We start from the raw sequence: 50,023 nt of genomic DNA, 5'->3' as shown, positions 1-50,023 counted from the left end.
GGACAGCGAAGACGTTGAGACCCCACAGCGAGCGATCTTTGCGAGTGAGGAGGCTCAGCGCGAGCCCGTGGAAAGCGTAGTGTATTTCCGTAGCGTTTGGATTCGCACACATCAAGTTACGTCGCATTTTCTATCAACATCGAAAAATAACAACAATCTTTTGTTAAAAGCCTAATTCTAAAAAAGCGAATGGAAAAAAAGCAGGAGTTTTTATCCTCCTGCTAGTGGTTATTACTCGTCATTTAGTTTTCTTAACTCTTGTTTAATCTCTGTTTTAGATCTTGTTTTGTCATCAATTTCTTTAATAACTCTTGCTGGAGTACCTGCTACAACTGTATTAGAAGGTACATCTTCCGTTACAATAGCCCCTGCAGCGACTACTGCGCCTTTACCAACAGTTACGCCTTCTAAAATAACTGCGTTTGCCCCTACTACGACATCATCCTCAATGACAACTGGCTTAGCAGAAGGTGGTTCAATAACACCTGCAAGTACAGACCCTGCACCTATGTGACAGTTTTTACCTACTGTTGCTCTACCGCCAAGAACGACGTTCATATCAATCATAGTTCCCGCACCTACAACAGAACCTATATTAATACTAGCGCCCATCATAATGACTGCGCCATCACCAATTTCTACTTGGTCACGAATGATAGCTCCTGGCTCAATGCGAGCATTAATTCCTTTAAGGTCCAATAATGGAATGGCAGAATTTCTACGGTCGTTTTCTACTACATAGTCCGTAATTTTTTCACTATGTACTTTTAAAAGGTCTTGAATTACCTTCCATTCTCCAAATAAAGTACCTGTTGATGTTTCCACAAAAGCTTGTACATCAGAACCAAAATCAATTTCTTTTAATCCTGTACCTTTTATATAAACTTTAACAGGAGTTGATTTTTTACTGTTTGAAATAAATTGAATAATTTCATTTGCATCCATCATTTTCATCGTCTACACCTCTTTTAATAGTTTTCTCCTTTACTGTATCAAAATCTTATTCTATATGACAAGTAATATTATACCCTCAAATCAACGAGTCATGATATTACTAGCAAAACATTAGAAAAACTTGGCTTGTCACCAAGTCCTTATGGCGAAAGCCTTAGTTTTTCTTATACTTTAATCCTTTAACAACATTAAATTTTCTTAAAGTAAAATAAAAAAATGCTGGCATTAGCCAACATTTCAAGTTGCATTACTTTGGTTGTTCTCATGTAGGTGACGATTTAACTTCTTTAAAATAGCGCGCCTAGTGAGAATACCGTCAAAATAACCATTCTCATCAACTACACAAATAAACGGATGGTTTATTGCTAATTTCAATGCTTTCATAAACCCATCGTCCCGATGAAGTGTAGGAACTTCCGAATCCATTACTTCTTGTACAGTGGATTGGGAAAGCTTTTCCACTTCAAATCGTTCTATGCCTAATATACTGTCAATAATCATTGTTTTACTTACTATTCCTTTAAAATGGGATTGTGCATTTAATACGGGAACTGCTGAATATCCGGTTTTAACTAGGACTAGTAATGCATGTTCTAATGGGTTTTGTGTTTGTACGTGTGCAACCTTTTCTGAAGAAATCATTAAGTCACCAACAGTGACATCTCTAATTTCTGTGCTTTGAATGCTGAACATCGCTTGTCACTCCTTCTAGCAGCACAGGAGTATTTCTTTGACTACTATTTTTTTTGAAAAACTTGGGCTAGTTGTAAAGGGAAAGTGATTTTTTAATCCTTTACTTTTAGTGCGGGACCTGGAAGCGGTAGCATTGTCTTTCTAGTACTATCGTCCACTCATCTTATACATTTGTAGATAGTATAGAAATAACTCCAAATACATTTTAACATATTACAACTTATAAATACTACAAGTACAAGATACGTTTTATCTTTTTAAACATATATTACAATTTAGGCTTATCTTTTTTTTGGTAATGAACATTGATTTCAATAGGCTTTATATCTTTACTACCACATAAAGTACACCCTAAGTTACACTTTGTCATGACATAACAATGGCTACAATAAAAGTACATTCTCCTCACCTACCTGCATCTACGGAATCCTTGGAACCAACTTTAATACAGTTTATGAAGGTAGTATTTTTTGGTGCTATCAGTATGTCAGGAAATAGGAGAGGTTTTTAACAAAAAAGGAATAGAGGTTTTTTTTTGAATCATCATAAATAGGGATTATTATATGAAACGAGGCATTTAAGAATGAGTAGTTATACGTATACGCAAAAAGAAGAATTTGCAAATGCATTAACCCATGCAATCGGAGCATTACTTAGCTTGATTGCAATAACCATTCTTATTTCATATGCAAGGGAAAAGGGAAATGTATGGGGGCTTTTTTCTGTTATTATTTACGGTATGACAATGATTTTGATGTATATGTCCTCCACTATCGTACACACTGTAAAGAATAAAAAACGAAAAGAAATCTTCCTTCTATTAGATCATTCCTCAATCTTTCTATTCATAGCTGGCTGCTATACACCTATTACCTTGTTATTGCTCGAAGGAACAGTGAAATGGACATTGTTTATCCTTGTATGGAGTATTGCACTCATTGGAATCGTTTTTAAAATTTTCTTTTTAAGAAAGTTTATGTTCTTCACAACATTCATTTATATATTACTTGGATGGTTAGTGGTTATTGCTTGGGAACCTCTAATATCTTCCCTAGAATTAAAAGGCGTTTTCCTATTAGTAATCGGCGGTATTTGTTATTCCATCGGGACCATTTTTTATTTATGGCGTGGTTTTCCTTATCATCATGCCATCTGGCATGTTTGCGTTTTGTTTGAAAGTGCTTTTCACTACTTCGCTATACTTTTTTATGTGGTTGTATAAAATTTTTGGAGTTCCAAAGTATTGCACTATCTTTAGAACCCCTTTTGCTTAAAATGGAAACTTATTTAACCATTGTCCTCCATCTAATGTTACTACTTCTCCATTCATGTACGAGGCTTTATCTGATAGCATAAAGTAGGCTAATTCAGCAATTTCCTCTGGTTCCCCTAACCTTCCCAATGGGACAGATTTCAATGTTCTTTTCGCTGCTTCCTCAGACTCCCACAACTTTTCTGCACCACCTGTTCGATCAATAGGTCCTGGAGCTATAGCATTTGATCGGATACCGTATTTAGTTCCCCACTCAATAGCAAGGGTGCGTGTTAATGAAAGTACACCTGCTTTAGCTGCAGCAGAATGTGCTACACCTGCACCTGCTCCCCAAGCATAAGTAGCAACCATATTAAGTATAGAACCCTTCTTTCCATTTTCTATCCAATAATTCCCTACAGCTCTTGTGCAATAGAAAGTTCCATTTAAAACTATATCTATTACAGCATTCCATCCATTAACGGACAGCTTTTCTGCTGGAACAATAAAATTTCCTGCTGCATTATTTACCAAACTATCTATCGTTCCGAAAGTATCAATTGTCTCCTGAACCATCCGTTCAACATCTTCAGGTTTTCTTACATCCATTGCAATCGTATGAACAGAGACATCTTTTCCTTGTTGAATTTCAGCCTTTGCTTTTTGCAACTTATCTTCATCACGACCAGTAATAACGACATTTGCACCTTCATGAGCAAACTTTTGGGCCATGTACTTTCCCATTCCGCTAGAACCACCAGTTATTATTACTACTCTTTTATTCATAATTTTCACCCCTTTCTATAAATTTTCCATACTAATGCTAAAAATCCTTTAAAAGAGTTTTCTATTCCAAAAAGCCCTTAGGTGATATAATGCAAGTACTAGCTTTTTGGTATGAATAACTCTAGAATAGATAACTATTTAATCAAGGATGAAAAATATGGCAAGAAAATCAATTAGTAGGCGCTCTTTCTTGAAGCGTTTCATTTATAGTTTTTTCGGTTTGTTTGGAGTAGGTGGGGGCACATATTATTATGCAAAACATATCGAACCGTCCCTTATTAATGTTAAACGGGAGAAAATAGTATCCCCTAAAATCCCCCAAGCTTTTGACGGTTTTAACATACTATTATTTGGTGATACTCATTTAGGATTTCATTATACCCTCGATCAGCTTAATGACTTAATAACAGAAATTAATAGTCAAAAACCTGACCTTGTCTTATTTACCGGTGATCTGGTTGATGATCCAAGACAATTATCCATGCAGGAGTATGAGACATGCATTCGTATTTTATCCAATATAAATGCACCTTTCGGAAAGTATTGGGTTTATGGCAACCATGATCATGGAGGTTATGGTACGGAGACAATCAAAAAGGTCATGGAGTTAAGTCAATTTCGCCTTTTAATGAACGAATCCACACAAATTGTAAAAGATGATACAACATTCAATTTAGCTGGACTTGATGACGTTATGCTCGGGAGACCTAGCCTTGACCAAACATTATCTAATGTAGACACGGATAAATTTACTGTTTTAATGTGTCACGAGCCAGATTTCGCAGATTTAACAAAAGCATTTCCAGTAGATGTGCAATTTTCTGGACATAGTCATGGAGGACAAATCCAAATACCTTTCATCGGCTATGTTGTCACACCTCCTTTTGCAGAAAAGTATGTAGAAGGCAACTATACAATTGGAAATAACCCACTACAACTATTCGTTACAAGGGGAATTGGAACGACAAGATTACCGTATCGCTTTTTATGCAAGCCGGAAATTAATCTGTTTACATTACATCGTGACGGTTAACTGTCTAAATTCATTCATTGACGGTTAAACTGAGAAAAGTAATAAAATTGTCACTATTAACACTAGCTTTCTATTAATGTACACATGTTACAATAGATTTGAAACTGTTTCAGGAGGCTTTATAAATGCGAAAAGAAAAATGGATTATCCCCTCACTATTCCTATTAGTGGTACTATCTGCATGTGGAATAATGGAGAAAAAAGAACAAACATATGTTGGTGATTTTGATTTTGAAATTGCTGATTTTACGTACACCAATCAAAATAACGAACCTGTTTCGTTAGAAGAATTAAAGGGTGAATTTTGGGTAGCGGACTTTATATTTACTAATTGTAATACTGTATGTCCACCAATGACTGGAAATATGGCTAGATTACAACAACAGTTAAAAGAGGAAAATTTAGACGTTCAACTAATTTCCTTTAGTGTAGACCCAACCGTTGATACTCCGGCTGTACTTAAGGAATTTGGCGATAAATATACACAAGATTATTCTAATTGGAACTTTTTAACTGGATACACTCAAGAAGAAATTGAATCATTTGCAGCTGAATCTTTTTACACGCTCGTAACAAAAGCGGATGGAAATGAACAAGTTGGTCACGGAACATCATTTTATTTAGTTGCTCCAAATGGACATGCTATTAAACGATACGACGGCACGAAAGCAGCATCCATGCAAGAAATTGTACAAGACATAAAAACCTACAAAAACCAATAAGAGAGGCTATCCCCTCTCTTAATATACTTTTTAGGAAGGAGGATGAAACAGTGAATAAGGAAAACAAGGAATATACAGTGAAAGAAATAGCAGAAGCTTTAGCAGTAGTAAACCGTCATGCAAAGGCAGCACCTGATCCACGTCATCTTTATGACATCAAAAAAAATGCTATTGAAAAATTACTTGAACAAAAAAAGGCAAAAAAAATAGGTCTTCATTATTCAAACCACCCAAAGCTTAGCCAACAACATTCTACGCTTTTAATTCAAGTGGGAGATTACTTTTTCCATTTACCTCCAAAACGAGAAGATTTGAAAGAGTTGAAACACCTTGGAGCACTTGATGAAACCTATCGAAATCCCAAGCCCCAGTTGAACCTAAAAAAGTCTAAGGCGATTCTTTATGATTACTTGAATTGGAAACCTCCAGTTGAAAAAAAGCCTTCCTATGCTTATACCCCTTCTATCTCATCTTGGGTATCTGGTGGTAAACAAAACAATAGTAGAAAATATTTTAACCGGTAAAGGAATAAAACTACAGATCCCATTAGAAAAACTTGGCTTGTCGCCAAGTCCTTATGGCAAAAGCCTTAGTTTTTCTTCTACTTTAATCCTTTAACAAAGTTAAACTTTCTTAAAGTATAAAAAATCCTCTGGCCTTAACAACCAGAGGTTTTCATTATCTTAATTTCACTGCAGTCCCTGATGCTACTACCATCATCATCCCATCTCTTAGCGTTTCGAAATCTAAGTCAATCCCAATAATAGCATCTGCACCTAATCGCGTTGCCTTTTCTTTCATTTCCTTTACAGCGATTTCGCGACCTTCCGCAAGCTTTCCTTCATACGTACCACTTCTACCACCAACTATGTCAGAAATACCTGCTAGAAAGTCCCTGACAACATTCGCACCCATAATAGCTTCTCCGTATACTAGATCTAAATACTCGGTAATCTCTCTGTTTTGTAATGTACTAGTTGTTGTTACAATCACAAAAATCCCTCCTTTATTATGTATACATCTATTTATTCGTTAGTCATTTCGAATGACCAAATAGACGATCAAACCAATGATAGGAAATATTAGTGTGCCGATGAGTACAATTAATGCGTATTCTTTACTTTGACCTTTTCTTAGTGCGTCACGATAAGCCCAAATACTCGTAATAATGTTTAAAATAAGAAGAAGTAACAAGAAAAATAAAACAAACGCAAAAAACCCACTAAAAGCTCCTAAAACAGAAATCACTTGAAAAGTCATGCCAATTTCCCCCTTCTCTTCATTATACGGCTAGAATAACATAAGGGTTTCATTTTACCATTTATATATATACATAAAAATACCTCCTTATCCACAAAGGAGGTATTTTCCCTTATTTTACTTAATTGGTATCTTTACTTTACTTGCCAGTTTCTTGATTGCATAGTTGACATCAAAAGAAATGGGGCCCGATAAAGTTCTTGGACTGAATTCTACTGTAAAGGATGTTTCATTAAGAGATTCTTGGTGCTTACTTTCGATGACGTTTATTGTTCCCTTATTTCCTGTAGCATCTATAAAATAATCTGGAAAGAATCCATCTTCTTCAATATAGCCATTAACGATGAATTCAAAAGTTACTTTATCCTCCCTCTCGTTGGACATCATACTAGGAACTTGAATTCCTTCTGGTATTTGATGAAATGCATAATCTTTTATATCTATCTCTACTTTCGATGTTCCCTTATCTAGCACGTGTAAATTTGAGAATTGTAGAGATAACTCTTCCGGGATCTTTTGAAAATCATTTGTGAAAATTACTTCTGTCCTCTCTCTACCAATATTCACAACGTTATAGGAATCTGCTTTACCCCATGTGATTCCATTTTCATTTCGTAAAACTGGTTTTTCTATTCCTAGTACATTATCTATCGTATCAGGATGTAGGGAAAATCCAATTTTTGTAAATAACGGGCTAATTGTTACATCATGAATGGTGATCATATTCCCGTCAATTCCAACTGTTTTATCCAGTTCAATTACTTCCGAATCAAACCAGCTTCTATCAATTGGGATATCAAATTCAAATGGCGTATCTTGCAAACGCTCAAACACAATTTTATATGTCCAGTTATCTCCATAGGCTAGCAGTTGATCTTTTTGAAGATGTGGAAATGTAAAGGATGTATAAGTATCTTTGAAACTTTTTTCAGGTAACTCAATCATACCGGATTCAAGATGTTCTACCTGTTTTAAAGAGTTGCCGTCTTCACCTACTATGTCTTCATCCGTAATATATAATCGTGTTGCATTTGGATCATCCACTTTTACTCGATAATCTATTCTAATCCCTTCCTGTGAAGCTACTACTTGATAAACGGTAACAGATATATTACCATGTTTAATCGTTTGGTCTAGTTGCTTTGCATAGCCAATGTATTCGGCATTTTCTTCTTTCGTGTTTTCATGAAACGTTTTTTCTCTTTCAGTAAAACCAATTTTTGAAAGGGCATTACTGAGCCATCCAGGTACATTATCGTTCTCTGATAAAAGAGACATCCCCCCAAAAAGAAGAATAGAAGCTACCGATATACTAGCAAAAGAAGCCGTTAACCATTGCATTTTTCTCCACTTTTTCTTTTTTATTTCTTTTGCCTGTAACATACCAGCTGTAATGCGTCTGTCTAAATCCTTTGGAAAAGACAGTTGATCTTCTCTCCTCTTATAATCCTCTAACCAACTCTCCTTTTTATCCATGGCTCTCTTCTCCTTTCTCCCATTCTACTCTTAGATGCTGCAGCCCCCTATTAAGCCAAGTTTTAATAGTGCCCTCAGGAACTTTTTTCCAGTCCGCGATTTGTTTAATTGTCCAATCGTCAAAATATTTTAAATGAATTATTTCTTGTATTTTAGGCTCTAACTTCAATAACATTTCCATTAAAATAAGTTGGTCATCATTATTTTCAACAAACCCAGCATAAAAAATTTCCTCCACTGGGATATTTCGCTTTCGCTTCTTCCAAACATCATTGCAATGATTGATCATCATTCTTAACATCCAACCTTTAAATTGCTCTGCTTTCCGAAGATGGTCTATTTTCAAATAAGCTTTGCATGTTACCTCTTGAACTGCATCTAAAGCATCATGCTCATTACCAAAATAGCGAAAGGCGGTTCTATAGAGTGACTCTTTCACGAAGTTTATTAATAATAAGAAGGCTTCTTCATCACCTTTTTTTGCTTCTTTTACAGCTCGTTTGATGTTCATCTAACCCCTCCCCCATTTGTCCCTCATACTAATGACTTTTCTCTATATAAAAAGGTTTTTAAATTTTTAATTTTAATTTTTTATCCAAGTGTATCATGAGTTTAATTGCTTCAGCTTACGAAACAAACCAGTCAAATAATTTTTAACCAAAAAAACACCGAGCAAGTCGGTGTCCCTAAACATTTTTTTGCGGCTGCATATTTTTTTTATTTTTTTCTCTTATATGTCTCACGAACGACTGTACTAGGTGAATGATAAACAAGCTTACTCCAAAAACAATAATTGCTAGCACGGAACTTGCCAAATCAGAAAACTCCATATTTCCAGTCCCATTAGCTCCTTGATAAAACTCCACAAAAGTCCATAAGAATAATGCCATCATACTACCTAGCATATATGTTAGAACTTTGCTCCACTGTAATTCAACGAGCCAACGAATAAGAGGACTAAACACATAGTAAATGAAAAATATCGATATAAGACCAAAGAAAAAGTGTAAATGAGAGTCTGTTATTCCGAGTGGAGATAACTTTCCTGTTTCGATAAACCAATCTTTCAAATTATTAAACTGCACAATTATACCCCCATTTCTGCCAATTATTCTAAAGTTTTGTCAATTTTATGATGATTTAAACATCTTTGATAATAATAAAGAGAGTATTAATTTTATTCGAAGTAGTTGCGTATAATCATTAGCGTTGGATTTAGTAAATAAGTGCTGTTCGGCCACTAGGACAGAATACTTCGCTAATTAAGTGTTTTTCCTAAACATTCGTTATCTGTTTTTTCCTTTTTATTTTCTTTCAAGTCCTTTACAATGTGTAGAAGGGGTAAAGGGGGAATATAAAAAGTATGAAACGACCGCTTCTATTTATCATTCTTGGAGCATCTTTATGGGGAACGATTGGTTGGTTTGTAAAACATCTATACGCATATGGCTTCTCTCCTCTTGAAGTAGTAGCTATACGAGTATCTTTTTCTGCTTTTATACTACTTTTATACTTTTGCCTAAAAGAGAGAAAATTTTTACGTTTACATAGGGTCATAGATTTAAAGTATTTTATTGGTACAGGAATTTTTAGCATTGTTTTTTTTAATTACTGTCTATTTACTACTATTCAAATGTCGACTTTACCTGTTGCAACGGCTTTACTATATACTGCTCCCATAATGGTCACTGTTCTTTCTCGCCTAATATTTAAAGAGTTGTTCACGAAAGGAAAGGTAATGGCCCTTTTCCTCTCGATGATGGGAATTGTTTTCATTGTGGAACTATTCCCTACTCAACAAGAGAAAGTGACATTTGGTGCCATACTTTTTGGCTTAGGATCAGGATTAGGTTATGCACTTTATAGTATCTTCAGTAAGTTTGCATTAGTAAAATATCACAGCAAAACAATCACATTATACACATTTGTTGTCGCAGCATTATTTTTACTACCGCTTTTCCCTTTGGATAAAATTTCTATTTTATTGCAACCAACGCCTTTCTTTTTTGCTTTTGGTTTAGGTTTCTTCCCTACAGCCTTTGCTTACATTATTTATACGGTTGGCCTAAAGGAAATGGAGGCATCCAAGGCATCCATCTTTACAACAATTGAACCAATTATTGCTACTATTATTGGTATTACCATTTTTCAGGAAGCCTTCAGTCTTTGGCAAGCAATTGGGATGCTTGCTATTATTGCTGCCGTCATTCTATTGGAAACACAACAAAAAAAGCATATACTACCTAATAGTGTGACCTAAATCACAAAACCCTCCTTTTTTCTCTTGTATAGTAAAAGAGAAAAAAAGGAGGGTTTTTCATGTATACCATTACAAATAATGATACACCTGCCAACATTATAAAAATGTATCCGAAGGCTAGCGATATTTTTAAGAAGTATAAAATTGATTTTTGTTGTGGAGGAGATAAGCCTTTAAAAGAAGTAGTAGAGAAACGCAAACTTCAAGAAGACGATATCCTCATGCAATTAAATGAAGGCTATGATCAGTGGGTTTTAAGAGGAGAACAGCAACCAAACTGGGAAGAGATTTCCGTAAAAGACTTAATTGACTACATTACAGACGTCCACCATTCTTATTTAAAGGAAGAACTCCCAGCACTTAGTCCACTAGTAACAAAAGTATATAGAGTGCATGGTAATCATCATACTCATCTAAAAGAAGTTTATCGTTTATATCATGAATTACAGATGGAGCTAGAGGAGCATACATTAAAAGAGGAAAACGAGGTCTTTCCCCTTATACTTGAACATGAAAAACAACAGCTCCCTGAGCAGTTAGAAAAGATTAAAGAATTAGAGGATGAGCATGACAAAGCAGGTCAATTATTGAAACAACTTCGTGAGGTAACAAATGATTACACCCTACCAGATGGTGCATGTAATACCTATCGCATTACGTATGAAAGACTTCGAGAGCTAGAGGAAGACACATTTACACACATACATCTAGAAAATCATGTGTTATTCAAAAAAATAATAGACTAAAATAAAGAAGGTTGTATGTGTACTCATGCAACCTTCTTTTTTACTTTTTTATAAAATGCATGATATGATATTCCAAGATTAGTTTATATCGATTAATTAGGTAGGACTGTTGTTTTAGGCTCTTTTTTTGTTAATTGTTTATTTTCAATCTTTTGTTCAATTTTTAGCATTAATTGTTCATCTTTTAATAATAATATTTTGTTTTCATTCACTAGTTGATTAAAGGATGGACGGCGTGGTCTCATAATTCCACTCCTTTCTACCAAATTCGACTTTATTATAACAGAATTTATAAAGAAAGTAATCTAAATTGTTTGAACATTTTGTTAACAATATAAAATTTTCGTAAATATGGAGGTAGTACACGTGGAGCATTTATTAAACGAACATGCAAAAAATATTCAAATCTCTGGAATCAGAAAGTTTTTTAATTTAGTAGCCGATAAAAAGGATGTTATATCACTTACAATAGGTCAACCTGATTTCCAAACACCCAATCATGTAAAAGAGGCTGGTAAAGCAGCAATAGACCAGAATTTTACAACCTACACACACAATGCAGGAATGCTTTCATTGAGAGAAGCCATCAGAAACTTTATTCATGAAAAGTATGAATTGAATTATGATCCTGAAACAGAAATTATTGCTACTGTTGGAGCATCCCAGGCAATTGATATTACGTTTAGAACGGTACTGCGTCCAGGAGATGAGGTTATCCTTCCTGGACCTATATATCCAGGGTATGAACCACTTATCAGATTAGCAGGTGCTACCCCTATTTTTGCGGACACGACCAAAACTAATTTTAAAGTAACAGCTGAACTTTTAAACGAGTACATAACACCTAAAACGAAATGCATCGTTTTACCTTATCCTTCTAATCCTACGGGAGTGAGTTTAACTCGTGGAGAGCTGAAGGAAATAGTTGATGTATTAAAGGGAAAACCAATTTTTGTATTAGCAGACGAAATTTATAGTGAATTATCTTACGAAACGGAACATGTCTCCATTGGAACTTTTCCTGAACTGCGAGGACAGACAATTATTGTTCAAGGATTATCTAAGTCACATTCCATGACTGGATGGCGAATAGGCTATCTATTGGCACCTAAAAACATTGCCAAGCATATTTTAAAGGTACATCAATACAATGTTTCATGCCCTTCTAGTATTAGTCAGTATGCTGCATTAGAAGCATTAAAGAATGGAAAAGAAGATCCTATTGAAATGAAAAAAGAATATAAAAAACGAATGGAATTCGTATATGATAGTCTTCTGAGCATGGGATTAAACCCTATAAAACCTGATGGAGCTTTTTATATTTTCCCGAAATTTCCAATCGAAAAAATGACTTCTTTTGAATTGGGTATTGATTTGGTGGAAAAGGTGGGGCTAGCCCTCGTACCTGGTGATGCATTCTCCTCACTAGGACAAGGCTATATGAGGCTTTCCTACGCCTATAATTTTGAAACGCTTAAAAAAGGTATGGAAAGATTAGAAACCTACCTTCAGAACGAATCACTTAAATAAAACAGATAGAACAAAAGCGCAATCGCCTTGCTCAGCCTAAGGCAGGCATAAGACAAAACCTGCCGTGGCGGTTTTTGCAACAGAAGGGATTGACTTATGTCCCGAGGGGGTAGGTGCTGGAGCTAGACGTGGCTTCCCCGTGCAACTAACCTATCCACAAGTCCAAAATTTTATATTTCCCAAGCAATAAAAAAACCAGCGATTTATATTTATACTCGCTGGTTTTTAAATGAAGTTTGAAAGACGCAATAATCACTTTATCAATTTAGATTGTTCTTTTTCCTCTAGCTCCTGGTACATATTTAACAGCTTGTCTAACTCGCGACTAATATGAATGGATTCATCACTAGTAAATCCTTTCACAGTTGCTATTTCAATCATCTTGATACGCATTTGTTCAATTTGTTGTTTTAATTGGTTTGAATTGCAAGTAGACGCCACTTGAGCATCCCTCCAAAAATCGTCAACTTTTTCTTTATATTACCATACTAATCCTTTATTCTGTTAAAATTTTTTCACAATATCGTGACAATCTTTAGAAGTTTACTCTCTCTAATTTTTGCTTCAAATAGACATTTATTAATTTGTCTAGTTCTTGACTTACAGATAAAGTCTGGCTGCTTTCTAATCCGTAATGATCCGCAGTGTAATGCATTTTCTCTCTCTTTTTTTGAATCTCCAAAAACAAAGCACTATCATCTACTTTTTCTACTAAACTCTTCCTCATACCCCTAGTTCCTCTCTATATTTACTAAACGTTTATGATTATGTCAAAAGTAATAGAAAAAGTAAATAGAATCGCAAAATTAGACAAAATTTTCAGAAAAAAAGTTAGAAAAAACGCTTTACTAGAATTTTAAGTAAGCATTTTCGACAAAACTATGGGTATATTTGACTATCTTTAGTTATTCGTTATAGCGAAATAATATAACTATTTAAAGAACTAGTTAAGGGCAGAGTTTGTTAATATAGATGATTATTACTGTATACCTTTTTTTAAAATAACATAAACCACATTTTTATTCTTTTTTATTTTTTGATCAAAAAGTATAATTATTCTTATACTGTTAAATAATAGGAAGATGTTCGAATAAATTAATTATAGATAAGTTGAAACTTGTGTTACGATATAATTAAGGTGGATATTGAGAAAGAGGGGACAAACTACGTGGGTAAAGAAATTTGGGAATGGGGAAAAGCAATTTTAATTGCGATAGGACTTGCTTTCATCATTAGAACTTTCGGTTTCGCAACTTCTGTTGTAGAAGGTGCAAGTATGTACCCGGCACTTGAAAATGGAGAGCGTGTTATTTTTAATAAAGCCATTTACCTATTCTCGGAACCAGATCGAGGGGATATTGTAATCATTCAAAGGCCGATTAAAAATTACGTTAAAAGAGTAATAGGTCTTCCAAATGATACGATTGAAGTGAAAGACCGAGTTTTATACATAAATGGAGTAAAACACGATCAACCATACTTAGATAGTGATGCCATTAGAGGAACTGGTGATTTTGGACCAATTCAAGTACCTGATGGTCGCTATTTTGTAATGGGTGATAATAGATCTATTAGTAAAGATAGTCGGAACGGTTTAGGCTTTATTAAAGACGAAGAAATTATTGGACGCAGTGAATTAATCGTTTTCCCTTTTGACGAGTTTTCTCTTACACGCTAGGACAAGAAAAAAGAAAATGGCTTGTATCATTCAAGCCATTTTCTTTCGTTTAATTCATTTTATCCGGAAGTGCCGTGATAGATTCTATCAAAACATCTAATTTCCCTTCAATTCGGTGAAGCAAATAAAATGTCACCACAACAGGAAAACCTATTTCTGGAATCCAATTGGCCCAATCATTCATTTCAACTAACCTCCCCTCTTGCTAGAAATTGTTAATCAAGGCCATTTCCAATGAAAATTAATACGAATGATAACCTTTGCGCTTAGAGTCTAAGTAAAAAAGGAGCGATTGCTCGCTCCCTTTAAAATTATAATGTGATTTCAGACACATTTCGCTCTACAATACGAGCACTTTTCTTCTCAATTATGTCTCCTCCAGCAGAAGTAAATACATTTTGCGTAATAATTTCGTCCATGGCCTGGTTAATAAGTAGTGCATCAGCAGGCTCTACTGGTTCGTCTAATGCAATAGTTACTATTTTCCCTTCAGTATTTGCGAACTTCAATTCTAGTCGTCTTGACATCTCTACCCCTCCCTTCTATCTACAGTATTTTTTTGTTACGAACTAACTACAATAGAGGAATCATTACGTTCTACCCCATGTAATGTTCTTTCTTGAAGAGGTTCAAGAACACTTGCAACAGCAAATAATTGATCCGCAGTTGCATCTGTCTTCACATTGTTAAAATTTTTGTTTTTTAACATCATATTCCCCTCTTCATCCAAACCAACTTGAAAAATAAGCTGCAATTGGGTACTTACCTTTTGTTCTAAAGCCATGAAACTCACCTCCTTTCACATTTATAATCGTTTAAAGTCAAAAAGAGGTGTCTATGGATTACATTATCGAGTGTGTTTTTTTCGACGATATTGAATATAGAAAAAGTAGACCTTCGCTGGAATAAGGGGGGAATAATTTGAGTGGGTATCGTTTTGAGGGACTTTCTATATCACCCGAAGGTAAACTGCTTAGATATCAATAATGATGGAAAACAGATTTTTTACATAAAAAAACAGCACCCTAAAGTGCTGTTTTGTCGTCTTACTTATGAATGATCGAACAAACAATATCCAATATTTACTAGTAAAATGCCGGTACAAACGATTCCCATAACTACCTCTAGCATTTCATACACCTCCTAGTTAAGAAAAGCCAAGCATACCCTTTAAGAATAGGGTTTCTTATGTTTCCTATGTAATCTAAATTTATCACTATTAATATTTTACCAAAAAATTAATAACTAACCATAATCTTTTTTCGAAATTTTGATGGCGAATATTACTATCTACATATAGCTTATGTTAAAATTTAGAATATACTTCTTCTTACTATATCCTAGAGCAGGTGATAAATACATGGCCCATTGCCCTTATTGTGGAACAGAGGTCAAAAATGAGGAATTATACTGTATAAAATGTGGTAAAGAATTACCAAAAGACCTAGAAGAGCGCACAGCTAGAACGAAAGGTTTTAATAAATGGTGGTTTTTACCTCTAAGCATTATGGTACTTTTTGGACTCATTTTTCTTAGTACCTTTCTCCTTTCCAATTATAAATTGAATAAAGCTATTGAAGCATATGAAAAGGGTGAACAGCTTGCCTATAGTGGAAAATTCAAGCAAGCAAAGGACTTTTTTAATGAAGCTATTGAACTGAAGAGCCAATTTAAAGCGGCTACTCACGGTTCACAGTTTATGGATATTGCCATCTCCATACAAGATCAGCTAACCTCTGCCAATAAGTTAACAGAAGAGGAAGATTTTCAGCAAGCCCTTACTATTACAAAACAAGCGGAAGAAAGTATTAAAAATTATAATGGTGAGGTTGTAAATGAATTATTAAACCAAATTCTTCAAAAGCGCAACCAAATTAAAACAGAGGAACTTAAATTTCGATTAGAGCAAAAACCTTCTATTCAAGACTTAAAAATATTATTATGGCAAGCGGAAACAATTCAAAATGAAGAAGCAGAAGAAATAACGGAGGAAATACGAGATCGTTTGGTTGATTTTACTTTTTCAAAAGCTAATGAATTCCTGAAATTAAAACAGTTTTCAGATGCTATCACCACGATTAAAGATGGGCTTAGGTTTGCACCGGATAGTGAGAAACTAAAAAGCCTTAAAACAACGGTAGAAAAAGAAAAAATTGCTTTCGAAACAGAGCAGCAAAAACGAATTGCTCAAGCAATGAATGCAGCAGAACAAGAATTTGAATTTAACAAGAATAATGCAGTAGAAATAATATCGTTTGAAGCAAAAAAGGATGAATATGGCTACTTAGTCATAAAGGGCAAGATAAAAAGCATTGCTACTGTTCCGATATACTCTGTGTCTGTTACCTACAATCTACTAAACTCTGAAGGCGAAATAGTAGATTCAAATGAAGTATTCATTTATCCAGACACATTATACCCGGACGAAGAAGGTAATTTTGAGTTTACTCATTACGAACTCGAACAAGAGCTTTCAGCTAAGGTTGAAACAGTGCAGTGGTTCCTTAATTCACCATAAAATGGAGTGAAAAGATGAAAAGAAAATTACTTTGGCCGATTATACTTTCCATTATTATTTCCTTTTTATCGATAGCAATTATTTTTCATTATTATCAAAAATGGGAAGCGGAAAGCATTAAAATTGATAATAAAATGGCTGTATTGGTGAAGGAAGAAGAAAATAAGGAAGATAAAGATTTAAAAACAATTATTCATGAATCACAAAAGTTTGTTGTACAAATTGAAGCAGAAGGTGAATCAGGACAAAATATCGGTTCTGGATTTATCTACAATGACAAAGGTGACATCATTACAAATGCTCATGTTGTTGAAAATGCCGACTCCATTTTCGTAAAAACATCTGATGCTAAAACATATCCTGCCGCATTAATTGGAATTGGTAAGGATAAAGACATAGCTGTTGTACGTGTCCCTCAATTAATCAATCGAAATGCTTTACCGGTAAATACGGAATATGAGGCTGAAATAGGTGATGATATTATAGCTGTGGGAAGTCCACTTGGGTTTCAAAACACAGTTACAATAGGAATTATTTCAGGTAAAAATAGAACTTTCTCCGTTAGTGAAGGGTATGAATATGAAGATGCTTATCAGATTTCAGCACCCATTACAAATGGTAACAGTGGAGGACCTCTTATTCACAGACAAACTGGTAATATTATAGCAATCAATTCTGCTGGTACGAAGGAAGGAACGATAGGATTTAGCATACCCGTTAGTAAAGTGATGGATTTAGTTCAAATGTGGTCTGATCAAGCAGACAATGAAGAATTAGATTTTGATGGAAATATAGCTAGAATAGATTCCACAAACCCAACAGAATTGAAACAAGACGCCAGTTATATTGTCAATTATTTTTATGAGAGTTTAGAAATGAGGGATTACTTCAATGCCTACGCATTGTTGGGTAGCCAGTGGCAGGCTGATAAGACATACCAAGAATTTCGCGAGGATTACATTCACATAATTGATATTAAAATTAGGAATGTAGAAGCCAAAATCATCGAAAATAATCGGATACGAATTACTTTGAATTCTGACCATATTGTTAGAAAAGAAGAAAATGCTACACTAACCGAACATTTTCAAGTCGAATTTATAGTGGGTTATGAAAATGATCAATTAAAAATAATCGAAGGTGAAAGAAACCTAATGTCAACAACGGAACAAGATGTGCAAGAATAAAGTAATTACGCTCAAACCTTTACCAACTTTTGTTGGTAAAGGTTTTTTATATATTTTATAATTATTTTCTTAAATATAGGTATTCGTCTATACTGATTTGTGCTCTTTCCCATAGGATAGGAGTGTAATATATTTAGGAGGTGAAGCAATATGCATATGCACGGTTATGCACCTGTTATGGGCGGTTATGATTATGGTAATGACTATTGCTGCTATGGATATGGATATGGTTATGGAGGAACTGGTTACGGTAGTGGCTTCGCCCTAATCGTAGTTCTATTTATCTTGTTAATTATTGTTGGAGCAGCATTCTATAGCTAAGAAAAGAACTTCCCCTAAGACGAAAGAAATAAGCCTTCTACCTAATGGTAGAAGGCTTATTTCTTTAAACAAAAAACAATTCAGCATCTTGAGCCCTAACAGGCTTACTAAAATAAAATCCCTGGATTTCATCACACCGTTCATTCTTTAAAAATTCTAATTGCTCCTTTGTCTCTACACCTTCCGCAATCACTTTCATATTTAAAGCATGTGACATATGAATAATCGATTTAACAATAGCTTGATTTTGTTCCCGCTCACCACGAATAAATAATTGGTCAATTTTCAATTTACTTAAAGGAAACTGACTTAAGTATTTCATAGAAGAATATCCAGTACCAAAATCGTCAATAGATACATTCACACCAAGATTTTTAAGTCCTAACAACGTTTCCATAATATAGGACTCATTAGACATTGCCATACTTTCTGTAATTTCAACCTCTAAGTATTGAGGTTCAAGTCCAGTCTGTTGCAATGTTTGTTCCACTTTTTTCACAAGGTTTTTTTGTAAAAACTGCTTAACAGAAAGATTAACACTTACTTTCAAGGGGGCATATCCTTTGATTTGCCACTCCCTATTTTGCCTACAAGCCTCTTGTAAAACCCAATCCCCAATTTCTATAATTAACCCCGTTTTTTCCGCCAAAGGAATAAATGCATTTGGAGATATATAACCTTTTTCCGGATGATTCCATCTCAGTAATGCTTCAAATCCAATTACTTTGTTTGAAACTAAGTTAATTTGAGGTTGATAATGTAACTCGAATTGGGAATGCTTAATTGCCCTTCGAAGCTCGGTTTCAATTGTTAACATTTCCTTAAAGTTTTCAGAAATTGAAGACTCAAACAGTTTGTAATGATTACGTTGTTTATTTTTTATTACATACATTGCGGAATCTGCATGTTTTATTAGTTCGTTTGCATTACTGCCATTTTCAGGGAAAATACTTATTCCTATGCTAACAGAAGTATAAAGTTCAAAATCATCTACATCTATCGGCGCTTGGAAAGCAGCAATGATATGTTTAGCAAACTGCTCTGCATCCTTTTCCGAACAAATATTTCGCTGTAGAATTAAAAATTCATCCCCACTCATACGAGCAATAAAATTATTCTCGTTCAAAAAGGTTTTTAGTCGTTCTGCGCAAGCTTTTAAAAGTCCATCACCAAATTGATAACCGAGTGTATCATTAATTTGCTTAAAATAGTCAATATCAACAAAGTGGACCGCTAATTTAGACTGGTCTTTTTCACATTGATCGATTGCTTCTTTTAAGGTTTTATTAAAGAAATTTCGATTTGGTAAGTCTGTTAGTTCATCATAGTAAGCCATAAATTGTATTTGTTTTTCATTTTTTACTCTTTCTGTAACATCCCGGACAACAGCAATTCGAAGAACCCGATTCCCATCTGGATACGGTTGTGGGAGCACTTCTACATAAATTGTTTCGCCAGTCTTTTTTATGCCTTTTAATTGATAAGGCCCTTCATGATACTTATTCATATTTTCTTTTAAAACGCCAATGTAATTTCGATCCACTAACTTAAAAATTGATTGATGCATAAGTTCATTTTTTGTGTATCCTAACATTTGCGCGAACGAATTATCACAATCAACAATAACTCCAGCATCATGTAAAATCATACCTTCGTATGGCTCATTCATCATATTACTAAGGGAATAGAGCATGCTGTGCTTCTTTTCATTTAACTGAACGGGATGTAATAATAAACAATACGTGTTTTCTTTCACTAAAGAGCTCTTGATTTGAACTAGTTGTTTTTTGGGAATTCTCAGCTCCATTAACATTTGTTGTTCCGTTTGCTTTGTAATAACACCAAAGTCAAAAAAATCTTTCATAGACTTTAGGGCTAAGTTGCTACTATCAAGATCCAATAATTTTAAGGCATGCTCATTCGCAAAAGTGATTTTCCCATTGACATCCACTAACAAAGCAGCATCCCTAATATTCTTTAGAAACCATTCAGGAACCGGTAGTGTAATTTCACTTGACTGCATACTCATCTTTATCCCCCCTAGGTATGACTTACTTAACCGATGATAATTCTTTCCTTAGGATAATGGTACTGACCCGATTTTTTTCTTGTATTGAAGGTAAATAGGAAGGTCAAAATTCCAATTCGTCCAATAAACATAAGGATCATCAAAACAATTTGACTGAAAGGACTTAACCCCGAAGTTATCCCCATTGATAATCCGGTCGTTCCAAAAGCTGAAGATACTTCAAAAATAATGGAAATAAGCGAAAATTCTTCTACTATTGAAATAAAGACAACAGAAACAAAACATATTATTAGTGCCATTAAAGTAACGACAACGGCTTTAAATAGATCTTCTTCGTGTACTTCCCGACGAAAGACTGTTACATTATTTTTCCCTCTGGCAAAAGTCATGATAAAAATTATTACTAAAGCAAAGGTTGTTGTACGAATCCCACCCCCAACACTACTTGGAGATGCCCCAATAAACATTAACGATGAGATAAACAGTTGTGATTGTTCTGTTAAGAGACTAACATCCATCGTTGATAGCCCACCACTTCTTGTAGTAGTTGATTGAAATAGACTGTAAAAAATTACTTCATGCCAACTTTTTCCTGCAAAAAAGTGGTTCCATTCTAATAAAATCAGTATAAGAAAACCAAAGATAATAAGTGAAAAATAGGTAAGTGTTGTCAGTTTAGTGAATAAAGAAAAACGCATAAATTTTCGTTCTTCTGGCGAAGACGTTAAATAATCTTTCACTTCAATTAGAACTGGAAATCCAATAGATCCCAATATGATTAGAGTAATATGTATAAATTGAACAAAATAGTCATCTTGGAAAGGAATAAGTGATTGTCCAGTTATATCAAAGCCAGCATTCGTAGTTGCACTTATAGAAGCAAAAAAACCTTGGAAATAGGCTTCTTGCCACGTTGGAAAATAGCGTAAAAAATATGTACCTAAAATTAGAAAGCCTATTAACTCAATAATTAAAATAAGTTTTAGAATACCCCGCATTAGACGGACCATACCTTGGAAAGAAGTTTGGTTTTGATCGGTCATGATTAACCTACGTTCCCGTAGGCCAATTTTCTTCCCTACTAAGATCCAAATAAAGGTTCCTAAAGTCATAACACCTAGTCCACCGAACTGAAAGACAAATGCTAATATAAAAAGCCCTATGTTACTAAATGTATCAACTATTGTAACGACAGATAAACCTGTTACACTTACTGCACTGACAGAAGTAAAAAGTACTTCCATAAAAGTAACGGTTGTACCGTCCTTATGGGCTAATGGTAAAGATAGTAATATACAGGAAACAGTTACAGCAACTAAATAAAAAATTGCTATTAATTGTACGGGTGATCTGCTTCCTAACCAATGTGAAATTTTATATTTTGTATCCATAATACTTTTCTCCCTTAATTACACAAAATCCTTCTTTGAACGACAATCTTCTACTATTATAACAATCCTTATGTTTTATTTCCTGTCTATTATTGGAAATGTGGGGAAAAGCGCCAACTATACAAAAAATGAACCCGCTTTCTATTGAGCGGGGTAAATGTATAAGTAGTTCAATTATGATTCACCTTGTTTATTTTTCTTTTTAAACATAGTTAACAATTCTTCTCCCTGATATCCTTCTTCAATTAAATATTGCAACATCTCTTCTACTTTTTCTTGTTTTCGATTAATTAAAGTTCCCATAAACAACACATTAATACCGGAACCAATTTCATTTATTCCTACTATTTTAACCATTAGGGAGGCAGGTTGATTCGTTTCTTTTGTAATTTTAACTTGTAACACAAGTTCTTGATCAAATTCTTTAGCACGATGAAAAAAGCTCTCATATTGCTTGTCCACGAAGGATTCAATCAGCCAACGATTTTTATCATCTTCTCTGTTAATGATTAAGCCATCGATTAAATTAATGGGACGATTAGTCAATTCTTCCCCTTGTTTTTCCAAAACATCTAATGAAACTAGCTTAAATGTTTTCATAACGTCCTCCTTCTTTAACATACCTCTATTATAAAGGTAAAACCGTACCGTTTTCAAAATAGTTTACAAATCTTTTGAAAAGATGGGATTAATTAAATTCACTGTTTTATAAAATATTGTTACTTTTTATTTAAACTACGACGTAACTAAATATGTGTAATTCCTACCGCTACGGAAATACACTACGCTTCCTTCGGGCCAGCACGTGTCTGAAGACCCCGCAGCGACGGTATTCCGCGAGGAGGCTGAGGCCGTGCTCTAAGGTGCGCGAAGTATACTGCCGAAGCGGTCTGCTAGCAGTAGCTTCAAATAGGAATGCCTGCTTTAGTTACGTCGTAGTTTCTATCAACCGTGACACAACTAATAACAAGCTTACCAATAAAGCCATTAAAACTTTTGAGTGATTAAACTCTACTTTGCTAAAAACAAGCAATGCTTCCTAATTAAACGCTTAAGAAAAAAATTAGTCATAGAAATGCTCCCCTAAGATAGAAAGAACTTTTAATCTGTCCACCTCTAGGGGAGCATTTCTTTTTTCAGTCTGTTTTTATTATTTATCTTGAATAAATAGTTTGGAACTATTTATCCTAACTAGTTTACTCTTATAGTGTTGGTTAATTTTTTCGTCTATTTCAGTTAAGAGCGTGATTGCTTCCTTCACTTCCATTTTATTGTAATGATGAAGTCCTTTTGGCTGTTCATCCATTTCATCTGCTGTTGCAACTACTGTTTGTAAAGGAGTTCGAAAATCTTGTACGGAAAAATTCAAATAGGAATCTGTGTGTAATAATATAGCCAACGTAATTTCTTTTGCTGCAAGTCGATCTTCCCCTAATCGGATTAACAGTTTATGCGCTCTTTCAGCTCCTTTAATAGCATGTATGTCGTGTTTTCTATATTCATCATAATCCCATTTACCTTCCCGATACCATTCGTAATGACCAATATCATGCAATAAAGCTGCTTTGGTAGCCATATCAACATCTACTCCATAATCTATAGCAAGCTTATAAGCATACTGTGTTGTTTTAACCGCATGATGAATACCTGATCTTCTTAAATACTTTTGTGTAATTCTATGATTAAAGATTTCAACTAACGTTACATTTCTCACAAGTATCCCCTCCGCTAAGTTTTTAAAAAACAATATACCATATTTCTAAACCCCTTAACAAGTTTACTCTTTATTATTTGTCAAGATTGTTTCGGATAAGTATGATTAACATAAATATTATACGGGGTGGGTAAAAATGAATTTCACTAACGATACTGTACTAATTACAGGTAGTAGTAATGGAATAGGAAAAGGGTTAGCTTATTCATATGCAAATAAAAATGCAAAGGTGATAATTGCTGATGTGGACGAAAAAAACGGCTTAGCTTTAAAAAAGGAGTTGCAGGGCTTAAACACCAAAGCTTTTTTCATTCGATGTGATTTTAGTAGTCAGGAAAGTATACAAAATTTATTTTCTACAATAGATAGAAACGAGGAAATAAGTAGTCCAACTATATTAATCAATAATGTTGGTGTCAGTTCTTTTTATAATTTTTTTGACATGTCTTTTGAACAATGGAATAAAGTGATTCAAACTAATTTGAGTAGTGTTTTTTTATGCACACAGAAGATGGCACTACGTTGGAAGAGAAATCAAATGAGAGGTCGTATAGTCAATATAGCATCTACCAGAGCTTTTATGTCGGAACCTAATTCAGAAGCATACGCCGCTTCTAAAGGTGGAATTATAGCAATAACTCATGCTTTAGCTCAAACTCTCTCGGTTTACGGTATTCAAGTAAATAGTATTAGCCCTGGTTGGATACAAACAACAGACTATGACCAATTACGGGAAATTGATCACAAGCAACATCCGTCTTTAAGAGTGGGACACCCCTTGGATATAGCGAAAGCATGTTTTTATTTAACGGACCCAGAAAATAATTTCGTTACGGGAGAGAACATTGTTGTGGACGGAGGAATGACAAGGAAAATGATATATGAGCACTAAAAACTTGTTAGTTTTTGGTTGGTCTAAAAGCGGTTGTCGCGACATAGCGGCAACTTTTTTTATTTATTTTAAAAAAACACTTGTATAACGACACCAGTGTCGTTATAATAGGTATAAATAAAACGACACCAATGTCGTTTAAATGAGGTGGATTAAAATGAAAAGTAAATTAATGAAGAATAAAAGTTACTTAACATTAATGGGGGCACAAGCTATTTCAAGTATTGGGGATTGGCTTAGCATTGTAGCGATTATAACGCTTGTTGGTTTAAAGTGGAATGCTTCTCCATTTGAGGTATCTTTAATTATTTTATGTCTTGCCTTGCCTATGGCATTTCTTGGTCCAGTTGCAGGAATTGTTGCTGATCGATTTAATCGAAAAATGTTAATGATTACATCAGACGTTGTTCGAGCAGGTTTGATTCTTATCCTCACTGTCGCAAATACCATCTGGATTGTTTATATTTGTTTATTTACGATTGGGATATTTTCCTCTATTTTTATACCTGCTAAAAATGGAAAGCTGAAAGAATTAGTTAAGGATGAGGACATGAAAAGTGCTATGTCCATAACATCTATGATAGACTCAAGTACAAAGGTATTAGGTCCCCTCCTAAGTGGGTTGTTAGTGACAGCTTTTGGAGCAAAAATTGTATTTTTACTCGACTCAGCAACATTTATTGTATCGGCCATATTAATTGCGTTCCTACCGAAAACAGTTAAGCTTATTAAAGACAATGATATAGAAGAAGATCATAAGGCAGATAATTCCTTTAAAAGAGAACTAATCGAAGGATTTTCCTTCATAAAGTCTAAAACCTATATGTTAGTAGGATTAACTATTTTAGGACTGAGCCTTTTAATTTTACAGCTATCGGACTCTCAAATTATTGTGTTGATTAGAGAGCTTTCAGAAGCTTCTCCTGATCTATTTGGGTATATCGTAACAGCAGCTGGACTAGGTATGTTTTTTGCTGGACTATTATTAGCTAATAAGCCAAATTATAATACCTTTATTCTTATTTTTGCTGGTGTATTTGGAATCGGGTTTAGTTTTGGAATGATGGGGGTACTTACTAACTTTGATTTAAACTACTCCGCTATTTGGGCTCCTTTATTAGGTTTTAGTGGTGGATTTTCTGCTAGTCTTATTTTCATTCCATTTCAAGCTACTGTTCAAATAGACACCCCTGTTCACATGACTGGCAGAGTTTTTGGCGTAATCAATAGTGTAACGACTACAGCTACCATTATTGGCCCTTTACTAGGTGGGTGGCTTGCTACCGTAATAGGTATCATTCCTACGTTCGTTATTACTGCATCTTTGTTAATCATCGTAGCAATAGCCGGATTACTGACAAGAAGTAAATTTGAGGAGGAAATGAACGATGTCTCCGAAAGTAAGCAAGGAGCACCTGAAACAGCGACGAGCTAAAATTTTAGAAGCAGCAAAGGAAGTATTTATTAAACAAGGTTATGAACATACTACTATGAAGCATGTGATGGAGGCTGCCAACGTTAGTAGAGGTGGTCTTTACCAGTATTTCTCTAACAAAGAAGATCTATATGAAGCCATATTAGAGAATAACTTATCAAACGAAGTAACAGAAAATCAAGATTCCCTTGAAAATGAAGTTGATTCGTACTGGGATTTACTAATGACTAGAATTTTTGGTGACGATATGGATCCTGACGATAATATGGACCCTCTAGCCCCAAGTAATTTGGAGTTTTTTATTACGGGAAGAAATGATGAACGAAGAAGAATGTATGGGAAAGCTAGATACCAGGATGGCTATAAACTATATGCAGATGTTATTAAAGCCGGACAACAAAATGGTGAATTTAGCCTAAAATACGATAGTGACATCATAGCAAGAACGATTGTTTCTTTCATTGACGGATTAGCAGTAGAACATGCTATACTTCCTTTAGAAATATTAAAAATGAAAGAGCAATCAGAGCTCTTTGTGGAATATTTAAAATTAGCACTAGAAGTAAAATAGGCAACCAATATGGCTGCCTATTTTTTATGCCTCTAAACTCCTCTTTTTGTTCTCATAAAAAGTTCTAAAAAATAAGTAGGCACCCAGTACAATGAAAACAAACATTAGAAAAACGTCACTATATGCTGCCGAACCTCCTTTTTGAGCAAAGGGATTAAATGATTTTTCTGGACTGTATATATCTAATACCTTTCCAATAATTGCTCCACTTAAAGATCCTGCTACAAAGTTCATTAAATTGAAGACACCCATCCCCACTCCTGTTTCTTTATTAGGAAGAATGTTTGCAAGTAAGTCTGCTGTTGAAGCTTGAACGAGCGGAAAACACATATAGGCGAGAATAATAGATAAACTAAGAACAATAGGATGTAGTCCTGTTGAAATGGATATAACAAAAAAGCCTGTAGATAAGATCATCATAGACAAAAATAATACAAAGCGACTCCCTTTACTATCTACTAGCCTACCACCAAACTGTCCAATGATGGCAGCACAAATAGCGCCTGGAAATAATACTAAACCTATTTGCATCGTTGTTAGTTCATGTACATCTCTTAGCATTATCGGCAAGGTAAACATAAGACCAAATAGACATGCTACACCAAAAAAGCTCGTAATTATAGTTGCCACAAATTTTTTATTTTTAAAAAAATGTGGTGGTATAAAAGGATATTCTACATATTTTGAACGAACAAAAAAGCATGTAAGAAAGAACAGCATGCCACCTATACTTATAAGACTTTCCATTGTTATGCCAATTAATAGGGTTGCAATTGTTCCCGCAACAAAAAAAGCTCCGATAAAATCAACATGTGCCTCTCTCTTCTTTTCATCTGGTAAATTTTTCCGCAAAAACGGAAGCATAATAATAATGCAGGCAGATGTTAAAAATAAAAACTTCCAATCTAAAAAGCCAGCAATAAATCCACCTACAATTGGACCAACACCAGAAGCAAACGCCATTACGGATGAAATGATTCCTAAAACTTTTCCTCTTTCTTTTGGAAAATACCGAATAGGTGCTAAAAACACGAGTGCTGGTAACATCGCACCGCCAGAAGCCTGGATTACTCTTGCAATTAATACCATTAAATATGATTGCGCAAAAAAACCAAATAAAGAACCAATAGCAAAAATGGTCAAGCCAATTGTGATCAAAGTTTTAAAAGGATAGTAATCAGCTAATTTACCATACATGAGAGCACCCACTGCATACACCATTATATAGCCTGTCATTACCCAGCTGACTTCAGACGGCATTAATTGAAATGTTTTAGCTATATCAGGAATGGCAATATTAAACATAGTACCGTTCATAACGGACATCATAAGAACAAAACATAATGCTGTTAGAAGGGCTTTGGGATTTTTTATTTTGACTTCATCCGTTTCATCCAATGAAGTTGTGGTGTTTTTCATGTTTTTCCTCCTACAATAAAATTCCATATCCGAACTGTATCTTAGCCCTAAAATGAGCTAAATGCAAATGGTAAAGACCGAGTAGTACAAAATGTTAAAGGAGTGACTTAAATGATTTATGATGTAGCAATTGTTGGAGCTGGGCCCGCTGGGGCTAGTGCAGCAATTTTTTTAGCAAAGGCAGGGAAAAAAACATTACTTGTTGATCACGGAAAAAGTATTACTCAAAAGGCATGGATTAAAAATCACTACGGTGTAAAAGAAATTGAAGGTCCAGACTTAATAGAGATTGGGATGCAGCAAGCAAAGGCATTAGGTGCAGAATTTAAAACAGATGAAATTGAAAAAATCGAGAAAAAAGGTGATCACTTTTTAGTGAAGATGGGAAAACACGAATATGATGCCAAACATATATTGCTTGCCACAGGGCTTTCTGTTGCTATCGCAGAACAATTGGGGTTAAAAATTATAGATGGAGAAGAACCAAGAATAGCTAGAAACATTAAAGTCGATCATGAAGGAAAAACAGGTATGAAAAATGTCTGGGCTGCTGGTACTGTCGCTGGTGAAAGTGTCCACACGATTATTACTGCGGGACACGGGGCAAAAGTCGCTGTTAATATCATAAGTGAAATTAATGGCGATAGATATGTTGACCATGATATTCTACAAAGTAAAGATTAGAATTTATCAATTATTAGGAGGATAAGCATGGAATACTCATTTAAAATTTTTTCGGATTATATATGACCCTTTTGTTATATCGGCAAGGGGCTTGTCGACAAGCTACAAGGGGAATTTAATATAACAACGGAATGGATGCCATTAGAGATTCATCCCGAAACTCCAAAAGAAGGTAAATTAATTAAGGATGCATTACCTCATGTTCCAATAGACGGAATGAAAAGTCAGTTAAATATGGCTGGGAAACCTTACAATATTACTTTTGGTGATTTTGACCGTCTTTCCAATACAAAAGATGCTCTAATTATTAGCGAATTTGCAAAGGATAAAGGGCAATTTGAATGTTTTCATACAAGGTTATTCGAGGCCTACTTTGTAGAAGGACTCGATATTGGTAATCTGGATATACTTAAACGTTTAGGTGAAGAATGTAACCTAAATGCCAGTGAAATGGAAAGTGCGCTAACGAATCCAAAATATGCCAAAATAATAGAAGAAACGAACGAGGAAGCTAGAAAACTTGGAGCTACAGGTACTCCCACCTTTATTATTAATAATAAGTATCGTGTAGTTGGTGCTCAGCCATATGAAAACTTTGTAGAAATATTAAAGAAGATCCAAAATAACGAGGTATAGGTAGACTATAAATAAAACATTTCCATAAAAAAACGCAATGTATACGAATATGGGATACAAATCGCACGTCGGTTTGTATCCCATTTTATGTCCTAACGACTCTTAATTAATTTATGAATACAGATAGAAAATATGGATGTTTATGCTAAAATCAGACGAACAGTAGATTTTGCAACAACATTTATATGAACAATTTCGAGGTGATTATTATTAAAATTAGAGAAGCAACCTTAAAGGACCTGCCCGGAATAAAGGCAACAGTTAAATCCGCTTTTTATCGTGAGGGGAAACATGAACTTTATAATGAGTGGGAATTCGCAGAAAGAGTAACACAAGATAGAGGTTTTGTGAAGGAATTATGTCTAGTTGCTGTTTTAGATGAAGAAATTGTAGGATATATATTACTTTCTAAAGCACAGATTGGGCAAAAACAAGGGTTATCTTTAGGGCCACTAGCAGTTACAAAAGACCTTCAAAATAAGGGAATTGGAAAGAAACTTGTCCGTAAGGGACTAGATATTGCGAAATCATTGGGATATAAATGGGTAGTGTTGTTAGGAGGGGATTACTATTTACAATTTGGATTTAAACCTGCGCTAGCACACAACATTTTACTATCTGAAGACAATCCCGAAAATAAATATGTAAAAATTTGCTTTTTAAACGAAACAGACCATGAAATGAATGGGATTATAAGATACTGTGACTCCTTCTATAATCAAAATGGCGAATTGCTTTAATTTTTTTGTGACCAATCAATCTTCTTCTAAAGATCATTCATTGAAATGATAAGGAATAAATTTTGGGGGAAAAATATGCATCTCATTCCCCCCTTGTACTTAACAACTATTTAAACTTTACTGACCTACCGTATACAAATAGTGACTGTTAAAATGATTAAAGGTAAACCCAGCATCATTTAACCTCATTATAATAAATCTGTCTAATTTATATGGGCTTTTTTGTTGATGACTCCGTAATTCTTCCCAAGATGTAACAAAGAAATACTTTTCTTTAGCTTCAATAACTTTGAGTAGTACATTATTTTCATTTACCAGCTCTAACCCGAATGAAACTATTCTATTTTGGTCCCCTAACTCTCTTTGTAGGCAATTTATTACATGATAGGTAAACTCCTTTACTTTCATGTTTTTTGCCATATAACCCCTAGCCATTCCATTTGCATTCATTATTAACATCTCTCCTTTACATTTTTCCTTAATTTGCCTAGGATTCAGGAGAAAGGCATACAACATAAAAAGGTTCTTTTCACCAATGGGAAAAGAACCTAATAATATAAGCCGATCCTTATCACCCAAAGCAATTGCTTTGCTGGTTGTAGCACCTTGCATTTCGCAGGTTGCTGTGGAATCAAAGAGCCAGTTCTCTCCTCCACTCAAGATAAGTAATTAAGTTGTTAGTTAAAATATAACATATTTTATAATAGCATTAAAACTTAAAAATTTTAAATTTGCACCACTTGATGCATGGGGATACTCTCTTCTGAATTTGAACACAAGGAATCAACATATTGACTTAACGGGCCTTCAAAGACCTTTGTTAATTTTACTGAATTCCTGCACTCATCTGGGGTGATTAAGCCAGGGGGTTTGTTCCATACATGAACTCCAGATATTTTTAGGACTGTTGCCACAAACTGAGAACAGAAATAAGCATTACTTCTCTCTATTGATTTTCCAAATGGAACTGTAGCGATTCCTAAAAAATTATACCTGTAATGATTTGCGTTCTTTTTAAAGTGATCAATAACTCTCGCCATTTTTTCTTTTTGACGATCACTTACTTGTAAGGAATATAGTTCACAAGTAGTGTCTGGGAATCTAGCATATATTCCACCATTATTGACACATTCTTTAACAAAGCCAGCTCTCATTGGATTATATGGTTTTTTTCTACCAAAACTATAGAGTTCAGTTAACTCTTTATTAAGAGAAATTGAAACATGATTATACGGTGCTTTTGTATATAAACCGATTGTCTGTGAAAAGATCGAACCAGTTTTTGTAAGCAAAATATAAATATCAGCCATTTCACTTTACTCCTCTCTCTTATGAAACTATACATCATTCTTCAAAAGGATTCTATAATTTCTTTTATTTTTTTTATTTTTTTAGAAAATCCTACCATACACTTTATCCCTTTTACCTCTTCAACCCTTACATTGGAAGGTCATCTGATTCAGGCTTTTCAGTTGTTTTTCCTTTTCGTATCTCCAACGCAAAGAGTACTACATAGCATATTAAGAGAGAAACAATAAAAAAATCAGGATGGAATAAACCGTCTGTGAAAAAACCTCCTATGAATCCAATAGTTAAACCTAAAAATAAACCGACAGAAAAGAGTTTGATCATTTTGGAGGCCCCCAGAAATATGAAATATACACTTAATGTTAATCCATTTTTTCTCAATTGAAAACACTTTTCCCTATAAAAAGGTCATTTTCTTTCTCTGGTGTTTTTTATTGGGAATAAAAATGGTAGATATAAAAGGATAAACAACCCAAGTGCAATTAATTCTAAGTATAAAATATACCAAGGAAATGAAGGCAAATAATCTAGTAAACTTGGATTGTCTGGTTTATGAGCTAAGAACATGTAATTTGAACCAATAATTTTATTTATTATAAATACGAAGAAAGCAATTATATTTAATGCCAGCATAGCTCTCCAAATTGATTTAACAGTTGGACGATAATTTTCAATTAAAACCATATATACTGATGCAAAAACAATTGCCATATGCGCTATAAAGAAATGAAAAAAGCGATAATGGGGAAAGCCAAAAAATAGCTCTGGCGTTAACAATGCTTGAATAGCTCCAGCAATACCTAAAAAATATACGACTTCAAATAATTTATAGGACTTAAATAAAAGCATAAAAACACTTAATATTAGTGAAATAGTACAAAGCTGTAATGGTAACGTTTCTTGTATATTCCATGCGCCAGTACTGACGTACCAAATATTTAATGAAATTTCACTTAGTATGAGTAATATGATTATGGACCATTTAATAGGAAAACGATTTTTTGTTTTTTGTAAGGTACGCCTAAAAATAATTAAAAAGCCTAATATCAATAAAGTAAGTACTAACATAATTAGGTGGGTCCATGAAAAAAGAATAAATGGCTCTCCCTTATACGTATAAGAAAAATATTTTTCGAACATGAATTTTAGAACCCCCTATGAAACAATCTTCTGAATTTATATTCGACAAAATACAACTCATTCCTTTTCGAATCGGTAAAAAGAAACCCTCTAGCAACAAAACTTTGCTAGAGAGTTACGTGTTTATTGACTATTAGGTACTGCTATTTCATAATCTTCTATGTCAATTCCATATGAAATATCTTCTAAGTATTTTAATATTTCTTGGTCCTTCGTCCCTTCTAACGGATGAATCTGGTTTGCCTTGATAATATATGGATTAAACTTCATCTTCATCAAGTCACCATCTATGGTAACCGTTAGTAATCCTGTTTGTGCTGTCTTTCCACTTACATAGTCTGGAAAAAGAAAATTACCAAGTGAATAGGCAATTGGTTTGCCTTTATAGTATTCGAATCCTTGTAAAACATGAGGGTGGGCACCAATAATCGCATCCGCACCTGCATCAATCATTTTTCTTGCATAGTCACGTTGCCATTCCTCTGGTTTATTATTTCCTTCAACTCCCCAATGTATGTATACAAATAAGACGTCAGTATCCACTGCCTCTTCTTCAATTGTTTGTATTACCCTTTCTCTTTGGTAACCGCTAGCTATTACTGGTCCCTCCCCTTCATACCAATGTACTGCTGGGATGAATCGAGAAAATCCTAAAAACTTGATGTTCCTTCCCTTTAACTCAACAGTGAGAGCCTCGTAGGCTTCTTCTTTATTTTTTCCACCACCAAAATAGTCTAATTCGTATTCCCTCAAATAATTCATCGTGTCTAAAAAACCATCAACTTGATAATCCAGTGCATGATTATTAGCAATGGAAACTGCGTCGAAACCCGCATTCTTTACCCCTTGTAATGCAATAGGATCTGATTTAAAGTTGTATAGCTGAGAAGGATCTTTTTCTTTCTCTTTTGTTACAGCAGTTTCTAAGTTTAGAATCGAAATATCAGCTTCTTTAACTTCATCTTTCACAAAGGCAAACGGATAATCAGGCCCATGAAGTTGTACAGCTGTTTTAACAGACCAATCAAACAGTGTATCCCCTGCAAATAATACAGTAATAGGTTCCTTTGGTAGTAAGTTAAAATCATCTAATGAATGTGTTTTTGTTTTCATCTTAACGATATTAACACTATGAGTTGCATAACCTTGAAGATTTTTGCTTTGCCCATGAGATGTCATAACAAATCCAATAATAGAGAGAGTAGCCAAAACTACCAACCCTATACTAATAATAAACTTGTTCATATCATTATCCCCCGCATTAAAAGCTAGAAGTAGCTTTTTTTCTACTTATATGCGTGGGACTGGGATAATAGAAGTAAAGTCCTGTTTTTGCTAGAGTTAGAGTAATAAGATCTTTTACTCGAAAGGCGGTATTATACTTTTATTATCTATCAAAAAATTTCACTCGTATAACAGGTCGTTTTTGTATCAGAATTGATGGAAAATGCGACGTAACCATTGAACTTTAATTCCAGCCGCTACGGAAATACACTACGCTTTCCACGGGCTCGCGCTGAGCCTCCTCACTCGCACAGAACGCTCGTGAAGTGACCCCAAAAAATTAGACACATTTATTTTTAAGCAGCTTGGGTAAGAATTCGATATTGAATCGGACTCTTGCCTTTTAATTTTGCTTTTATCCTTTTGTTATTATAATAATTCATATATTCCTCAAGCTCTTGTTTAAAATGATCTACACTTTCAAAATAGTTGAGGTAAAGGAATTCTGACTTCATAATTCCGAAGAAGTTCTCTATTACAGCGTTATCGTAACAGTTTCCTTTACGTGACATACTCTGTTTTATTCCGCGTTCCCTTAAAGTGTAACGATACTGTTTCATTTGGTAATGCCACCCTTGATCCGAGTGGAGAATTAACTGATCCTCACCTGTTATTCGTTCAAAGGATTTCTCTAACATTTCTGAGACAAGGGAGTATGTTGGTCTGGAACCAATCGAATATGTGATTATCTCCCCATTAAATAAATCGAGAATAGGGGATAGATAGAGTTTCTCCCCAAACAGTTTAAATTCAGTAATATCCGTTACCCACTTTTCATTTGGTTTTTTTGCATGGAAATCACGGTCCAGTATATTGGGAGCTTTTTTTCCAACCGTTCCTTTATAGGAGCGATATTTTTTAATACGTATGATACTTTTTAATCCGAGCTCTTTCATTAATCTTTGAACTTTTTTATGATTTACCTTATGTCCCTTATTTTCTAGTTCCATCTTAATACGACGGTAACCATAACGCCCTCTATGTTCATGATATATTTCTTCAATCAATGTTTTTAATTCTGCATCTTTGTCAGGACGATTAAAGGTTTCAACCCAATAATAGTACGTACTACGTGGTATACCTGCCAACTGTAAAAGATCTTTCACCGAGAATTCTTCCCTTAGTTCATAGACTACTTTCGCTTTGTCTTTTTTGGTGATTTCTCCTTGTTTTGAACTAAGGCATTCAACTTTTTTAGATAAGCATTCTCCATACGTAGAAATTCAAGCTCTTTCTGCATCTTCTCCATAGAATCTGTAGTAGGGCTTTCTTTCTTCGTATTATTCTTATTATGAGTCGTCATAATGGGATTCCTCTCTCCTGTTGGTTTAAGGGCATCGAAACCTCCCATTTCCCATTTTTTCTTCCACCTCCGGACCATGGAGTAATCAGGGATGTGAAAAATCGCCGACGCCTCTCGAAGAGAATGTTTAGTCTCTTCGAGAAACTTAATTACTCTTAGTTTAAAGTCAAGTGGGTAGTTTGTATAGGGAAAGATGAAGGCTGCATTTCCGTGATATTCGTATAATTTTACCCAATAACGTAGGACGGATTGGTCTATTCCCATTTCTTTCGCTAAGTCCCGGTAACTAATGTTTCCCTTTAAATAACGCTGTACCGCTATATGTTTTTCTGTGCTCGTAAACCTTCCCATTCAGGACCTCCTATTGTCGAATAAGTGTCCAACATTAGGGGTGCACTGCATCGCTGTGGGGTCTCAACGTCTTCGCTGTCCCGTAGGAGTCTACGTGTATTTCCTTCGCTAAGAATGTGTTCTATACTGTTTTAATTCGAAGTACTAATGGTTGGAACAGAGTTGAAATAGCTAAAGTGTAAGTACGAATCCTCACGAACGGTTTTATAATTTTCACTACCCTTTAATCAGATAATTACTACAAGCGTAGGCAGAATACGCAGACTCCTACGGGATAGCACGTGTCTGAAGACCCCGAAGCGGTGGTTTTCCGCGAGGAGGCTGAGGCCGTGCCCGTGGAAAGCGAAGTATTCTGCCGAAGCGGTCGTATGCACTCATCAAAATGCAGAGCTATAGTTATGTCGCAGTTTAAGGAAACAAAGCATCAATTTTTTTAGAAAACGACCATCAAAAAGGCCTTATCCGATAATTGGGATAAGGCCTTTTTGTTACACTTCAATTTTACTTTTTAGTTCTTCTCTTCTAATGACAATTAACTTATACGTATGTTTTACGATTACTTTACTGACAGCATACGTAGGAATAATTAAGATCATACCTAGTATCCCCGCTAGATTTCCCCCGACTAAGATCAATAAGATAATAGTTAGCGGATGAATATTTAGTGCTCTTCCCATAACAGTTGGAGAAATAAGATTACTCTCAGCCTGTTGTGCAACCACCATCACTATGATTACATATAAAACCATGATAGGATCCTGGAACCAAGCAGCTATAATCGCAGGGATTACTGCTAGAAAAGGACCTAAAAATGGAATAACATTTGTTACCATTCCAAACAGAGCAAGAAGTAAGGAATAATCCAGGTCAATTATTAAATAACCAATATATAGCACAACACCCACAAATGTACTAACGATCAACTGACCTTGAATATAACTTGCTAATGCATCATCCATATCCCTTAGTACATTTCGTATATCATCCGCTCTAGATTTTGGAAAAAAACGGGTAACATTAGGAGCAAATTTGTCGCGATCGCTTAACATGTAAAATAATATAAAAGGAACAATCGCAAGAGATATGATAAAACCAATTAGATTTCCTAAAAAGGAACCAATAAAAGAACCCGTAGATAAAATAATAGTCTCTAACCTATCGCCAACATACTCTACTCCATCTTTGACAAATTCAGGAATGAATTGTTGGTTTTCTTGCCAATAAGTAATTCCCTCTTCTACAACGTCTATCATTTCTGGGACATTGCTTACTAAATTAGTAAACTGCTTCTGCACTACAGGACCAATTAGGGAAATAATAATCGTAAAAATACAAATAAAGATGAGAAACAATGTTAGTATTCCTAACTTTCTAGGTACTTTGAATTTCTCTAATAGATTTATAAATGGTCTACATAAATAAAAAAGAAGTCCAGCAATTAAAAATGGTGCAAATAACGTTTGAGCAAATATAACAAGAGGCGTAAAAACAAATTGCACCTCATTCATTAACCAAACAATAATTAGAAATAAAATAATACTAATACTTACTTGAAACCATTTAGTTTTCGTTATTCCCATATGAACCCTACCATTCCCTAGTTTTTTATACCAAAATTTTCTTCTATCTCTATTTTGAATATTACGATAAAAATATTCAAGTAATTTCTTTTTCTCTATTAAAGTGTTTCACTATTAGTAGTTTTTTAAACATAGGATAATCAGAAATAAGTAGAAACGGGATTTCCTTTATCACTATTCATTCATTATAGTAAACTAGCAATAAGATAACTAGAAATGGAGTGAGTATATGAAGGCGATCATACATGCAACAGGATACGATGGTAAAGGGAACTCTTTCACTAACAAAACAATAATAATTCAAAACGGAAAGATTGTGGAAATAAGTGATCGAAAAGACTTTTCAAATGACGTTGACATTATCGATGCGACTGGAAAAGTTGTCACACCAGGCTTGATTGATGTACATACACATTTAGGTGTCTTTGAGCAAGGAATTGGCAAGGAAGGACATGATTTTAACGAGACAAGTAGTCCTACTACAGCAGAAATTCGAGCACTAGATGGCATAAACCCGTTCGATCAAGGCTTTGAGGATGCCAGGCAGGGTGGAATTACTACAGTACAAATATTACCGGGTAGCGCTAATGTAATTGGTGGCGAAATGGTAATTGTTAAAACATATGGAAAGATAGTAGATGAGATGGTTGTAAAGTCCCCATCAGGATTGAAAGCAGCTACAGGAGAAAATCCGAAACGTGTTCATGGTGGCAAAGGCAATATGCCAACGACGCGCATGGGGGTTGCAGCCCTTTTACGTAAAAAACTTATCGAAGCACAAAACTATTTAATGAAAATGGAGAACGGGAACAAGGAACGCAATCTAGAAATGGAGAACATCGGGAAAGTTTTAAAGATGGAAATCCCTCTTCGTGTCCATGCACACCGCGCTGAAGATATTGCTACTGTTTTACGTCTAAAAAATGAATTTAACATTGATTTAACAATAGAACATGGGACAGAAGGACATTTAATTGCAGATTATATTGCAGCGCATAACGTAAGTGTTGCCGTCGGTCCAACGATGACCTCTCGCTCCAAAGTTGAACTAGTAAATAGAGGCTGGCATACATTACCTGCTTACGTGAAAGCTGGCGTTCCATTTGCCATTACAACCGATCACCCTGTCGTGACAATTGAAAATTTAATGACCAGTGCAATTTTAGCTGTCAAACATGGTCTGGACGAAAAAATTGCGATGCAGGCAATAACTTATCATGCTGCTATGCATTTAGGAATTGAAAAGGCCGTAGGTTCGATTGAAAGTGGAAAAGACGCGGATATCGTTTTATGGAATGGGGATCCGTTTGATTTGCGAAATAGTGTAGAGACAACCGTAATAAATGGCAATATCGTTTATCAGAAATAGTATATAAAGAATGCTAAGTGTAAATGAATTACACTTAGCATTCTCCCTAATTATCTAAATCAGTTAGTACTTTTTCCATTTCACTATTCATGGAAAGTCTAAACTTCAATTCAACTCTTCGTGATTTATCTTTATCCTCTGTACCATCTACAAGAATAGGAATACTTTCCGATCTCCCTATGGCTGATATTTTTGTTCTCAAAATATCCTTATTGGCGAAATCTCCAAATTCATTACTTAATATATAACTGACGATACTGAAAGCACGGTCTTGTGATAGCTCTAAATTATACATATAAGTTCCATCTGAATCCGTGTGACCTTCTATTAAAATTTGATCAATTGCTCCCCTATTCTCATCATTTAATAGTACAGAAGCATAAATAGGTATAATTTGTTGAAGCTGTTGCTTAAATTCAGGTTTTAATCCTGCCTGATCATAATCGAAAAGTAAATCACTATCAAATTTAATTGATCCTGATTCCTTATCAATTTCTACATCGACCCCTTCTTCTTGAAACGCTTTTGCTAGCTGATCAATAACACCACGTTCATAGCCTACTAAAGAGTCAATAATTTCCTGTTGTTCTTGCACTTCTTTTTCTTTTCCTTCTATTTCTTGTTGTTTCGTAAACATAAGTGTAATTAGTATTAATAATATAACGAGTAAAATAGTTGCTAAGATATCAGTAAAAGCAGGCCAGAAATTCCCTTCTTTCGTTCCAGTCTTAAATAAACGATCGTACTTCGAATTCATTAATCCCTATTCTCCCTTTGGCTTCTGTTTCGAACCGATTGTTTCATCTGTTGATCCCACTGGTCAATGCGATTCCGTATATCGCCCACTGCATTCAATACTTCTCGATTAGAAGATTGCATACTATTGTTAACAAACTCATTTACTGAATTAAATTGTCTTTCTATCGCTTGATTTGTACTAGATACATACTGTTCAAACTTATCTATGCTATTGGCTAAATTTTTACCTAATATATTGTCCAAGTTTCGGAAAGCATCATTTATTTGATTATGAAAATCATACATCACTTGTTTCATCTGATTAGCTTGCTCTTGTGAATTTTGTTTTAAAGAATCTTTTACATCCCTTGTCAATTCATAGCTTTGTTGGATGAGCTCCCTATTTGATTTGTCCGCTTGCTCAAACACAAATTTAATATCTTCAAACTGCCTTCGAACTCCTTCATTATTAGAGGAAAGATTGTGTATTTCTTCGCGCATACGAACTAACTCTTCCCTTTGCTGCTGGTAAAAAGACATAAATTCCTTTTTTTCCTTTTCCATGCGGTCATAATGATCTTGCAAACGCTGAAAATGGTTTTCTAACAGCATTACATTTTCTGAGAAATTTCTTGTAACATGTGCTAACTGATCAAATGTACGGTCTTTTAATACTTCCTTCATCGTTTCCGTTGCTTTTCCTACATTCGCAATGAAGGCTTCATTTTTATGCTCTAACTCTGACATGGTATCGACCATTTTTGTTAATTGTCTTAAACTGTCTGTATAAAAACCAGACATATTACGGAATGAGTCATCTAGCTTCATCTCCACACCTTGTAGGTAATTTTTATTTTCTTCCGTAAGGTCGTGGATATTTTTGGTAGCTTTCTCAATAAACAATGATATATGATCAGATACCCCCCGAATTCTTTCGTCAATGGTCTTTAACGAGGCTTCTTGTTTTTCCATCTGATTGACAAAGGTATCAAACTGTTTATTCAATACGTCCATTCGGCGATTAAAGTTTTCTCCAACTTTCTCCATATTTTCAAAGGTTTCGTACAATATATTGGCACTGCGTTCAAATTTTTCATTAAAAGTAACCATATTACCCGAAGCACTCTCCATTGCCTGAGAGAAATCGTCAAGCTCAGCTAGACTGCTATGCATATCTGTAATAGCAATTTTAACACTGTCGAGGGAATCAATCATGCGACTTTCCCATGTGTTTTTCGCATGAGTTTGTAATAAATTTTCCGCACGAAGAGTTAGTCGTAGTAACAAGTGTTTGGTGTCCCAGTTTTTATGAACATACGTAATGATTAAGGAAGCAGCAATCCCGAATACACTTGTATAGAAGGCAGTGTATATTCCGTCTAACACGTTTTGTATCGATGACTGCATTTCCTCTCCATTTAAATCTAATCCGTATAAGGCACTAATTAAACCAACAAAAGTTCCCAAAACACCAATTAAAATTACGGTTGATCCAGCGGAGTGGATGCGATTAATGTTGCTCAAAATACTTTTAGACTGCTGGGAAGTTGTATAATTAGACATGTAGGACTCTACAAACGCCTGTACATCAATGTGATCATTTTTCCCTCTATTTTCCAAATCGTATTGTTCTTTTAAATTTTTCCAAAATCTACTGTTTTCTGGATTTCTTTCTGTTGTATCTAACTGTTTCTTCAAATAGTTAAACAAAGATAAGTTCAAATATATCACGCGAAAAGATACAAATAGTAAAAATAGGAACGTTATTATAATAATATATCGTGCGAATTCATTATTCGCAGGTAATAAATCAAACAATACTCCTCACCTCATTTTGAAATAACAATGTGAATTACGTCCATTTTTTGCAAAAGCATCAATTGGAAAAGCTCTATTACTTCCACAATATTATGAGGAGCGAATAAATAGAACAAGTTCTATGAATATAGAGGTGTTATCATCTGATAACACCTCTATAGCAAGATTCGAAGTAGGCCAACCGTGAGAGCACATACACTGAGCCCAGTACCTACAACCCATTTTATAATGTTTAAATGTATTTGATTTGTCACCTTTTCCATATCCCCATAAGTGACATAATTTTCTTCAATTTTTTCATCGATAAGAATAATCACTTCATCTTCTGTAACTATTTTTTTTGCTTTTAAAGATTCATCGAGGATAACTCGAACATCATTATGATTTGTTTTCTCTTCCATCTTATTTTCTAACTTTTCTATCGTGTGTTCTAGATTTTCTATTTTTTGTTGTAAAGCTTTCTCATTAGCCATTTCTTCTCCCCCCTTCTATCATTAATAAATGAAAAATTGCATAAAGGGGTGTGTCCGTTTATCACAAGTTGCATATATCTTTTAGGGAAGGTCAAATTTTCGTTACAATAGTATAATAATTATTTCATTTCTATTAGGTGATAGTTATGTAGATGAATTATTTAGATCATATTAAATACGATTAATTCTGAGATGGGTACTACCTTTATAGGTTAGCAGTAAAAGATCATGATCATGTTTTTGATTTGGTGGAATTCTTCTGTATACAATATTAGAGACGTACAAAACAGAATAAAGGCTAAAGGATTTTTTTTACAAAGTAGTGATATGTTTAAGCATTTATAAATGTTTATTAAAAACAGTGATTATATTTAATTACAGCTAGGAGAGATGATATTGAGAAAGGTTGAAGTCGTCCCACATCAATCTAGATGGGCTGATATGTTTGAGGAAGAAAAGAAGAAAATAAAAAAAGTTCTTCAAAATCAATTGATACATCTATACCACATTGGTAGTACAGCTATCCCAAATATAAAAGCAAAACCAGTTATCGACTTGTTAGGTGAAGTAGGCAATATTAAAAGTATAGATTCATTCAACCAAAGTATGTTAGAAATTGGCTATGAAGCAAAAGGGGAAAATGGAATACCTGGACGAAGGTTCTTTATGAAGGGTGGGAATAACCGAACACACCATCTCCACTTGTTTGAGCGAGGGAATGACGAAATTAAAAGACATCTTGCTTTTAAGGAATACATGATAGCTCACCCCGTAGAAGCAAAGGATTATAGTCGTTTAAAAGAACGCTTAGCACTTCAATTCCCAACAGACATAGATAGCTACATCCAGGGTAAAGATGCTTTTATTAAAAAAATTGATGAGAAAGCAAAAACATGGAAAAACAATTAGTTATCCATGTTTTTTATTGCACTTTAAAATAGCCAGGTTTTTCTATTTACAATTAGGCGAATAACTACGTTGAAACATTTAGAAAATAGAACTATGAGAAAATTATTGTTGTCGATCATACTAACTTTCATTATATTTCCCTTTAAAACAAATGCAGAAGAAATGGTGTCTGTAAAGCTTGTCAATTATATAGAAGATCCTTCAGCAATCTCCATCGTGCTAAGTGGAGATTACGTCACACTAAGTCCTACATTATCTTTACAGAAAGGAGTGAATTACACACTATTTGTTGAGAAAGGAGAATTGTACTTAACCGGAAATAACAGAACACTTAAATTACCTGGGGATTTTACCTTAATTCCCAACAAATATAACGAAAATCATTTAATATATTTAAATGGAAGACCATATATGGGAGCTATGTATTTCACAGTAGAAAAAGAACAAAATATACGTCCCATAAACCAACTTCCCCTCGAAGATTACTTAAAAGGTGTTGTTCCTTTTGAAGTATATCCAACTTGGGAAATAGAAACATTAAAGGCACAAAGCTTAGCTGCAAGAACTTATGCCTACATTCACCTAAAAGAGAACAGACAAATGGATGACACAATTAAATTTCAAGTCTATGGTGGTTACTCCTCTTTTGATAAAACAAATAATGCTGTGGAACAAACAAAAGGACAAATAATTACCTATAAAAACAAACCGATAAATGCTTTTTATTCCGCAAGCAATGGCGGAATGACGGAATCAAACAACAATGTTTGGAATGGGGATCGAAAGGAATATTATCCAATAAAAACGGACCCCTATGATCCTGGTCATCCTTGGGAATTCTCTATACATGAGAATCAAATTGACTTGGAGGATCTATCTTTCGACCCTGCTCAATGGTTGGAAATGAAAGAGCGTGATCAAGATAAATTATCTTCTATTAAACAGTGGTTAACAAATCAAGGGTTCAAGAACAACAAAATAATTTCTATCCCCTATTTTCAAATAGGGGATGAAAAAACTAGTGGAAAGCGTTCTGTAAAAGGTTCCATTACAATTAATTTTATGTACAATTTATTAGGTGACATCATTTTGTTTGATCAACTATCTTTGGAAGATGTCTCCCTTTCTCAAATTAGACCGATGATAGGTGGAACCATGTTTAAAAGCTACTATATTGATTCCCTAGAGAAAAAAGATGGGTTCTACACAATGAAAGGCAGAGGCTATGGGCACGGTGTGGGAATGAGTCAATGGGGAGCCAATGAAATGGCTAAAACAGGTAAAAAATATCAAGAAATAATTGAATTTTACTTCCCAGGTACATCGATTAAAACATTGACTGACAAATAATAAAAGCTCCATACCATTTCATGGTATGGAGCTTTACTATTGAATAGATTGAGCTATTTTTATTAGCTCCTCTTTGCCTAATATTTTGCTTTGAACGGAATATTCGATTCCATTCATTAACCATAAAAGCTTGGACGTGTTTGTTTCTAGACTGACAGTAAAATGACCTTCTGTACCTTGTAGATCTACTCGTTCCCACTGCTCGTCCTCACTTAAATAAAGCTCTTCACTTTCTGAAGCATATAACCAAAATACCTGTTCATTATTTTCATTTTGATACTGAATTTCAAATAGGGTTTGAATGTTATTATAAACATGAATATAGGCCTTTACCTTTTCTACATTATTTGGAACAAATGTAGGGGTCATTGCTTCAAAGGATAGCTTCTCAACAGCATCCTCTATTTTGTCATATTCCATAGCTTTGTAATTTTCCTGACTATTAGAAAAATACATGTATATCAAAAATATAAAAACGATAAATAAAGTCATAACTACATATTTGCGCAAAACTGTTACCTCCCAAGCTCTTCATTAGATGTTCGACACATTTTATTAATCACAGTTAAGATTATATCCTTTTTCGCTAAACTTTCAACTTTTAATTCCTAAAAAATAGGGGTTGATTTTTCTACATAATTAATCAAAGATTAGGATATGGTTATCTCTTATTATAGGGGGAGAGAATATGATATATCCTTTATTGGCTGCCTTAATTGGCTATGCATTTGGTTGTATACAACCTTCTTATTTCATTGGAAAATATATAAAAAAATCAGACATAAAAACAATTGGTACAGGTAATGCTGGTGCCTCCAATGTTACCATCCATTTCGGGTGGAAATTTGGCATTATTGTAGCTTTAATTGATATTTTAAAACCAGTTATAGCCGTTATAATTATCTCTCTTCTTTTCCATCAAAACATTGCTTTTGACGCACTGATTTTTCTTTATTTTTTAACGGGGGCTTTCGTAATAATAGGGCACAATTTCCCTTTCTATATGAACTTTAATGGCGGGAAAGGAACTGCTTCTATGATAGGATTATTTTTTGTTCTTGATTGGAAATGGGCTTTAATTGGATTACTGCTATTTGTTTTATTAACTATATTAACTAATTATATCGTTATTGGTGCAATGGCTTTGTATGCGTTCTTCGATATTTTCGCTTGGATGGAAGGTTATGGATACCAAGTTATCTTAGTTGCAACATTTTTGACATTATTAGCTATCGTAAAACATAATGAAAACTTTGTCAGAATTGCAAGAGGAGAAGAAGCTGGGCTACGTGATGCCTTTAAAAAAGATAGGGATATTGTAAGCTAAAATAAGGAAGGGACTAACTTTTCATTAGTCCCTTTACCCTCGATTCACAGCTAAAATATTGTCTTGTGTTTCTGAATCAGGCTTAATGAATAAAAAGGTAATAATAGCAGCAACAAGACTCAATCCAGCAAATCCTATATATAAAAACGCTGGAAATGACTTCATTAATATGGCAGCTATAGGTGGTCCTGCTGCTACCCCTACAAATCGCATGCTACTGTATAACGATGTCACGCTACCTCTTATATCCTTTTTAATCCCTTCCGTAATTAATGCATCTAAGCATGGTAAGGAAATTCCAATTCCAATTCCAGCAAATGTTAAGAGAAGAAGCATCATAAATAAGGTCATGTCCATCTTTATAAAAAATAAGGAAACTGCAGAACTTACATTTCCGATAAAGATAAGACATTTCATAATTGGTTTACTTTCCCCAACTTTTTTACCAGTAATGAAAGATGCAATACTTAAAAACAAAAGAGGAATTGCTAAAATGAAACCTTTCATAACCCCTTTCATATTGTATTCATCCTCCAAAATCGACGACAAATGAAATAAAAAACCGAAGAGGACAAACATATTTAAACAACCTATAAAGAAAGTTGTAGTAAGCCATCGACCATTCTGTTTAAATACCTTTTTAATCGTCTTAAGAAACTGCTTAAATGTGGAATGCTTAGGCTCCTCATTTTTAGGTGGCTTAACCAAAAAGAAAAGTAGTCCAATTGCGATTAAGGACAAAATGGGAACAGATACAAAAGGCGCAAACCATATAATAATTGCCAATAATGCACCTAATATGGGACTTAAAACTTTACCAAAAGTATTAGACGTTTCTATAATTCCTAAGCCTTGACTTACTTTTTCCTCTTCTTTAAATAAATCGCCCACTGTCGGAATGACTACTGGAAAGGCACCTGCTGCACCTATTCCTTGTAGTAGCCGCCCTACCAAAATAATCATATATGGATTATCTAATTTCCAAGCAGCAAACGCGGATATAGCCCCACCGATTCCCGTAATGATTAAACTTGGAATCATTACCTTTTTTCTACCTATTTTATCGGATAAATAACCTGCTATTGGTATTAGAGGGATAGCAATAACGGAATAAACCGTAATGATCATGCTTGATTGAAATGCACTAATATCAAGCTCTTTTTCTAAAATTGGTAAAACAGGGATAAACATTGAATTACCTAAAGTCATTAAAAGTGGTATTGATGCTAATGCAAATAAAGCGCCTCGCTGCTTATGCATTTCCGTACACTCCTCAACTATGATAACTTCTTTTACTCACCCTTTTAATTTTCTTTTTTATTCCCTTCCTTATGCATGATGACCCCTTCCTAAATGACGAAAATATGGAAAAAAAATACCCATTACCTGTGGTCTAAGCAGGTAATGGGTGAAAACAAAATGGTCATGTTTATGAGAATTAAGGGACATCATATAACATTAATTCATTACAAGTATTATAGTACTGATTTTAAAGATCGTTAGGAACCATAAAGAGTAGGATAATATCTCATCCTTTAGACTGATTTTTCAAGTAAATTATTTAGTTCTTATGATATTTCCTTTTTAAACATTTCCCGATTTAAAAGTATTTAAACGCAAAATTTGAATAAATGTAAAAATACTTATACGATTATTTTACATTATGTAAATTGTAGTTAAATACAATTATTTGGTATTTATACTATTTTTTAGTAGGAAAATAAAATTTTTTGCCGAAAATTAATCTAGAAAGCATTAGGGGAAATTTTTAGGAAAGGGGTTACGCAGTGGAAGACTTGGAAATAAAAGCATTGCTAGTAAACCTGTTATTTATTTTTATTAGTCATTTAATCATTTTGTTTATACATAATTTAAAACTAAACTCTCTTTACTCTAAATACCAGTACAAATTGTCTATCTTTATTTCTGCTTCTGTTTCTATTTTACTCTGTATGACATTTGCAATACAATTGCCAAATGGTTACCTATTTGACTTGCGATATATCCCTCTGTTATTAGGAACTCTATATGGAGGTCCTAGTGTAGGTTTTGGATTGTTCTTTGTTGTCCTCTTATATCGTTTTTCTTTTGGGGGTTTTGGATTCTTTTTAACGCTTATTAGTAGTTGTTTCATTACAATTATCGGTTCATTTCTATCTAAAAAGTTTTTGCTTGTTAGCTTACGAGGAAAAATTGTTTACGGACTTTTATTAATTCATATCGTTCCAATTAGTACATTTATATCCATACAAGTATTTAATGCAGCAACTTTCACAACTATACAGTGGATTATCAATTCGATTATCATTACTTTTGGTATTGTTTTATCCATCTATCTCATAGAAATCATCCAAAGAAATATCTTACTTAAAGAGAAATTAGTCGATTTTGAAAAATCAGTTATGGTATCCCATTTCGCTGCTAGTATTGCCCATGAAGTAAGAAATCCCCTCACTTCTATTAAAGGTTTTCTGCAATTAATGTTTATGAATGAAAAAGATCAAAAGAAAGTGCAATACTATATGACAATATTTAGCGAAATTGACAAGGCTGAAAATATTATTAGAGAATATTTAACATTTGCTAAGCCACATAAAAATGATCTGGGAATGATACAATTGAAAAAGGAAGTGTTAACTGCTGTAGAACTATTACAACCATTAGCTAGAAAAAATAAAGTAAACATTTCTGCTAATAATATTCCTAACCATTTATATACAGAAGGCAACGCACAGCATTTTCAGCAAGCTTTAATCAATATTATGAAAAACGGAATTGAAGCAATGTCTGAAGGTGGCATCCTTACACTTCAATTAGAAGAAGAACATCATATTATTCTTTCCATTTGTGATACAGGTCATGGGATGTCAAAGGAACAAGTTGCCAAAATAGGCCAACCTTATTTTTCTACAAAAGGTGAAAATGGAACGGGTTTAGGAATGCTCGTTACATATAACATTTTAGAAAAAATGAATGGAAAAATAAGGATAAAAAGTAAAATAAATGAAGGTACTTGCTTTCATATTTCATTACCAAAATCAGAGAACAGCATTCTTGAAGAAACAGCCAGCACCAACTGAATATGGAATTACCTGCTTATAACCTATATCATCCTTAAATGGAGACATAGGTTTTTTTCATCGATTTTACTTTTAATAATATATATAGGGGGATACAAAAAGTAAGCTACTAACTTCAAGGAATAATTATATTGTAATAACAACTTATAATTTACAGAAATAAGGAAATTTTAAACCTATAAGGAAAGTCAATAGCCTGAAATAAAAAGATAAAGTAGTGATATCATGTGAGAGTAGAAAAGAAAATAGAAGCGATTCTCTGGAATGTCGCGCTGCCTGGATTTTCACAGCTTTTACAAAAAAGGTATTTAGTGGGATTTATATTTATATTTATGGAAATTTTATTGAATATTTTCAGTAATTTTAACCTTGCTATCCGTTATAGTTTCTTAGGACAAATAGATATGGCAATAGCTGTAACCAATTATCAATACTTAATGTTTTATCCTTGTCTCTATATGTTTGCCATATGGGATGCTTATAAAGTTGCCGAAGAAGAACATCCCTCACCATACATGTTTTTACCTTTCGCTGTTAGTGCTTACTTTGTTACAGTAGGTTTAATGTATTCTGACACATGGTTAATTTTCGGTGTACTACTAGGTCCAGTATGGCTTCCTATTCTATGCCTTATTCCAGGTTTAGCAGTGGGATTTATCATTCGATTCCTCCTAGTAAAAAACCTCCAAAAAAACGAGGCTGCATAAAACGAAGAAAGGAAATCCATTTAGGATGGATTTCCTTCAATTTTCACCCAATATAAGCTGGTATATATTAACATCTAACCATTTATCCATTTTATAGCCAACTTGTTTTAAGTTTCCAACAAACTCGAATCCAAATTTTTCATGAAAAGCAATGCTATTCTGATTTTCAGTTGTTATAAAGGAAAGTACTGTATGAAATTCTTGCTCCATTCCTTCTTGCAAAATAGCTTTCATTAATTTGCTCCCTAAACCCTTCCCTTGATAATCAGGAGACGTATAAACCGAGAGTTCCACTGTCTTGCTATAAGCTGCCTTAGGCCGATAAGGAGACAAATATGCGTATCCTACAACTTCTCCCTCTACTTCTGCAACGATAAGTGGATAAACTGTATTTTTATAATTGGAATACCATGTATTCAAATCTTCCTCTGTTTTCGGTTCAAGGTCAAAGATTGTTGTAGAATGGTTAATATAATGATTCATAATGCTTCTAATTTTTGGTAAATCATCCTGAGAACATTTTCGTATCTTCATCTTGCTTCACCCCAATCAATGTGACTACGATATTTTTATTAATATGTGTGCCTTATTCTAAAAAACGAGCGTTTATTATGCGAAACGTTTGGGGATTAAATGGAATGGCCGACAAAATAGTCGGCCATTCCATTTAAAGCTTTTTCCTAAATTCTTCCCACTGCATTTTAGATGCCCGGTGGGTTCCATATTTCTCTTTTAATTCTAAATGCCTCACTTCTCGTTCCAATTTGCGAAAACTTTCTAACCTTTCAACATCTAATTTCCCTTTATGAATGGCATCTTTCACAGCACAATGAGGCTCGGTTTCGTGTTTGCAATCGATAAATCGACATTGAGCTGCGAGTGCTTCAATATCATCAAATGCTTGATGAACACTTTCCTCTGTTCCCCATAGTTGAATTTCTCTCATTCCAGGTGTATCAATGATGACACCACCTTTTGGTAAAACAAAAAGTTCCCTGTGAGTAGTAGTGTGCTTTCCTTTGTGATCACTAGCTCGAATATCTTTTGTTTTTTGCATCTCTTTTCCAAACAATCTATTTATAACTGTTGACTTGCCTACACCTGAAGAGCCAATTAATGATACTGTTTTTCCTTCTTTTATAAATGAATACAACTCCTCATAACCTTCACCAGACAAGGAGTCAACAGCTATGACTGGTGTTCCAGGAGCTATATCCTGAATAGCACGAATTTTGTCCTCAACATCATCGCACAAATCTTTTTTTGTTAAAACGAAGATCGGTAATGCACCACTCTCATACACCAGGTATAGATATCGCTCCATTCTTCGTATGTTAAAATCATTATTTAATGCATTGA

The 50,023-nt window shown here is 34.3% G+C and carries 55 protein-coding genes, 1 pseudogene and 1 riboswitch (1 of these 57 running past the window's edge); of the genes and pseudogenes, 23 read left to right on the top strand and 33 right to left on the bottom strand.

What is annotated here, in order from left to right; translation table 11 throughout:
- Positions 1-231 precede the first annotated feature (231 nt).
- Both dapD and cbpB read right to left on the bottom strand, forming a co-directional pair.
- Positions 232-954, bottom strand: coding sequence for a 2,3,4,5-tetrahydropyridine-2,6-dicarboxylate N-acetyltransferase (dapD, locus tag HNQ94_RS16450; RefSeq protein WP_174498017.1), 723 nt, complete (start codon positions 952-954; stop codon positions 232-234).
- 237 nt (positions 955-1,191) lie between these two features.
- Complete coding sequence (gene cbpB, locus HNQ94_RS16445) at positions 1,192-1,647, bottom strand: cyclic-di-AMP-binding protein CbpB (protein WP_174498018.1); 456 nt, start codon at positions 1,645-1,647, stop codon at positions 1,192-1,194.
- Between the two features lie 583 nt (positions 1,648-2,230).
- Here cbpB and trhA point away from each other — a divergent pair.
- Entirely contained in the window at positions 2,231-2,869 is a 639-nt protein-coding gene (gene trhA, locus HNQ94_RS16440) for a PAQR family membrane homeostasis protein TrhA (protein WP_174498019.1), read from the top strand.
- A 48-nt stretch (positions 2,870-2,917) separates the two neighbouring features.
- Here trhA and fadH read toward each other — a convergent pair whose 3' ends face one another.
- On the bottom strand, positions 2,918-3,685 hold the full coding sequence (fadH, locus tag HNQ94_RS16435) for a 2,4-dienoyl-CoA reductase (RefSeq protein ID WP_174498020.1): 768 nt from the start codon (positions 3,683-3,685) through the stop codon (positions 2,918-2,920).
- A 157-nt stretch (positions 3,686-3,842) separates the two neighbouring features.
- On the opposite strand from fadH, the gene HNQ94_RS16430 reads away from it, so the two are divergent.
- The 3 genes from HNQ94_RS16430 to HNQ94_RS16420 all read left to right on the top strand — a co-directional run bounded on the left by HNQ94_RS16430 (position 3,843) and on the right by HNQ94_RS16420 (position 5,964).
- A complete protein-coding gene (locus HNQ94_RS16430; protein ID WP_246200102.1) occupies positions 3,843-4,718 on the top strand; it encodes a metallophosphoesterase in 876 nt (291 codons plus the stop codon).
- Between the two features lie 125 nt (positions 4,719-4,843).
- The gene (locus tag HNQ94_RS16425) at positions 4,844-5,440 is read left to right on the top strand and encodes an SCO family protein (RefSeq protein WP_174498021.1); all 597 of its coding nucleotides are present in this window, start codon (positions 4,844-4,846) and stop codon (positions 5,438-5,440) included.
- Positions 5,441-5,490: 50 nt separating this feature from the next.
- Positions 5,491-5,964, top strand: a complete 474-nt coding sequence (locus tag HNQ94_RS16420; RefSeq protein ID WP_174498022.1) for a YkyB family protein — start codon at positions 5,491-5,493, stop codon at positions 5,962-5,964.
- Positions 5,965-6,118: 154 nt separating this feature from the next.
- On the opposite strand, the gene HNQ94_RS16415 is transcribed toward HNQ94_RS16420, so the two are convergent.
- The 5 genes from HNQ94_RS16415 to HNQ94_RS16395 form a co-directional block, all read right to left on the bottom strand.
- Positions 6,119-6,433: a YbjQ family protein gene (locus HNQ94_RS16415; RefSeq protein WP_174498023.1), complete on the bottom strand. Its 315-nt coding sequence runs from the start codon at positions 6,431-6,433 to the stop codon at positions 6,119-6,121.
- Between the two features lie 39 nt (positions 6,434-6,472).
- Positions 6,473-6,700 (bottom strand): hypothetical protein, encoded by a 228-nt coding sequence (locus HNQ94_RS16410; protein ID WP_174498024.1) that lies wholly within the window; start codon positions 6,698-6,700, stop codon positions 6,473-6,475.
- Positions 6,701-6,817: 117 nt separating this feature from the next.
- Positions 6,818-8,176 (bottom strand): hypothetical protein, encoded by a 1,359-nt coding sequence (locus tag HNQ94_RS16405; protein WP_174498025.1) that lies wholly within the window; start codon positions 8,174-8,176, stop codon positions 6,818-6,820.
- A complete protein-coding gene (locus HNQ94_RS16400; protein ID WP_174498026.1) occupies positions 8,169-8,687 on the bottom strand; it encodes a sigma-70 family RNA polymerase sigma factor in 519 nt (172 codons plus the stop codon). The genes HNQ94_RS16405 and HNQ94_RS16400 overlap by 8 nt, the downstream gene beginning before the upstream one ends.
- Before the next feature lie 175 nt (positions 8,688-8,862).
- Positions 8,863-9,261, bottom strand: coding sequence for a hypothetical protein (locus tag HNQ94_RS16395; RefSeq protein ID WP_174498027.1), 399 nt, complete (start codon positions 9,259-9,261; stop codon positions 8,863-8,865).
- A 278-nt stretch (positions 9,262-9,539) separates the two neighbouring features.
- Here HNQ94_RS16395 and HNQ94_RS16390 point away from each other — a divergent pair, with 278 nt between their 5' ends.
- A complete protein-coding gene (locus tag HNQ94_RS16390; protein WP_174498028.1) occupies positions 9,540-10,436 on the top strand; it encodes a DMT family transporter in 897 nt (298 codons plus the stop codon).
- A 59-nt stretch (positions 10,437-10,495) separates the two neighbouring features.
- On the top strand, positions 10,496-11,182 hold the full coding sequence (gene ric / locus HNQ94_RS16385; RefSeq protein WP_174498029.1) for an iron-sulfur cluster repair di-iron protein: 687 nt from the start codon (positions 10,496-10,498) through the stop codon (positions 11,180-11,182).
- A 92-nt stretch (positions 11,183-11,274) separates the two neighbouring features.
- On the opposite strand, the gene HNQ94_RS16380 is transcribed toward ric, so the two are convergent.
- On the bottom strand, positions 11,275-11,427 hold the full coding sequence (locus tag HNQ94_RS16380) for an FbpB family small basic protein (RefSeq protein WP_174498030.1): 153 nt from the start codon (positions 11,425-11,427) through the stop codon (positions 11,275-11,277).
- A gap of 121 nt (positions 11,428-11,548) precedes the next feature.
- On the opposite strand from HNQ94_RS16380, the gene HNQ94_RS16375 reads away from it, so the two are divergent.
- Positions 11,549-12,712 carry an aminotransferase A gene (locus HNQ94_RS16375; RefSeq protein ID WP_174498031.1) on the top strand — a complete coding sequence of 388 codons (1,164 nt, stop codon included), beginning with the start codon at positions 11,549-11,551 and terminating at the stop codon, positions 12,710-12,712.
- A 252-nt stretch (positions 12,713-12,964) separates the two neighbouring features.
- On the opposite strand, the gene HNQ94_RS16370 is transcribed toward HNQ94_RS16375, so the two are convergent.
- Both HNQ94_RS16370 and HNQ94_RS16365 read right to left on the bottom strand, forming a co-directional pair.
- On the bottom strand, positions 12,965-13,153 hold the full coding sequence (locus tag HNQ94_RS16370; RefSeq protein ID WP_282960587.1) for a Spo0E family sporulation regulatory protein-aspartic acid phosphatase: 189 nt from the start codon (positions 13,151-13,153) through the stop codon (positions 12,965-12,967).
- A gap of 94 nt (positions 13,154-13,247) precedes the next feature.
- Complete coding sequence (locus tag HNQ94_RS16365; RefSeq protein WP_376697756.1) at positions 13,248-13,439, bottom strand: Spo0E family sporulation regulatory protein-aspartic acid phosphatase; 192 nt, start codon at positions 13,437-13,439, stop codon at positions 13,248-13,250.
- A gap of 441 nt (positions 13,440-13,880) precedes the next feature.
- On the opposite strand from HNQ94_RS16365, the gene lepB reads away from it, so the two are divergent.
- A complete protein-coding gene (gene lepB / locus HNQ94_RS16360) occupies positions 13,881-14,390 on the top strand; it encodes a signal peptidase I (RefSeq protein ID WP_174497333.1) in 510 nt (169 codons plus the stop codon).
- A 49-nt stretch (positions 14,391-14,439) separates the two neighbouring features.
- Here the strand turns inward: lepB and HNQ94_RS16355 are convergent, their stop codons facing one another.
- The 3 genes from HNQ94_RS16355 to HNQ94_RS16345 all read right to left on the bottom strand — a co-directional run bounded on the left by HNQ94_RS16355 (position 14,440) and on the right by HNQ94_RS16345 (position 15,174).
- Entirely contained in the window at positions 14,440-14,574 is a 135-nt protein-coding gene (locus HNQ94_RS16355) for a YvrJ family protein (RefSeq protein WP_174497334.1), read from the bottom strand.
- A gap of 127 nt (positions 14,575-14,701) precedes the next feature.
- On the bottom strand, positions 14,702-14,917 hold the full coding sequence (locus HNQ94_RS16350; RefSeq protein WP_174497335.1) for a DUF2922 domain-containing protein: 216 nt from the start codon (positions 14,915-14,917) through the stop codon (positions 14,702-14,704).
- 35 nt (positions 14,918-14,952) lie between these two features.
- The gene (locus HNQ94_RS16345; protein WP_174497336.1) at positions 14,953-15,174 is read right to left on the bottom strand and encodes a DUF1659 domain-containing protein; all 222 of its coding nucleotides are present in this window, start codon (positions 15,172-15,174) and stop codon (positions 14,953-14,955) included.
- Between the two features lie 576 nt (positions 15,175-15,750).
- Between HNQ94_RS16345 and HNQ94_RS16340 the strand changes: the two genes are divergently transcribed.
- The 3 genes and pseudogenes from HNQ94_RS16340 to HNQ94_RS19845 form a co-directional block, all read left to right on the top strand.
- Positions 15,751-16,908, top strand: a complete 1,158-nt coding sequence (locus HNQ94_RS16340) for a zinc ribbon domain-containing protein (protein ID WP_174497337.1) — start codon at positions 15,751-15,753, stop codon at positions 16,906-16,908.
- A gap of 14 nt (positions 16,909-16,922) precedes the next feature.
- Complete coding sequence (locus tag HNQ94_RS16335) at positions 16,923-18,095, top strand: S1C family serine protease (protein WP_174497338.1); 1,173 nt, start codon at positions 16,923-16,925, stop codon at positions 18,093-18,095.
- A 243-nt stretch (positions 18,096-18,338) separates the two neighbouring features.
- A pseudogene (locus HNQ94_RS19845) lies at positions 18,339-18,416 on the top strand (YjcZ family sporulation protein); the annotation flags it as partial.
- A gap of 64 nt (positions 18,417-18,480) precedes the next feature.
- On the opposite strand, the gene HNQ94_RS16325 reads toward HNQ94_RS19845, so the two are convergent.
- From HNQ94_RS16325 to HNQ94_RS16310, 4 genes are all read right to left on the bottom strand, one after another.
- On the bottom strand, positions 18,481-20,445 hold the full coding sequence (locus HNQ94_RS16325) for an EAL domain-containing protein (RefSeq protein WP_174497339.1): 1,965 nt from the start codon (positions 20,443-20,445) through the stop codon (positions 18,481-18,483).
- Positions 20,446-20,471: 26 nt separating this feature from the next.
- The gene (locus HNQ94_RS16320; protein WP_174497340.1) at positions 20,472-21,836 is read right to left on the bottom strand and encodes a TrkH family potassium uptake protein; all 1,365 of its coding nucleotides are present in this window, start codon (positions 21,834-21,836) and stop codon (positions 20,472-20,474) included.
- A gap of 174 nt (positions 21,837-22,010) precedes the next feature.
- Positions 22,011-22,436 carry a YwpF family protein gene (locus HNQ94_RS16315; protein WP_174497341.1) on the bottom strand — a complete coding sequence of 142 codons (426 nt, stop codon included), beginning with the start codon at positions 22,434-22,436 and terminating at the stop codon, positions 22,011-22,013.
- Between the two features lie 550 nt (positions 22,437-22,986).
- Positions 22,987-23,550, bottom strand: coding sequence for an HD domain-containing protein (locus HNQ94_RS16310; protein ID WP_174497342.1), 564 nt, complete (start codon positions 23,548-23,550; stop codon positions 22,987-22,989).
- Positions 23,551-23,686: 136 nt separating this feature from the next.
- Here HNQ94_RS16310 and HNQ94_RS16305 point away from each other — a divergent pair, with 136 nt between their 5' ends.
- The 3 genes from HNQ94_RS16305 (at position 23,687) to HNQ94_RS16295 (ending at position 26,448) form a co-directional block, all read left to right on the top strand.
- On the top strand, positions 23,687-24,442 hold the full coding sequence (locus tag HNQ94_RS16305) for an SDR family oxidoreductase (protein WP_174497343.1): 756 nt from the start codon (positions 23,687-23,689) through the stop codon (positions 24,440-24,442).
- A gap of 157 nt (positions 24,443-24,599) precedes the next feature.
- Complete coding sequence (locus tag HNQ94_RS16300; protein WP_174497344.1) at positions 24,600-25,877, top strand: MFS transporter; 1,278 nt, start codon at positions 24,600-24,602, stop codon at positions 25,875-25,877.
- Positions 25,831-26,448 (top strand): TetR/AcrR family transcriptional regulator, encoded by a 618-nt coding sequence (locus HNQ94_RS16295; protein WP_174497345.1) that lies wholly within the window; start codon positions 25,831-25,833, stop codon positions 26,446-26,448. The genes HNQ94_RS16300 and HNQ94_RS16295 overlap by 47 nt, the downstream gene beginning before the upstream one ends.
- A 24-nt stretch (positions 26,449-26,472) precedes the next feature.
- On the opposite strand, the gene HNQ94_RS16290 is transcribed toward HNQ94_RS16295, so the two are convergent.
- The gene (locus HNQ94_RS16290; RefSeq protein WP_174497346.1) at positions 26,473-27,867 is read right to left on the bottom strand and encodes an MFS transporter; all 1,395 of its coding nucleotides are present in this window, start codon (positions 27,865-27,867) and stop codon (positions 26,473-26,475) included.
- A gap of 114 nt (positions 27,868-27,981) precedes the next feature.
- On the opposite strand from HNQ94_RS16290, the gene HNQ94_RS16285 reads away from it, so the two are divergent.
- From HNQ94_RS16285 to HNQ94_RS16275, 3 genes are all read left to right on the top strand, one after another.
- Complete coding sequence (locus HNQ94_RS16285) at positions 27,982-28,551, top strand: FAD-dependent oxidoreductase (protein ID WP_174497425.1); 570 nt, start codon at positions 27,982-27,984, stop codon at positions 28,549-28,551.
- 78 nt (positions 28,552-28,629) lie between these two features.
- Positions 28,630-29,187 carry a DsbA family oxidoreductase gene (locus HNQ94_RS16280; protein ID WP_174497426.1) on the top strand — a complete coding sequence of 186 codons (558 nt, stop codon included), beginning with the start codon at positions 28,630-28,632 and terminating at the stop codon, positions 29,185-29,187.
- Positions 29,188-29,387: 200 nt separating this feature from the next.
- Positions 29,388-29,927: a GNAT family N-acetyltransferase gene (locus HNQ94_RS16275; RefSeq protein WP_174497347.1), complete on the top strand. Its 540-nt coding sequence runs from the start codon at positions 29,388-29,390 to the stop codon at positions 29,925-29,927.
- A gap of 117 nt (positions 29,928-30,044) precedes the next feature.
- Here the strand turns inward: HNQ94_RS16275 and HNQ94_RS16270 are convergent, their stop codons facing one another.
- From HNQ94_RS16270 to HNQ94_RS16240, 7 genes are all read right to left on the bottom strand, one after another.
- Positions 30,045-30,377 carry a hypothetical protein gene (locus tag HNQ94_RS16270; protein WP_174497348.1) on the bottom strand — a complete coding sequence of 111 codons (333 nt, stop codon included), beginning with the start codon at positions 30,375-30,377 and terminating at the stop codon, positions 30,045-30,047.
- Positions 30,378-30,492: 115 nt separating this feature from the next.
- Positions 30,493-30,595, bottom strand: a riboswitch (SAM riboswitch).
- Positions 30,596-30,652: 57 nt separating this feature from the next.
- Entirely contained in the window at positions 30,653-31,237 is a 585-nt protein-coding gene (locus HNQ94_RS16265; protein ID WP_174497349.1) for a hypothetical protein, read from the bottom strand.
- Positions 31,238-31,364: 127 nt separating this feature from the next.
- Complete coding sequence (locus tag HNQ94_RS16260; RefSeq protein ID WP_174497350.1) at positions 31,365-31,559, bottom strand: hypothetical protein; 195 nt, start codon at positions 31,557-31,559, stop codon at positions 31,365-31,367.
- A gap of 84 nt (positions 31,560-31,643) precedes the next feature.
- Complete coding sequence (locus tag HNQ94_RS16255; RefSeq protein ID WP_174497351.1) at positions 31,644-32,375, bottom strand: YwaF family protein; 732 nt, start codon at positions 32,373-32,375, stop codon at positions 31,644-31,646.
- Positions 32,376-32,498: 123 nt separating this feature from the next.
- The gene (locus tag HNQ94_RS16250; protein ID WP_174497352.1) at positions 32,499-33,620 is read right to left on the bottom strand and encodes a CapA family protein; all 1,122 of its coding nucleotides are present in this window, start codon (positions 33,618-33,620) and stop codon (positions 32,499-32,501) included.
- A 335-nt stretch (positions 33,621-33,955) separates the two neighbouring features.
- Positions 33,956-35,313, bottom strand: a protein-coding gene (locus HNQ94_RS16245) for an IS3 family transposase (RefSeq protein ID WP_174497353.1) whose coding sequence is annotated in 2 segments (ribosomal slippage) — positions 33,956-34,857 and positions 34,857-35,313 — 1,359 coding nt in all. Because the reading frame shifts where the segments join, the coding sequence is not laid out codon by codon here.
- Positions 35,314-35,801: 488 nt separating this feature from the next.
- Positions 35,802-36,893, bottom strand: coding sequence for an AI-2E family transporter (locus HNQ94_RS16240; RefSeq protein WP_221452595.1), 1,092 nt, complete (start codon positions 36,891-36,893; stop codon positions 35,802-35,804).
- Between the two features lie 229 nt (positions 36,894-37,122).
- Here HNQ94_RS16240 and HNQ94_RS16235 point away from each other — a divergent pair, with 229 nt between their 5' ends.
- Positions 37,123-38,262 carry an amidohydrolase gene (locus HNQ94_RS16235; RefSeq protein ID WP_174497354.1) on the top strand — a complete coding sequence of 380 codons (1,140 nt, stop codon included), beginning with the start codon at positions 37,123-37,125 and terminating at the stop codon, positions 38,260-38,262.
- A gap of 46 nt (positions 38,263-38,308) precedes the next feature.
- Here HNQ94_RS16235 and HNQ94_RS16230 read toward each other — a convergent pair whose 3' ends face one another.
- From HNQ94_RS16230 to HNQ94_RS16220, 3 genes are all read right to left on the bottom strand, one after another.
- Positions 38,309-39,019: an OmpA family protein gene (locus HNQ94_RS16230; protein WP_174497355.1), complete on the bottom strand. Its 711-nt coding sequence runs from the start codon at positions 39,017-39,019 to the stop codon at positions 38,309-38,311.
- Complete coding sequence (locus HNQ94_RS16225; protein WP_174497356.1) at positions 39,019-40,818, bottom strand: MotA/TolQ/ExbB proton channel family protein; 1,800 nt, start codon at positions 40,816-40,818, stop codon at positions 39,019-39,021. The genes HNQ94_RS16230 and HNQ94_RS16225 overlap by 1 nt, the downstream gene beginning before the upstream one ends.
- Positions 40,819-40,973: 155 nt before the next feature.
- Complete coding sequence (locus tag HNQ94_RS16220; RefSeq protein WP_174497357.1) at positions 40,974-41,291, bottom strand: hypothetical protein; 318 nt, start codon at positions 41,289-41,291, stop codon at positions 40,974-40,976.
- Positions 41,292-41,681: 390 nt separating this feature from the next.
- Between HNQ94_RS16220 and HNQ94_RS16215 the strand changes: the two genes are divergently transcribed.
- Both HNQ94_RS16215 and HNQ94_RS16210 read left to right on the top strand, forming a co-directional pair.
- Positions 41,682-42,200 (top strand): GrpB family protein, encoded by a 519-nt coding sequence (locus tag HNQ94_RS16215; RefSeq protein WP_174497358.1) that lies wholly within the window; start codon positions 41,682-41,684, stop codon positions 42,198-42,200.
- Between the two features lie 108 nt (positions 42,201-42,308).
- Positions 42,309-43,550 carry a SpoIID/LytB domain-containing protein gene (locus HNQ94_RS16210; protein WP_246200051.1) on the top strand — a complete coding sequence of 414 codons (1,242 nt, stop codon included), beginning with the start codon at positions 42,309-42,311 and terminating at the stop codon, positions 43,548-43,550.
- A 36-nt stretch (positions 43,551-43,586) separates the two neighbouring features.
- Here HNQ94_RS16210 and HNQ94_RS16205 read toward each other — a convergent pair whose 3' ends face one another.
- Positions 43,587-44,060 carry a DUF4367 domain-containing protein gene (locus tag HNQ94_RS16205; RefSeq protein WP_174497360.1) on the bottom strand — a complete coding sequence of 158 codons (474 nt, stop codon included), beginning with the start codon at positions 44,058-44,060 and terminating at the stop codon, positions 43,587-43,589.
- Between the two features lie 178 nt (positions 44,061-44,238).
- Between HNQ94_RS16205 and HNQ94_RS16200 the strand changes: the two genes are divergently transcribed.
- A complete protein-coding gene (locus tag HNQ94_RS16200) occupies positions 44,239-44,877 on the top strand; it encodes a glycerol-3-phosphate acyltransferase (protein ID WP_174497361.1) in 639 nt (212 codons plus the stop codon).
- 33 nt (positions 44,878-44,910) lie between these two features.
- Here the strand turns inward: HNQ94_RS16200 and bcbE are convergent, their stop codons facing one another.
- Complete coding sequence (bcbE, locus tag HNQ94_RS16195) at positions 44,911-46,137, bottom strand: bacillibactin exporter BcbE (RefSeq protein WP_174497362.1); 1,227 nt, start codon at positions 46,135-46,137, stop codon at positions 44,911-44,913.
- Positions 46,138-46,664: 527 nt separating this feature from the next.
- Here bcbE and HNQ94_RS16190 point away from each other — a divergent pair.
- Together HNQ94_RS16190 and HNQ94_RS16185 are read left to right on the top strand one after the other, a co-directional pair.
- Positions 46,665-47,957, top strand: a complete 1,293-nt coding sequence (locus HNQ94_RS16190; protein ID WP_174497363.1) for an ATP-binding protein — start codon at positions 46,665-46,667, stop codon at positions 47,955-47,957.
- 227 nt (positions 47,958-48,184) lie between these two features.
- On the top strand, positions 48,185-48,664 hold the full coding sequence (locus tag HNQ94_RS16185; RefSeq protein WP_174497364.1) for a hypothetical protein: 480 nt from the start codon (positions 48,185-48,187) through the stop codon (positions 48,662-48,664).
- Between the two features lie 36 nt (positions 48,665-48,700).
- Here HNQ94_RS16185 and HNQ94_RS16180 read toward each other — a convergent pair whose 3' ends face one another.
- The gene (locus tag HNQ94_RS16180; protein WP_174497365.1) at positions 48,701-49,198 is read right to left on the bottom strand and encodes a GNAT family N-acetyltransferase; all 498 of its coding nucleotides are present in this window, start codon (positions 49,196-49,198) and stop codon (positions 48,701-48,703) included.
- A 133-nt stretch (positions 49,199-49,331) separates the two neighbouring features.
- Positions 49,332-50,023: the 3' portion of a ribosome small subunit-dependent GTPase A gene (rsgA, locus tag HNQ94_RS16175; protein WP_174497366.1), read on the bottom strand. It continues 352 nt past the right edge of the window; only the last 692 of its 1,044 coding nucleotides appear in the window; its start codon lies off the right edge, out of view; it ends in the stop codon at positions 49,332-49,334.

The organism is Salirhabdus euzebyi (genome assembly GCF_014207435.1).
Lineage (GTDB): Bacteria > Bacillota > Bacilli > Bacillales > Alkalibacillaceae > Salirhabdus > Salirhabdus euzebyi.
The sequence above is the reverse complement of the archived record's forward strand: the minus strand, read 5'-3'. Positions and strand labels throughout refer to the sequence as shown.

What these genes read in the sequence shown, in the direction of transcription:
- HNQ94_RS16215 (WP_174497358.1), top strand. Translation starts at nt 41,682, where the DNA reads ATGATATTGAGAAAGGTTGAAGTCGTCCCACATCAATCTAGATGGGCT.
- HNQ94_RS16325 (WP_174497339.1), bottom strand. Translation starts at nt 20,445, where the DNA reads ATGAGTATGCAGTCAAGTGAAATTACACTACCGGTTCCTGAATGGTTT.
- HNQ94_RS16260 (WP_174497350.1), bottom strand. Translation starts at nt 31,559, where the DNA reads ATGATCAAACTCTTTTCTGTCGGTTTATTTTTAGGTTTAACTATTGGA.
- HNQ94_RS16410 (WP_174498024.1), bottom strand. Translation starts at nt 6,700, where the DNA reads ATGACTTTTCAAGTGATTTCTGTTTTAGGAGCTTTTAGTGGGTTTTTT.
- HNQ94_RS16430 (WP_246200102.1), top strand. Translation starts at nt 3,843, where the DNA reads ATGGCAAGAAAATCAATTAGTAGGCGCTCTTTCTTGAAGCGTTTCATT.
- HNQ94_RS16300 (WP_174497344.1), top strand. Translation starts at nt 24,600, where the DNA reads ATGAAAAGTAAATTAATGAAGAATAAAAGTTACTTAACATTAATGGGG.
- HNQ94_RS16315 (WP_174497341.1), bottom strand. Translation starts at nt 22,436, where the DNA reads ATGAAAACATTTAAGCTAGTTTCATTAGATGTTTTGGAAAAACAAGGG.
- fadH (WP_174498020.1), bottom strand. Translation starts at nt 3,685, where the DNA reads ATGAATAAAAGAGTAGTAATAATAACTGGTGGTTCTAGCGGAATGGGA.
- HNQ94_RS16265 (WP_174497349.1), bottom strand. Translation starts at nt 31,237, where the DNA reads ATGGCTGATATTTATATTTTGCTTACAAAAACTGGTTCGATCTTTTCA.
- HNQ94_RS16425 (WP_174498021.1), top strand. Translation starts at nt 4,844, where the DNA reads ATGCGAAAAGAAAAATGGATTATCCCCTCACTATTCCTATTAGTGGTA.
- HNQ94_RS16390 (WP_174498028.1), top strand. Translation starts at nt 9,540, where the DNA reads ATGAAACGACCGCTTCTATTTATCATTCTTGGAGCATCTTTATGGGGA.
- trhA (WP_174498019.1), top strand. Translation starts at nt 2,231, where the DNA reads ATGAGTAGTTATACGTATACGCAAAAAGAAGAATTTGCAAATGCATTA.
- HNQ94_RS16305 (WP_174497343.1), top strand. Translation starts at nt 23,687, where the DNA reads ATGAATTTCACTAACGATACTGTACTAATTACAGGTAGTAGTAATGGA.
- HNQ94_RS16180 (WP_174497365.1), bottom strand. Translation starts at nt 49,198, where the DNA reads ATGAAGATACGAAAATGTTCTCAGGATGATTTACCAAAAATTAGAAGC.
- cbpB (WP_174498018.1), bottom strand. Translation starts at nt 1,647, where the DNA reads ATGTTCAGCATTCAAAGCACAGAAATTAGAGATGTCACTGTTGGTGAC.
- dapD (WP_174498017.1), bottom strand. Translation starts at nt 954, where the DNA reads ATGAAAATGATGGATGCAAATGAAATTATTCAATTTATTTCAAACAGT.
- HNQ94_RS16345 (WP_174497336.1), bottom strand. Translation starts at nt 15,174, where the DNA reads ATGGCTTTAGAACAAAAGGTAAGTACCCAATTGCAGCTTATTTTTCAA.
- HNQ94_RS16290 (WP_174497346.1), bottom strand. Translation starts at nt 27,867, where the DNA reads ATGAAAAACACCACAACTTCATTGGATGAAACGGATGAAGTCAAAATA.
- HNQ94_RS16250 (WP_174497352.1), bottom strand. Translation starts at nt 33,620, where the DNA reads ATGAACAAGTTTATTATTAGTATAGGGTTGGTAGTTTTGGCTACTCTC.
- HNQ94_RS16380 (WP_174498030.1), bottom strand. Translation starts at nt 11,427, where the DNA reads ATGAGACCACGCCGTCCATCCTTTAATCAACTAGTGAATGAAAACAAA.
- HNQ94_RS16365 (WP_376697756.1), bottom strand. Translation starts at nt 13,439, where the DNA reads ATGAGGAAGAGTTTAGTAGAAAAAGTAGATGATAGTGCTTTGTTTTTG.
- HNQ94_RS16255 (WP_174497351.1), bottom strand. Translation starts at nt 32,375, where the DNA reads ATGTTCGAAAAATATTTTTCTTATACGTATAAGGGAGAGCCATTTATT.
- HNQ94_RS16235 (WP_174497354.1), top strand. Translation starts at nt 37,123, where the DNA reads ATGAAGGCGATCATACATGCAACAGGATACGATGGTAAAGGGAACTCT.
- HNQ94_RS16335 (WP_174497338.1), top strand. Translation starts at nt 16,923, where the DNA reads ATGAAAAGAAAATTACTTTGGCCGATTATACTTTCCATTATTATTTCC.
- bcbE (WP_174497362.1), bottom strand. Translation starts at nt 46,137, where the DNA reads ATGCATAAGCAGCGAGGCGCTTTATTTGCATTAGCATCAATACCACTT.
- HNQ94_RS16240 (WP_221452595.1), bottom strand. Translation starts at nt 36,893, where the DNA reads ATGGGAATAACGAAAACTAAATGGTTTCAAGTAAGTATTAGTATTATT.
- ric (WP_174498029.1), top strand. Translation starts at nt 10,496, where the DNA reads ATGTATACCATTACAAATAATGATACACCTGCCAACATTATAAAAATG.
- HNQ94_RS16200 (WP_174497361.1), top strand. Translation starts at nt 44,239, where the DNA reads ATGATATATCCTTTATTGGCTGCCTTAATTGGCTATGCATTTGGTTGT.
- HNQ94_RS16350 (WP_174497335.1), bottom strand. Translation starts at nt 14,917, where the DNA reads ATGTCAAGACGACTAGAATTGAAGTTCGCAAATACTGAAGGGAAAATA.
- HNQ94_RS16270 (WP_174497348.1), bottom strand. Translation starts at nt 30,377, where the DNA reads ATGAATGCAAATGGAATGGCTAGGGGTTATATGGCAAAAAACATGAAA.
- HNQ94_RS16295 (WP_174497345.1), top strand. Translation starts at nt 25,831, where the DNA reads ATGTCTCCGAAAGTAAGCAAGGAGCACCTGAAACAGCGACGAGCTAAA.
- HNQ94_RS16400 (WP_174498026.1), bottom strand. Translation starts at nt 8,687, where the DNA reads ATGAACATCAAACGAGCTGTAAAAGAAGCAAAAAAAGGTGATGAAGAA.
- HNQ94_RS16230 (WP_174497355.1), bottom strand. Translation starts at nt 39,019, where the DNA reads ATGAATTCGAAGTACGATCGTTTATTTAAGACTGGAACGAAAGAAGGG.
- HNQ94_RS16355 (WP_174497334.1), bottom strand. Translation starts at nt 14,574, where the DNA reads ATGAATGATTGGGCCAATTGGATTCCAGAAATAGGTTTTCCTGTTGTG.
- HNQ94_RS16220 (WP_174497357.1), bottom strand. Translation starts at nt 41,291, where the DNA reads ATGGCTAATGAGAAAGCTTTACAACAAAAAATAGAAAATCTAGAACAC.
- HNQ94_RS16405 (WP_174498025.1), bottom strand. Translation starts at nt 8,176, where the DNA reads ATGGATAAAAAGGAGAGTTGGTTAGAGGATTATAAGAGGAGAGAAGAT.
- HNQ94_RS16320 (WP_174497340.1), bottom strand. Translation starts at nt 21,836, where the DNA reads ATGGATACAAAATATAAAATTTCACATTGGTTAGGAAGCAGATCACCC.
- HNQ94_RS16340 (WP_174497337.1), top strand. Translation starts at nt 15,751, where the DNA reads ATGGCCCATTGCCCTTATTGTGGAACAGAGGTCAAAAATGAGGAATTA.